This is a genomic window from Gemmatimonadota bacterium (assembly GCA_009692115.1).
GTDB lineage: Bacteria > Gemmatimonadota > Gemmatimonadetes > Gemmatimonadales > GWC2-71-9 > SHZU01.
Genome location: SHZU01000005.1, coordinates 171,701 through 229,371, shown reverse-complemented (window position 1 = coordinate 229,371; position 57,671 = coordinate 171,701). Strand labels below are relative to the sequence as shown.

General features: G+C 65.9%; 54 protein-coding genes and 2 pseudogenes (2 of these 56 running past the window's edge). 22 read left to right on the top strand and 34 right to left on the bottom strand.

Features of this window, described 5'->3' with window-relative positions:
• The 4 genes in view from EXR94_08255 to EXR94_08240 are tightly spaced (at most 46 nt apart) and all read right to left on the bottom strand, a layout consistent with a single transcriptional unit that may run on beyond the window.
• On the bottom strand, positions 1-2,173 hold the 5' portion of the coding sequence (locus EXR94_08255; GenBank protein ID MSR02715.1) for a hypothetical protein. It extends 1,121 nt beyond the left edge of the window; only the first 2,173 of its 3,294 coding nucleotides appear in the window; the start codon lies at positions 2,171-2,173; the stop codon falls past the left edge of the window.
• Positions 2,170-4,380: a penicillin acylase family protein gene (locus tag EXR94_08250; GenBank protein MSR02714.1), complete on the bottom strand. Its 2,211-nt coding sequence runs from the start codon at positions 4,378-4,380 to the stop codon at positions 2,170-2,172. Before EXR94_08250 ends, EXR94_08255 begins: the two co-directional genes overlap by 4 nt.
• Before the next feature lie 46 nt (positions 4,381-4,426).
• Positions 4,427-5,461: an oxidoreductase gene (locus tag EXR94_08245; protein MSR02713.1), complete on the bottom strand. Its 1,035-nt coding sequence runs from the start codon at positions 5,459-5,461 to the stop codon at positions 4,427-4,429.
• Entirely contained in the window at positions 5,458-6,081 is a 624-nt protein-coding gene (locus EXR94_08240) for a carbonate dehydratase (GenBank protein ID MSR02712.1), read from the bottom strand. Before EXR94_08240 ends, EXR94_08245 begins: the two co-directional genes overlap by 4 nt.
• A 116-nt stretch (positions 6,082-6,197) precedes the next feature.
• On the opposite strand from EXR94_08240, the gene EXR94_08235 reads away from it, so the two are divergent.
• Both EXR94_08235 and EXR94_08230 read left to right on the top strand, forming a co-directional pair.
• Positions 6,198-6,521, top strand: a complete 324-nt coding sequence (locus EXR94_08235; protein MSR02711.1) for a hypothetical protein — start codon at positions 6,198-6,200, stop codon at positions 6,519-6,521.
• Positions 6,522-6,550: 29 nt separating this feature from the next.
• Positions 6,551-7,666: a DUF5009 domain-containing protein gene (locus tag EXR94_08230; GenBank protein MSR02710.1), complete on the top strand. Its 1,116-nt coding sequence runs from the start codon at positions 6,551-6,553 to the stop codon at positions 7,664-7,666.
• Between the two features lie 5 nt (positions 7,667-7,671).
• Here EXR94_08230 and EXR94_08225 read toward each other — a convergent pair whose 3' ends face one another.
• From EXR94_08225 to EXR94_08180, 10 genes and pseudogenes are all read right to left on the bottom strand, one after another.
• A complete protein-coding gene (locus EXR94_08225) occupies positions 7,672-9,678 on the bottom strand; it encodes an FtsX-like permease family protein (GenBank protein ID MSR02709.1) in 2,007 nt (668 codons plus the stop codon).
• Positions 9,672-10,121 carry a hypothetical protein gene (locus EXR94_08220; protein ID MSR02708.1) on the bottom strand — a complete coding sequence of 150 codons (450 nt, stop codon included), beginning with the start codon at positions 10,119-10,121 and terminating at the stop codon, positions 9,672-9,674. Before EXR94_08220 ends, EXR94_08225 begins: the two co-directional genes overlap by 7 nt.
• Positions 10,122-10,165: 44 nt before the next feature.
• The gene (locus EXR94_08215; GenBank protein ID MSR02707.1) at positions 10,166-11,590 is read right to left on the bottom strand and encodes an amidohydrolase; all 1,425 of its coding nucleotides are present in this window, start codon (positions 11,588-11,590) and stop codon (positions 10,166-10,168) included.
• Between the two features lie 37 nt (positions 11,591-11,627).
• Positions 11,628-12,073, bottom strand: a pseudogene (locus EXR94_08210) (hypothetical protein).
• 56 nt (positions 12,074-12,129) lie between these two features.
• On the bottom strand, positions 12,130-13,560 hold the full coding sequence (locus EXR94_08205; protein MSR02706.1) for an MFS transporter: 1,431 nt from the start codon (positions 13,558-13,560) through the stop codon (positions 12,130-12,132).
• Positions 13,407-14,534 carry a membrane dipeptidase gene (locus EXR94_08200; GenBank protein MSR02705.1) on the bottom strand — a complete coding sequence of 376 codons (1,128 nt, stop codon included), beginning with the start codon at positions 14,532-14,534 and terminating at the stop codon, positions 13,407-13,409. Before EXR94_08200 ends, EXR94_08205 begins: the two co-directional genes overlap by 154 nt.
• On the bottom strand, positions 14,524-15,351 hold the full coding sequence (gene panB / locus EXR94_08195; GenBank protein MSR02704.1) for a 3-methyl-2-oxobutanoate hydroxymethyltransferase: 828 nt from the start codon (positions 15,349-15,351) through the stop codon (positions 14,524-14,526). Before panB ends, EXR94_08200 begins: the two co-directional genes overlap by 11 nt.
• Positions 15,352-15,365: 14 nt before the next feature.
• A complete protein-coding gene (locus EXR94_08190) occupies positions 15,366-15,590 on the bottom strand; it encodes a ferredoxin (GenBank protein ID MSR02703.1) in 225 nt (74 codons plus the stop codon).
• 8 nt (positions 15,591-15,598) lie between these two features.
• A complete protein-coding gene (locus EXR94_08185; GenBank protein MSR02702.1) occupies positions 15,599-16,816 on the bottom strand; it encodes a cytochrome P450 in 1,218 nt (405 codons plus the stop codon).
• Entirely contained in the window at positions 16,813-17,592 is a 780-nt protein-coding gene (locus EXR94_08180; GenBank protein ID MSR02701.1) for an ArsR family transcriptional regulator, read from the bottom strand. Before EXR94_08180 ends, EXR94_08185 begins: the two co-directional genes overlap by 4 nt.
• Between EXR94_08180 and EXR94_08175 the strand changes: the two genes are divergently transcribed.
• The 8 genes from EXR94_08175 to EXR94_08140 all read left to right on the top strand — a co-directional run bounded on the left by EXR94_08175 (position 17,485) and on the right by EXR94_08140 (position 25,320).
• Positions 17,485-18,540, top strand: coding sequence for a Glu/Leu/Phe/Val dehydrogenase family protein (locus EXR94_08175; protein ID MSR02700.1), 1,056 nt, complete (start codon positions 17,485-17,487; stop codon positions 18,538-18,540). The two genes, EXR94_08180 and EXR94_08175, sit on opposite strands and share 108 nt — an antisense overlap.
• A gap of 20 nt (positions 18,541-18,560) precedes the next feature.
• On the top strand, positions 18,561-20,321 hold the full coding sequence (locus tag EXR94_08170; GenBank protein ID MSR02699.1) for a CocE/NonD family hydrolase: 1,761 nt from the start codon (positions 18,561-18,563) through the stop codon (positions 20,319-20,321).
• 11 nt (positions 20,322-20,332) lie between these two features.
• Positions 20,333-20,590 (top strand): cytochrome P450, encoded by a 258-nt coding sequence (locus EXR94_08165; protein MSR02698.1) that lies wholly within the window; start codon positions 20,333-20,335, stop codon positions 20,588-20,590.
• Between the two features lie 185 nt (positions 20,591-20,775).
• Entirely contained in the window at positions 20,776-22,428 is a 1,653-nt protein-coding gene (gene ggt, locus EXR94_08160; protein ID MSR02697.1) for a gamma-glutamyltransferase, read from the top strand.
• Positions 22,428-23,789, top strand: coding sequence for an aspartate aminotransferase family protein (locus EXR94_08155; protein MSR02696.1), 1,362 nt, complete (start codon positions 22,428-22,430; stop codon positions 23,787-23,789). Before ggt ends, EXR94_08155 begins: the two co-directional genes overlap by 1 nt.
• The gene (locus EXR94_08150) at positions 23,786-24,268 is read left to right on the top strand and encodes a hypothetical protein (GenBank protein ID MSR02695.1); all 483 of its coding nucleotides are present in this window, start codon (positions 23,786-23,788) and stop codon (positions 24,266-24,268) included. The genes EXR94_08155 and EXR94_08150 overlap by 4 nt, the downstream gene beginning before the upstream one ends.
• 7 nt (positions 24,269-24,275) lie before the next feature.
• Positions 24,276-24,836, top strand: coding sequence for a hypothetical protein (locus EXR94_08145; protein ID MSR02694.1), 561 nt, complete (start codon positions 24,276-24,278; stop codon positions 24,834-24,836).
• A gap of 10 nt (positions 24,837-24,846) precedes the next feature.
• Entirely contained in the window at positions 24,847-25,320 is a 474-nt protein-coding gene (locus EXR94_08140) for a hypothetical protein (GenBank protein MSR02693.1), read from the top strand.
• Here the strand turns inward: EXR94_08140 and EXR94_08135 are convergent, their stop codons facing one another.
• The 3 genes from EXR94_08135 to EXR94_08125 are packed head-to-tail and all read right to left on the bottom strand — an operon-like array spanning position 25,321 to position 27,647.
• The gene (locus EXR94_08135) at positions 25,321-25,770 is read right to left on the bottom strand and encodes a hypothetical protein (protein ID MSR02692.1); all 450 of its coding nucleotides are present in this window, start codon (positions 25,768-25,770) and stop codon (positions 25,321-25,323) included. It abuts the gene before it with no gap.
• A 13-nt stretch (positions 25,771-25,783) separates the two neighbouring features.
• Positions 25,784-26,836 (bottom strand): hypothetical protein, encoded by a 1,053-nt coding sequence (locus EXR94_08130; GenBank protein ID MSR02691.1) that lies wholly within the window; start codon positions 26,834-26,836, stop codon positions 25,784-25,786.
• 10 nt (positions 26,837-26,846) lie between these two features.
• Positions 26,847-27,647 carry a hypothetical protein gene (locus EXR94_08125; protein MSR02690.1) on the bottom strand — a complete coding sequence of 267 codons (801 nt, stop codon included), beginning with the start codon at positions 27,645-27,647 and terminating at the stop codon, positions 26,847-26,849.
• Between the two features lie 128 nt (positions 27,648-27,775).
• Here EXR94_08125 and EXR94_08120 point away from each other — a divergent pair, with 128 nt between their 5' ends.
• The 3 genes from EXR94_08120 to EXR94_08110 are packed head-to-tail and all read left to right on the top strand — an operon-like array spanning position 27,776 to position 31,144.
• The gene (locus tag EXR94_08120; protein MSR02689.1) at positions 27,776-29,638 is read left to right on the top strand and encodes a dehydrogenase; all 1,863 of its coding nucleotides are present in this window, start codon (positions 27,776-27,778) and stop codon (positions 29,636-29,638) included.
• Between the two features lie 15 nt (positions 29,639-29,653).
• Positions 29,654-30,778: a hypothetical protein gene (locus EXR94_08115; GenBank protein ID MSR02688.1), complete on the top strand. Its 1,125-nt coding sequence runs from the start codon at positions 29,654-29,656 to the stop codon at positions 30,776-30,778.
• Between the two features lie 36 nt (positions 30,779-30,814).
• Positions 30,815-31,144 carry a hypothetical protein gene (locus EXR94_08110; GenBank protein MSR02687.1) on the top strand — a complete coding sequence of 110 codons (330 nt, stop codon included), beginning with the start codon at positions 30,815-30,817 and terminating at the stop codon, positions 31,142-31,144.
• Here EXR94_08110 and EXR94_08105 read toward each other — a convergent pair.
• From EXR94_08105 to EXR94_08090, 4 genes are all read right to left on the bottom strand, one after another.
• Entirely contained in the window at positions 31,141-31,554 is a 414-nt protein-coding gene (locus EXR94_08105; protein ID MSR02686.1) for a hypothetical protein, read from the bottom strand. The genes EXR94_08110 and EXR94_08105 overlap by 4 nt on opposite strands.
• 21 nt (positions 31,555-31,575) lie before the next feature.
• Positions 31,576-32,004: a hypothetical protein gene (locus EXR94_08100; protein MSR02685.1), complete on the bottom strand. Its 429-nt coding sequence runs from the start codon at positions 32,002-32,004 to the stop codon at positions 31,576-31,578.
• Complete coding sequence (locus EXR94_08095; GenBank protein ID MSR02684.1) at positions 32,001-33,572, bottom strand: NAD(P)/FAD-dependent oxidoreductase; 1,572 nt, start codon at positions 33,570-33,572, stop codon at positions 32,001-32,003. Before EXR94_08095 ends, EXR94_08100 begins: the two co-directional genes overlap by 4 nt.
• 79 nt (positions 33,573-33,651) lie before the next feature.
• Positions 33,652-34,881 carry an ATP-binding protein gene (locus tag EXR94_08090; GenBank protein MSR02683.1) on the bottom strand — a complete coding sequence of 410 codons (1,230 nt, stop codon included), beginning with the start codon at positions 34,879-34,881 and terminating at the stop codon, positions 33,652-33,654.
• 112 nt (positions 34,882-34,993) lie between these two features.
• Here EXR94_08090 and EXR94_08085 point away from each other — a divergent pair, with 112 nt between their 5' ends.
• On the top strand, positions 34,994-36,454 hold the full coding sequence (locus EXR94_08085; GenBank protein ID MSR02682.1) for a 4-hydroxybutyryl-CoA dehydratase: 1,461 nt from the start codon (positions 34,994-34,996) through the stop codon (positions 36,452-36,454).
• On the opposite strand, the gene EXR94_08080 is transcribed toward EXR94_08085, so the two are convergent.
• Together EXR94_08080 and EXR94_08075 are read right to left on the bottom strand one after the other, a co-directional pair.
• Positions 36,451-38,868, bottom strand: a complete 2,418-nt coding sequence (locus tag EXR94_08080; GenBank protein MSR02681.1) for an FtsX-like permease family protein — start codon at positions 38,866-38,868, stop codon at positions 36,451-36,453. The genes EXR94_08085 and EXR94_08080 overlap by 4 nt on opposite strands.
• 693 nt (positions 38,869-39,561) lie before the next feature.
• On the bottom strand, positions 39,562-40,821 hold the full coding sequence (locus EXR94_08075; GenBank protein ID MSR02680.1) for an aminotransferase class V-fold PLP-dependent enzyme: 1,260 nt from the start codon (positions 40,819-40,821) through the stop codon (positions 39,562-39,564).
• A 130-nt stretch (positions 40,822-40,951) separates the two neighbouring features.
• Between EXR94_08075 and EXR94_08070 the strand changes: the two genes are divergently transcribed.
• Together EXR94_08070 and EXR94_08065 are read left to right on the top strand one after the other, a co-directional pair.
• Entirely contained in the window at positions 40,952-42,109 is a 1,158-nt protein-coding gene (locus EXR94_08070) for a PQQ-dependent sugar dehydrogenase (GenBank protein ID MSR02679.1), read from the top strand.
• Positions 42,110-42,118: 9 nt separating this feature from the next.
• Positions 42,119-42,940 carry an MBL fold metallo-hydrolase gene (locus EXR94_08065; protein MSR02678.1) on the top strand — a complete coding sequence of 274 codons (822 nt, stop codon included), beginning with the start codon at positions 42,119-42,121 and terminating at the stop codon, positions 42,938-42,940.
• A 5-nt stretch (positions 42,941-42,945) separates the two neighbouring features.
• Here EXR94_08065 and EXR94_08060 read toward each other — a convergent pair whose 3' ends face one another.
• The 4 genes from EXR94_08060 to EXR94_08045 all read right to left on the bottom strand — a co-directional run bounded on the left by EXR94_08060 (position 42,946) and on the right by EXR94_08045 (position 46,091).
• Complete coding sequence (locus tag EXR94_08060; GenBank protein ID MSR02677.1) at positions 42,946-44,748, bottom strand: hypothetical protein; 1,803 nt, start codon at positions 44,746-44,748, stop codon at positions 42,946-42,948.
• 13 nt (positions 44,749-44,761) lie between these two features.
• Complete coding sequence (locus EXR94_08055) at positions 44,762-45,406, bottom strand: DUF305 domain-containing protein (GenBank protein ID MSR02676.1); 645 nt, start codon at positions 45,404-45,406, stop codon at positions 44,762-44,764.
• A 19-nt stretch (positions 45,407-45,425) separates the two neighbouring features.
• Complete coding sequence (locus tag EXR94_08050) at positions 45,426-45,686, bottom strand: hypothetical protein (protein ID MSR02675.1); 261 nt, start codon at positions 45,684-45,686, stop codon at positions 45,426-45,428.
• 96 nt (positions 45,687-45,782) lie between these two features.
• Complete coding sequence (locus EXR94_08045; GenBank protein MSR02674.1) at positions 45,783-46,091, bottom strand: hypothetical protein; 309 nt, start codon at positions 46,089-46,091, stop codon at positions 45,783-45,785.
• 224 nt (positions 46,092-46,315) lie between these two features.
• Here EXR94_08045 and EXR94_08040 point away from each other — a divergent pair, with 224 nt between their 5' ends.
• Together EXR94_08040 and EXR94_08035 are read left to right on the top strand one after the other, a co-directional pair.
• Positions 46,316-46,819, top strand: coding sequence for a hypothetical protein (locus tag EXR94_08040; GenBank protein ID MSR02673.1), 504 nt, complete (start codon positions 46,316-46,318; stop codon positions 46,817-46,819).
• Positions 46,816-46,977 (top strand): annotated as a pseudogene (locus EXR94_08035) (antibiotic biosynthesis monooxygenase). Before EXR94_08040 ends, EXR94_08035 begins: the two are co-directional and overlap by 4 nt.
• 99 nt (positions 46,978-47,076) lie before the next feature.
• On the opposite strand, the gene EXR94_08030 reads toward EXR94_08035, so the two are convergent.
• A complete protein-coding gene (locus tag EXR94_08030) occupies positions 47,077-50,322 on the bottom strand; it encodes a hypothetical protein (GenBank protein ID MSR02672.1) in 3,246 nt (1,081 codons plus the stop codon).
• A gap of 156 nt (positions 50,323-50,478) precedes the next feature.
• Here EXR94_08030 and EXR94_08025 point away from each other — a divergent pair, with 156 nt between their 5' ends.
• The 3 genes from EXR94_08025 (at position 50,479) to EXR94_08015 (ending at position 51,547) form a co-directional block, all read left to right on the top strand.
• On the top strand, positions 50,479-50,658 hold the full coding sequence (locus tag EXR94_08025) for a hypothetical protein (GenBank protein ID MSR02671.1): 180 nt from the start codon (positions 50,479-50,481) through the stop codon (positions 50,656-50,658).
• Between the two features lie 171 nt (positions 50,659-50,829).
• Positions 50,830-51,015 (top strand): hypothetical protein, encoded by a 186-nt coding sequence (locus EXR94_08020; GenBank protein MSR02670.1) that lies wholly within the window; start codon positions 50,830-50,832, stop codon positions 51,013-51,015.
• On the top strand, positions 51,008-51,547 hold the full coding sequence (locus EXR94_08015) for a hypothetical protein (GenBank protein ID MSR02669.1): 540 nt from the start codon (positions 51,008-51,010) through the stop codon (positions 51,545-51,547). Before EXR94_08020 ends, EXR94_08015 begins: the two co-directional genes overlap by 8 nt.
• On the opposite strand, the gene EXR94_08010 is transcribed toward EXR94_08015, so the two are convergent.
• The 6 genes from EXR94_08010 to EXR94_07985 are packed head-to-tail and all read right to left on the bottom strand — an operon-like array spanning position 51,548 to position 57,504.
• Entirely contained in the window at positions 51,548-52,792 is a 1,245-nt protein-coding gene (locus EXR94_08010; GenBank protein MSR02668.1) for an amidohydrolase family protein, read from the bottom strand. It abuts the gene before it with no gap.
• Positions 52,789-54,165 carry a class A beta-lactamase-related serine hydrolase gene (locus tag EXR94_08005; protein MSR02667.1) on the bottom strand — a complete coding sequence of 459 codons (1,377 nt, stop codon included), beginning with the start codon at positions 54,163-54,165 and terminating at the stop codon, positions 52,789-52,791. The genes EXR94_08010 and EXR94_08005 overlap by 4 nt, the downstream gene beginning before the upstream one ends.
• A gap of 7 nt (positions 54,166-54,172) precedes the next feature.
• On the bottom strand, positions 54,173-55,555 hold the full coding sequence (locus EXR94_08000; protein ID MSR02666.1) for a class A beta-lactamase-related serine hydrolase: 1,383 nt from the start codon (positions 55,553-55,555) through the stop codon (positions 54,173-54,175).
• Positions 55,556-55,589: 34 nt separating this feature from the next.
• On the bottom strand, positions 55,590-56,075 hold the full coding sequence (locus EXR94_07995) for a DinB family protein (GenBank protein MSR02665.1): 486 nt from the start codon (positions 56,073-56,075) through the stop codon (positions 55,590-55,592).
• 9 nt (positions 56,076-56,084) lie between these two features.
• Positions 56,085-56,999 (bottom strand): serine hydrolase, encoded by a 915-nt coding sequence (locus EXR94_07990; GenBank protein ID MSR02664.1) that lies wholly within the window; start codon positions 56,997-56,999, stop codon positions 56,085-56,087.
• 43 nt (positions 57,000-57,042) lie between these two features.
• Positions 57,043-57,504 (bottom strand): hypothetical protein, encoded by a 462-nt coding sequence (locus tag EXR94_07985; protein MSR02663.1) that lies wholly within the window; start codon positions 57,502-57,504, stop codon positions 57,043-57,045.
• 150 nt (positions 57,505-57,654) lie between these two features.
• Between EXR94_07985 and EXR94_07980 the strand changes: the two genes are divergently transcribed.
• Positions 57,655-57,671, top strand: partial view of a peptidase M28 family protein gene (locus tag EXR94_07980; protein MSR02662.1) — the beginning only. The gene runs 1,354 nt beyond the window's last position; 17 of the gene's 1,371 nt are visible here — the first part of the coding sequence; it begins with the start codon at positions 57,655-57,657; its stop codon lies off the right edge, out of view.

Genomic DNA, 57,671 nt, shown 5'->3' with positions numbered 1-57,671 from the left:
TAATCGTCTTGCCGCGAGCATCGACCCGGTGCCCGATCCCCGTCAGCGAACAGACCCCGACGCAAGCAATCCGCCCGTCCGTCACCACCACCGTACCGCGCTCGATGACCCGCCGCTGGTCGAGAGTGACGATTCGGGCTTCGGTAAATGCCATGGTCCCGAGCCCCCGATCGCGGGGGACGTCGAAGCCGATCGGGATCGTGTCGGTGACCTGGGTGGTCACGTTATGGACCAGGTAGCGGTTGGCGCTCACCATTTCGACCGTGGTGGCATTCCGCCACCGAGCAAACATCCCGCCCTGCCGGGTCAGCCGCCGAAGCGACGGCGAGTCATCCGCCAGGCTGACCATCAGGGAATCGCCGGCCGCCACCGCCGGCAATGGGGCGAGGTAGATGTCGTGTTGCTGCTGGATCGCGAGCCACCGGCCGTCCGGTGACGGCGCCACCAGCGCCACCGACCCGGCCACCACCGGATGGAGCCACGGATTCCGGCCGCTTGACCGGGTGGCGACGAGGGTGGTGCCGCGGACCCGGTATTCGAGGCCCGCGCTGTCGAAGGCCGTCGCCACTACGGGCCCCGGACCCCGGACCACCGATGACCGGCCGCCGTCGCCGAGCGCCACGAGTTCCCACCCGGCGGCGTCGGGGAAATAGTTCATGGCGGGCGCCCATCGGTTGACCACCACGGTCCGCCGGTCGGCCGCGAACTGGGGATGGAGATAGCGGCCCGGGGTCTCGGTAAGCCGCTCCGGCGCTTGGCCGGGCCGCACCCGCCAGACCGCGCCGCTCTCGGTGTCGCTCCAGGTCGTGAAGACCACCGTTTGGCCGTCGGGCGACCACGCGGGCGTTAATTCGAACGCCGCCGCCGGGGTCGTGACGAGCGGCGACACAGCACCGTTCGGCAGACTCTTGATCCACAGTCGCCCGACCGCTTCGAAGACCAGCCGCCGGCCGTCGGGTGACGAGACCGGCCAGCGGAGCGCCTTCGGCTGGAACGATCGATCGTCGATCTTGGCCGCATGCCGGGCCATCTCCGAAATTTCCCGGCGGATCCGGGCCTCGAACGGAATCGTTTCCACCCGGGCCGACTCGACCGAGAGCCGCCGGATCTTCCCGCCTTGGGTCAGGATGATCGACTTGCCGTCCCGGGTCCAGGCATATCCGGGCAAGGCCCGGTGATCCCAGGCGGGATGGAGGTCCATCGCGTCGCTGGTAATCGGATCCATGATCACTCGATCGGTACCGGTCTCGAGATTGCGGAGCCAGAGCGCGGTCCGACCGACGTAATCGTGGCCCCGGTACGACGTCTTCGCCCCGGGAATCTTTCGGGCAAAGGCAAGCCACCGGCCGTCCGGCGACACCTCGGGCGCGATCTCGCCGAGCCGGGCCGGATAACTGGTCCGGCCGCAGCAGGTGAGGTACCGATCTTTGGCCTCGGTCAAATCATCGATCCGGCCCGAGGCCACCTCGAGGCGGCGGAGCCGCCGGTCGGCACCAGAAAACAGCGACGAGTGGAAGTAGACGAAACGGCCGTCGGGCGACATCGAGGGCCACTGGGCCCGATCCTGGCCGACCCAATAGCCGGCCCGCGCCGGAACCGAAGACGCCGAGGGTGCCAGCTTCACGAGAACCTTGCCCGGCCCCCCGGCACGGGAGAACTGCCAGATCTCGTCGTTGGTCCGATAGAACCCCGCCGGTGATTTCATTTTTCGGGAAATCAGAATCGACTGGCCGTCCGGGCTCCACGCCGGTTCCGCCGCCCGGGAATCGTCGTCCGCAAGGATCTGCCTCGGATTGGAGCCGTCGAAGTTCATGACCCAGAGGTTGTCCTGCCCACTCCGGTCGGAGACAAACGCGATCTCCCGCCCGTCCGGCGACACCCGCGGATGGTAGTTGAGCGCGATCCCGCTCCCGGCCGTCAGGTTCTCGGCCGTACCGCCGGCCATCCGGACCCGATACACGTGCCCGAGGAGATCGAACACCACCCACGCCCCGTCCGGCGAGGGATCGACCGACATGTAGGTACCCTGATCGACGGTGAAATCGATCACTCGGGTCTTGCCCCGGGGTTCGGTGACATTCCATTCGCCGGTCCGCTGCGCCGGCAACTCGCCGGCCCCGGCCAGTACGATGGCGACCACGAAGGCGGAGCGCTGGGTCTTCGTTGTCGTCATAGCGGCGGTACCTCGAGGGTCATCTGCGATGTGACATGGGGCATCAGCTCCGCTCGGTCGAACAGCATCGGCTTGAGGCGCCGTTCGCTGGTCAACCGGGCTTGGTCGTCCCGATGGGGCGAACCGGCCTTCGGGGTCTGGCCGAAATTATGAAGGGTGAACGACTGGATCGGGTCGCTGAAGATCGTCAACCGCAACAACCGCGACCCGATCTCGGCCATCCGGTGGCCGCTCGAGTCGGGTGCCGTTGCCGTGAAGGCCCGAAGGGTATGGACGCAGAGCAGGTTCCACGACACCAAGCCCTCGCAGAGGGCCCGGTTATCGGGTGCGAGGGCCACGCCGCCTACCGGGTATGAGGTCGAACCGGGGCGGCCGATCCGAAACACCTCACCCAGGGTCGCCTCGGTCCGGCTCTCCCGGGCCATGGCCGCGACCGCTCCGTCAAGCGCGGCGAATACCCGGTCGGCCACGCCGGCCCCGATTGGAGCGGCCGGATTGGTGCCGGAATCCAGGACCGCCATGGTCCCCGCGGCACCCGCCTGGCGGAGCAGGGTCGTCCGCCAATACCAATAACCTAACGCGGCCTTCGAATCCGCCCGCGCCTGGCCGTCGAATCGAAGCAATCGATCGGCAAGGATCCGGGCGGCAGGCGAGAAGGCGGCGATTCGGGCCGGATCGCTCGCCAGGGTCCGGCGGAGCGCCTCTCGCCACCGGTCAGTGTCGATCCATTGTTCATCGAGCGCCAAGTCGATCGCGTCCGCGGCCGTGAACCGAACGGCCGCCGACAGGACCTCGGTCGCTCGCCGGCCCCGTGAGTTGGTACGCCCCGATTGGTCGTTGAAGATGTAGTCCGGATACCGGTCGGCGGTAAGCGGGCTGCCCTCGAACATCCGGTCGGGCGCGATGTTGTTGTTCAGCATGTAGCCGCTGGTGGGGTTCTCGATCTGAACCAGGTCCTCGACCGGGTGGATACCGAGCCAGGCGGTCTTGGCGGTGTTGCCGTCGAGCGCCCGCCGCCAGTTGACACCCGGCGGGCGGCGGGGCGTTCGCCCCGCTCGGAGGTAAAAACTGCCGCCGTCGGCGTCGCCCACCATGACGTTTTGTGGGAACATCCCTTGAATCCGCATGGCGGCTTTGACCTCCCCGACATTCCGGGCCAGCGCCATCCGGTACACTTCTTCGTCGAAATCACCGGCCCGGTCCATGTAACTGGTGCTGACCACCCAGACCTTGCCGTCCTTCCGGGCCACCACCGGCGAGAGGACGCCATTGTGCCGGGTGTATTCGAGGGTCCGAACCACCGGCGGCCCGCCCGCTACCTCGATCCGAGTGGACTCTCGAATGATTCGGTGCGGGCGGCCATCAATCTGATAGCGGTCGGTGCTACCCGGATCGAGCCGGACCTCATAGCAATCCGCCACGCTCGGGGCCCCCGTGGTCATGCCCCACGACACCCGGCGATTCTGGATCAACAGCGGCATCGCCACAACGGAAAACCCGCCGATCTCCAGTTGGCCCGCATGGAGCCGGAACTCAAAGACAAACTGCCCGTCGACTCCGCCATGGGGGTCGCTCAGCACCATGGTGCGGCCGCCGGCGGTTCGCCAGGGAGCCACCACCCATTCGTTCGAAGCGGCCACCGCCCGATTGGCGAGCCCGGCCTCCGTGGCCGCCGACAACTCCACGCCCGAGGCCCGGCATTTCGACAATCCGTCGCCGGCCTGATAGGCAAGCCAGAGCAGCCACCGGGAAATGGCGACCAAATCGACGGCGGTAAGCACCGGCATCCACGCCGGCAGGGCCGTCCGATGGTCGGTCACGTACTGGTTAAAGCCCTGGGCCCACCGGTCGTAGTTCCGCCGCAATTCCGGGCTGAGCCGGTTGAGCCCGATTCGAGACTCGGCATAGTGGCGCCAGAGCCGGGAGGTGTAGTCCGACTCGACTCCCTCGGCGCCTAACGCCGAAGCGGCGGTGCCGCGGGAGGCCAGAGCAATCCGGCCGATGAACTCACCCTCGTCTTCCGCGGCGACGAACCCGAAACCGTAGTATCCGTCGGCTTCCCGGTCGGCGTAGATATGGGGCACGCCCCAGGTATCTCGGTAGATGGTGGTCCGGCCGGCTTGGGCGCCGAGCGGGGCGGGCGGCGATCCGGCCGCCACGATTGACGCGACCAGCCAGAGCATCCGCCACGAAAAGGCATTCGTCACGACCACCTCCACGCTCAGGCAAAAAGGGGACGACCGAAGTGTACCATCATGCCAAAACCACCTTGCCGAAGACCCGCCGGTCGTGGAGATACCGATGCGCCTCGATCGCGCCGGCCCGATCCAGCGAGAACACTCGGTCGACCAGCGGGGTGAGCGCGCCGGCCGTGACCGCCTGATAGATCTGCTCGAGCGCGGGTCGAAGCAGGGATTCTTTCGCGTGGAGATGGAGCAGGTGGATGCCGGCCACCGAAGCGTTAGGCTCGATCAGGTCGAGCGGGTGAATCCGGCCGGTGCGGAGCCACGCCCGGATCATCGCGATCCAGTTCTTCTTCCGGGCCGGCATCGCGTCGCTCATTCCGTAAAACACCAATCGGCCAAGCGGCGCCAGCAGCGAGCGGCACATCGGCGTGGCCCGACCCCCCACGGCATCGAGCGCCACATCCACCCCGCGGGGACCGACCAGCCGCGCCACCTCGGCACCCCAATCGCCGGCCGAGTCGAAGCACGCCGCGGCGCCCAACCGGTCGACCACGGCTTGGCGTTTTGACTCCGAGCCCGCTGTTCCGATGACCCGGATGTTTCGCCAGCGACAGAGTTGCACGGCCGCAGTCCCGACCCCTCCGGCCGCGTTCAAGACGAGGACGGTCTCCCCATCGCGGAGCCGGGCCGATTCGAACAGGGCCACCCAGGCCGTGAGAAACGCCACCGGGACCGACGCCGCCTCAGGCGCGGACAGACTGGCTGGGTATCGGAACAGGTTGGGCGTGGCCACTATCAGATCGCGGGCGTAGCCGCCGTGCCGAATCAACCCGACCGCCCGGTCGCCGGGAGCCCAGTCGGTCACGCCGGGCCCGATGCCCTGGACCGTGCCGACCACTTCGAACCCAGGGCTGTAAGGCATCGGCGGAACCGTGCCGTAGAGGCCGGCCCGCATCAACAGATCGGCAAAGTTGACGCCGGTTGCGGCCACTTCGAGATGGACCTGGCCCGGCCCCGGGTCGCCGAGGGGGATGGTCCGCTCGACGAGTACCTCGGGAGGCCCGTGACGTTCGATCAGGATCGCGGTGGTTTGTCGGCTCAAGGCGCCGGCTGGTTCGGCCGGTCAGGGCGGGCATGCGTGAACTCCAGGTCCCGAAGCAGGCCGTCCTGGAGGGAGTAGATCCAGGCATGAACCGCGAGGTGCTGGCCGCGGCTCCACGCCTCCTGGACGATCGAGGTCCGACAGACGTTGGCCGATTGCTCGAGGACGTTCAGCTCGCAGAGCCGGTCCACCCGGTTCTCGGCGGTCGGCCGGGCGGCGAGGTCCTCGCGATGCCGGTCGGCCACGTCCTGGATATGGCGGAGCCAATTGTCGATCAGACCCAACGGCACCGCGTCCCATGCCGCCCGCACGCCTCCGCAGCCATAGTGACCGCACACGATGATGTGCTCCACCTTGATCACATCAACCGCGTACTGAAGGACCGACAGGCAGTTGAGATCGGTATGCACCACGACGTTCCCGACGTTCCGGTGCACGAACAGTTCGCCCGGCATGAGCCCGACGATTTCACTGGCCGGCACCCGACTGTCGGAGCAACCGATCCAGAGGTACCGGGGTGCCTGCTGGGTGGCGAGGGCGGCGAAGAAGCCGGGGCGCTGGCGTTCGGTCGCAACCGCCCACGCTCGATTTTGGACGAACAAGTGCTGGAGTATGGACACGCCTGCCAATCTACCCACCCGGGCAGGGCAGACCCAGTTGGGGGCCGCTTGGGTTTGCGCCCGACCCGAGCGAGGCCATATTTGCAGATTCTCCCACCCCGTGGAATCCAGGAGCCGTGGCCAGCGTTCTAGGGCGCCTCGAGAAAGAGTTGGCGGATCGCTACGCCTTGGGGGCCGGTGCGGCGGCGGCAATTCCCCTTCGGCCGACTCGGCCCTCGCGGCACCGGTGGTTGGCCGTGGCCGGCGCGGTCGTCGGAGCGGTTGTGATTGGCAGGCTCGCGTCTGGGCGGCCAAGTCAGGCCATGGCGGTGCTCGAGTCGGAGGCGAGCCAGCGAGGCATCGCTCCGCTCGGCATCGAGTCGATTCTGCTCTACGACCGACTTCGCCCCAATCCCAGGCTGGTCAAGTTGCTGGCTATGATGCGACTGCCGCCGGACTAACGATGCGGGAAAAACGGAGAGAATAACCAATGGCGGTCGACTCGAACCCGGCCCCGGTTCCGGCGGAACGGCTCCTGTCCCTCGATTTCATGCGGGGCCTGATCATGGTCCTGCTGATGCTCGAGAGCTCCCAACTGTACACCCGGTTGCTCGAACTCGAGGGCACTCCGTTTCACGCGTTCGCGGTCCAGTTTCACCATCACCCGTGGCACGGACTTCGGTTTTGGGATTTGATCCAGCCGGGGTTCATGTTCATCGCGGGGACGGCGCTCGCGCTGTCGCTGACTCGCCAGGCCGGGTTGGGCGTCAGCTGGAGTGCGTCACTCCGGAAGGCGCTCCGGCGCTCCGGGTGGTTGTTCTTCTTCGGCGTCCTCGACTACGCGGTCCGGCCCCAAGGACTGTCGTTCGAGCTCTGGGACGTGCTGACCCAACTCTCCTTCACGTTGCTGGTGGCTTTCCTGATTTTTCGGTGGCCAGCTCGGTGGCAGATCGGGTTCAGCATCGGTCTGCTGGTCTTGACCGAAGTCCTCTATCGGCTGGCCGGGGTCCCAGGCTTCGACCAACCGTTCACCGATCAGCAGAACGTCGGCAACTACCTCGATCTGATCCTGATGGGGAAGATCAACCCGGACGGCTGGGTCGCAATCAACTGTCTCCCAACCACCGCGCACACGATCTGGGGAGCCGTCGCCGGGAAACTGCTGTTGTCCTCCAAGCCGGGTCTGGAGAAGGTCCGCTGGCTCGTGGCCGCCGGGATCGCCGGGCTCGTCGTGGGCTTCGGACTCGATTTGACCACAACTCCGATCATCAAACGGATCGCGACCAGCTCCTTCGTGCTCGCGTCGGGCGGATATTGTCTGCTCGGACTGGCGGCCTGCTACTGGGCCATCGACATCCACAAACGCCGGCCGCTGATTAGTTTCTTTATCGTGGTCGGGATGAACTCGCTGTTCATCTACCTCTTCTTCGAAATCGTCGGCAATCGGTGGTTTACGGGGTATGTTGGCGCCATCACCAACGGGTTGCTGGCGATGGCGCGGGTTCCCGCGCCCGTCATGGGGATTGTCACGGCTTTGGCTGTGTTTGCCCTCGAGTGGCGGCTTTGCTACTTCCTGTACCGCCGGGGGATCTTCTTCAAGATCTGAGCGGGTCAGTCGCCCTTCAGTGACCGGACCGGGCTGATGTGAATGGCCCGGCGCGCCGGGAGCCAGGCGGCCAGCGCCGCCACCAGGACCAGCACGACCGGCGCGACGACGAAGGCCACCGGATCCATCGACTGGACCCCGTAAAGCACCCCGCTCAGCGCCCGGCCCGCAACCAGCGCCAGACCCAACCCGATGACGGTTCCCACCACGACGAGTTGAAGGCCGCTCCCCATCAGTAACCGGACCACACCCTGTGGCTCCGCGCCGAGCGCCATCCGGATCCCAACTTCGCGGCTGCGGGTCGACACCGCATAGCTCACCACCCCGAAAAGACCGATCGAGGCGAGCAAGAGCGCCAGCGCCCCGAACGCCGAGATGATCCATGCCGCCAGTTGGTGGGGCAGCAGCATCGCGGACAGGTGACGCTCCATCGTCTTGGCCTCGATGATCTGCAGTTCCGGATCGAGTCGCCGCGCGATGGCCACGGCCTTGGCCACGAAGCCATCGGCGGTGCCGGCGGTTCGGATCACGACTTCCATGCCCGAGCCCGGACGCTGCTCGTACGAGCGATAGAGGAACGGGGTCAGGTCTTCCCCGAGGGAATTGACCTTGGCATCGGCGGCGATCCCGACCACGGTCTGCTGAACCGTGTCGACCAGGAACACCTGGGCTAACGCGCTCCGTCCGGGCCAGAAGCGGTCGGCGAATGCTTCGCTGACGATTACGACCGGCGCCCCGTCCCGGTCGCTTTCCTGGAATGCTCGGCCTGCCACGATTCGAACGCCGACCGCGTCAAAGAAGCCCGCGTCGACCCGCGTCGTATAGACGAGATGCCCGGGGCGGTCCGGCGGCGGATCGAAGCCGGGAACTCTGACGTCAGCCTGGGAGTTGTTGAGGGGGCTCAGGTGGAGGTCGCCGGTCAAACCCACGGCCTCCACGCCCGGCAACGCCAGGAGTTCCTGGCGGAGGGTTCGGAAGAATCCGCGACCCTGGTCCCCGGCCCGGAGCGCCGGGCTGGCTTGCGCGTTGATCACGGCGGCCGGACGGGCGCCGAACCCGGGATCGATGTCGAGCCGGGCCCGAAAGCTTCGAAGAAAAAGGGCCGAGCCCACCAACAGCAGAAGCGATACCGCAACTTGGGCGACCACCAACACGTTGCGGAGGTTACATCGGTTGGGACGGCCGCCGCCGGCCCCTTCGTTCTTGAGCGTCGGCGCCACCTCGGGTTTTGTCGCTTGAAGCGCCGGCGCCAAGCCAAACAACAGTCCGGCCACGACGGTGAGCATCAAGCTGAAGGCCAACACGGTGGCGTCCGGACGGAGGTCGAGCGCGATCGGAAGCGGCAAGGGAAGATCGGCGTGTTCGATGCCGCTCAAGATCAGCGACGCGAGCAGGATACCGGCCCCGCCCCCGACCAGGGCCATTGCCGCGGCCTCGGTGAGGAACTGCCGGATCAGGCGACCCCGCTCCGCTCCCATGGCCAATCGGATGGCCACCTCTTTCCGCCGATCAGCGGCCTGGGCCAGGAGAAAGCTGGCGAGGTTGGCGCACGCAATCAGCAATACCAAGCCCACGACCACCATCATCAAGATCGCCGCGGGGACGATGACCCGATCGAGCATCGGGTTCATGATGATGTCGGCGGTGGCGACGGCGACGAATTTGGTGTCCTGCTGCCAGGGACCCGGATACTGCTCCCGGAGCGACCGGGTGAGGCGCGCCAGGACGATTGCCGCCCGGCCCTGCGAAACGCCCGGTTTGAGCCGCGCCTTGGGAAAAACGCCCTGGTCGCCGCGGGCTTCGAGGTCACTGACATCGGAGGGGTTTAACTGGTTCACCATCATCCGGGGGCCGTAGATGGCCGGGCTCAAACCCCGGAGGCTCCCGGTAAAGGCCCGCGACGCCACGCCAACGATCGTGAAGGGCCGGCCATTGAGCCGGATTTCTCGTCCCACCGCCGCCGGATCGCCGCCGTAACGGCGCTGCCAGTACCCATACGACACCATCACCACGGGATGGCCACCCCGGGTACCACGTCATCCGACGGGAGCAGGGTCCGCCCGTGGAGAGCGGGTACGCCGAGCAGCGGGAAGTAGTTCCCGGTCACGACCTCCGCCAGCAGCGCTTCGACTCCGCCCGCGACGTCTTCTTCCACGAAACTCAGCCGGAACCCGGCCACCCCGGTAAAGACCTCGCCCCCTTCGCGCTCGAGATCGCGGAGGTCCGGGAACGACACCGGCCCGTGGGTAAACCCCGGAGCCACCTTGTAGATCTCGACCAGCTCGGCCGGCCGGTCGAGTGGCAGTTTCCTGAAGATGGTGGCGTTGACGAGGGAGAAGATCGCGGTGTTGGCGCCGATGCCGATGGCGATGGACAGGAGCGCGATCACGGTGAAGCCGGGCCGTTTGGCGAGGCGCCGAACGGCAAACCGAAGATCCTGAAGGAGTAGGTGCATTAGGACGGGTCCTACCCCCTGGTCAGCAGGCCGGTTTCAAGCGGCTACCGGAGCCCGACCATCCCCCGCACCGACTCGATCAGCTTGGCCGAGTCATAGCCGACCCCGTTCCGGAACACCAAGGTCACGTTCCGAATATCCCCAGGGCGGATGGTGGGGTCGCCCTTGATGACGACCAGGTCGGCTGACTTGCCCGGAGTCACCGTCCCGAAGTCGGCCGCCGCACCGAGGATTTGGGCGCCGTTTGCGGAAAGAACCTGGATCGCCTCCACCGGAGTAAACCCGGCCTCGAGGAAGAGCTCGTAGTTCCGCTGGTCACCGAAGCCGGCCAGGACGCCGCCAATACCGGTGGGATCGACGCCCGCGCCTAACAGCCCGCCGGCCTGGACGAACGCCAGCTCGTAGCCGAGCAGCTTCTTGAAGGCGGCCTCGGTCACGCCGGACGACGCTGGCCCGGCCGCCGCCAGAGCGGTCCGCGCCTGCAGATACGCTTCTTTGGCCGGAGGGTAGAGCGCGTCGAGCGTCCGTTGTTCGAGGGGCGGCCGGTCCGCCATCAGCCCTTCGAAGATCGCCACCGTGGAGGTCATGGCCACCTGCTTCCGCACCATGTCGCGGAAGGTTGCCTGGACGGGCTCGCCGTTCAGGTCGAGGGTCTCGAACACGCTCATCTTGACCCCGGGGCACTGATCGCGCCGCTTGTCGGGATCGTACTCCTGATTGGCATAAAGACCGTGCTCGACGGCGTCCATGCCGAGTTCCACCGCTTCGCGATAACCGATGGAGCAGAGGTGGCCGGTGACCTTGACGCCGTGTTTGTGCGCCTCAGCCACCAGCGCCGCCAGCTCGGCGCGGGTGATCCGGTCATAGACTTTCAACCAGCTGGCACCCTCCGCAGCCCAATACGCCGCGATCCGGCGGGCGGCCTCCGGCGTGGTGACCTCGTGCATGATGCCGTGATTGCCGCCTGGGCCGGTGATGTACGGACCGGTGACGTACATTCTCGGGCCGACCATCTCTCCGGCGTCGATCGACCGCTTGAGAATGAGATCTTGATAGGGCGCGATGCTCCCGGTCGTCCGGATCGTGGTCACACCCGCCGCAAGATAGAGCCGCGGCGCGCTCACGGGCTGGTGGACATACGGCCACTGTGCCCCACCGTAAAACGTGTGGTCGTGGAGTCCGACCATACCCGGGATGACCGTGTGCCCAGCGAGCTCAAGGACTTGAGCGCCAGCCGGGATCCGAGCCAACCCACTAGCGCCGACCCAGGTGATCCGGCCGCGCTCGACAATCACGGTCTGGTCATCACGCGGCGCTGAGCCGGTGCCATCCACGACCTTGACGTGGGCCAGCGCTACGATCGGCGCATCTACGGCTACGAACTGTCGCTCGGCCGGCGGAAGGGTGGCCGGTGCCTGCGCCAACGCCGTCGCGGCCCAGAAGACACAAAAGATAGGTGCTCGCGTCATCGTACCCCCGTGGACGGTGTGATCTCAGCATTCCGGACTACTCGACTTCGGTTCCTTCACTGAGGATTGGCAGATACGGATCATACCCGAAGATCCAATTTCGACGTTTGCCCGTAACCTCCCGAACCAAACCGAGCTTGGTCATCTTCTTGAACACGGTCGCGACCGTCGGTTCGGCCAGGCGCGCAGACTTGGCCACGGTACCGACCTGGCGGAGGGGGCTGGTCGGAATCCCTGGTACCTCCTCCAGTTCGAAGAGCAGGAGGTCAGAGAGCGACGACTGGGTCCCCTCGATCTGAGAGGAGAGGACCGCCTCTCTGCGCAAATACATATAGAGAAAGAGGCCGGTGTTCGGCAGCAGCGAGGAGACGCTGTCGAGTCGGCCAAGGGCGGCTTCGGGGGTAGTGGGGCGGGAAGAAACGACCGCACCTTCTCTCCGTCGATGACCGTGGTGCGAAGAACACCCGTTGGCCCACGCCTCACTGAAACTTCGCTAGCAAAAGTTTTGCGGTTAGGATTCCGCTAACAAAAATACACCATTAACTCTTGGTAACAAGAGTACGCCCAGCCGACGCGAAGTAGAGAATGCCGGCCGCAAGCGCCACCGGCGCGGCAACCGACACCAGTGCGATGCTCAGATGATCGGAGCCCCGAACACCCGCCGACTCCGCGAGGCCCCGAAGCCAGCCCAACCGACCGCCGGCCATCGCGGTCGACATCGCGCCCACCAGGGGCCACGAAATGAAATCGCCGAGCAGGTGGCAACTGGTCAACAGCACCGCGGCGGCGGTACTTCGCACCTCGGCGCCGACCAGTCCCATCGCGATCGCCAGCACCAGGCCGGTTGCCGCATTGCCGAACAACGCCTCGGCTAAAACGCTCCCGAACAACACCACTCGAGTTTGGGATACGGCCAGCGCCACCAGCGGGATGATCGTGCCCACGATGGCCAGTGCCGCGATCAGGCTGTAGGCCCTCGGCGTTCGGCGGAGCAGCCACTCCCCGGCCATGGCGCCGAGCAACGGCCCCGCGATCCCGGCAATGAACACCATCAGACCATAGGTGGCGTTGGCTTCGGCAATCGGGATGCCCTTGTCGCGCTGGAGAATCGTCGGGAGCCAGTACTCGACCGCATTCTGCACGAAGATGTGACCCGCAAAGGCCAGCGTCAGGAGCCGGTAGCCGGAGTTCCGGAACAACTGCCGGAGAGTCACACCGATCAGCGCGGGAGGTAAGACCGGGCCCACGTCCATCGAGCCCCGAGGCGGTTCGGGCGAGCGGAACAGCGCGAAAGCGGCCACCAGACCAGGAATGCCGACGAGCAGGCACGCGGCCCGCCAACCCAAGTGTCCTGCAAGGTACCCCGCCAGCGAGACCCCGATGGCCGCGCCAATCGGGGCTGCCGAGTAAAAGATCGAGAGCATCCGCCCGCGCCGTGCCGCCGGATAGAGATCGGAAATCAGCCCGGGCGAGTTGGCCATGTACGACGCTTCGCCGATTCCGACGAACCCCCGCGTCACCGCCAGCTGCCCCACCGACCCAATCAACCCGGACGACGCCGTGGCAACGCACCAAACCGCCGCGGACGACGCCAGCAACCGGGTTCTCGACATCCGATCACCGAGCCATCCGAAGAGCGGCGGCAGAAACGTGTACGTCAACAGAAAAGCCGAGCCGACCAATCCCATCTCTGTGTCGGTGGCGCCAAGATCTTTCCGGATCGGTTCAAGTAGCCCGGTCACGGCCTGGCGGTCGATGTAATTGAGCAAGTTGAGAGCGCAAAGCAGGACGAAGAGCCTGCCGGGAACGAGGTTCCTCACGCGCCCCGGACCGATTCGAACACCCGGAGGAAATTCCCGCCCATAATCTTCTCGATGTCGGTGTCGGAAAACTCTTTCCGGCAGAGCGCTTCGGTGAGCTTGGGATAGTCCCGCACGCTGTCGAAGCCTTCGGGAAGCGGAATCACGCAACTGTCGAGATCGGCGCCGATCCCGACGTGGTCGACCCCAGCCACGTTCACCAGGTGCACGATGTGCTCGATGATCCGCTCGAACGGCGGCCGGAACGCCACATCTTTGAACCAAGTCTTGAGCCGCTCCGCGGCGATCCGGTCGAGATCCTCCGGTGGATAGTTGGTCGGCTCGTTGAGCAGGGTCAGCACCGAACTCCGCCTGGCCGTTACGTGGTCGTAGTAGGCCTGATCCAAGATCTCAGTCACGAAATTGATGCCGATCACTCCGCCCGTTCCGGCAATGGCGCGGGCCAATGCGTCGGTCAGGTTCCGGGGATGGTTGCACACCACCTTGCTCGACGAGTGCGACGCGATCACCGGCGCCGTCGACTGCGCGACGACCTGCTCGATGGTGGCGTCGGACACGTGAGAGACGTCGACGACCATCCGAAGCCGGTTCATCTCGGCGATCACCTCGCGGCCCAAGTCGTTGAGCCCGCCCCACCGGGCCGTATCGGTCGACGAGTCGGCCCAATCGATCGACGCCGAGTGAGTCAGCGTCATCGAAGTCGCGCCGAGCCGGGCGTAGGTCCGGAGCAGCCCGAGGTCGTTCTGGATTGCGAGGCCGCCCTCGATGGCGAGGATCGCGGCCAGCTTTCCCTCGCTCGCGAGCCGCCGGACGTCCGCCCCGGTCATCGCCAGGCCGGCCTGATCCGGATACTTGGCCAAAAATTGATGGAAGGCTGCGATCTGGTCGAGCGCCCGACGGGCGGCGTGGGTCGAGCCGTAGATCGTGTCGACCCAGACCGCGAAGACCTGGGCCTTGACCCCTCCGGCCCGCCACGCCGGAAGATCGGCCTGTGCGGTGCTCGCGAGGCCAAGGTCAACATTGTCGATCACCAACCGCTGCAGGGTATCGCAATGGGCATCCCACACGATGGCCCGGTCGTGGATGGCCCGCGCCCGCTCGGAGATAGTGAGATCAACTCCCATGGGTATGCTCCGGTCCGGGATACTGTCCGCCCCTCACCTCGTCGCCAAATCGGCCCACCGCGTCCCGGACCGCCTGCCCGAGCTCGGCGTAGCGTTTCAGGAACTTCGGTGTGAAGCCCTCGTTCAACCCCAGCATGTCATGGAGCACCAGCACTTGGCCATCGCAATCCGGGCCGGCGCCGATGCCGATGGTCGGGATCGACACTGCCCGCGTAACGGAGGCGGCCACCGGGCCCGGCATCAGTTCGAGCACCATGGCGAAGGCGCCGGCCTGCTCCAAGGCTTTGGCGTCTTCCACCAATTGCAGGGCGCCATCGGCCTGCTTGCCCTGGATCTTGAAGCCGCCTAGCTGGTGGACGGACTGCGGCGTGAATCCCAAGTGGCCCATGACCGGGATCCCGGCGTTGACCAAGGCGGCAATGGTCGGAGCCCACGAGGCGCCACCCTCGAGCTTGACCGCCGAGGCTCCGGTTTCCTTGAGGATCCGTCCGGCGTTGGCGATGGCGTCCGGAATCGACACCTGGTAGCTCAAGAACGGGAGATCGACGACCGCCAACGCTCGCTTGACTCCCCGCCGGGTGATCCGGCCATGGTAGATCATCTGCTCGACCGTGGCGGGAAGTGTCGTCTCCTCACCCGCGAGGACCGGCGCCACCGAATCACCAACCAGGACGACATCGACTCCAGCGGCGTCGACTAAGGCGCCGAACAAGGCGTCGTAGGCCGTGATCATGACGATCCGCTGCCCCTTCCGCTTCATCTGCACCAAATCGAGCGTGGTGACGCGCTTCCGGGAGTCGGAGAGATATTCGGCCATTGGGATCTACCTGGTCAGGGAAACAACACGGCACCGGTGGTTGCGTCTTCAACCCGGATCGCGCTGGTGGGGCAGAACCGGGCAGCCTTGAGAATCACGGCCTCGGGCGCTCCGGCCGGATCGACCACCTCCGACTGGACGTTCTCGTTGTGACGAAACACCGCCGGCGCCAGGTTGACGCACTGCGCGTTCCCCACACAACAGCGATGATCGACCGAAATGCGAAGGGTTCGGGTCATGTCGAATCCTAGCTCCACGCCACCGGGAGCGATTTGAGCGACCGGAACTGCACGCTCGGCTGATACTCGAGCTGATCGGTGTCGAGCCGGAGATTCGGAAACCGCTCCGCCAGCGCCCGAAACACCTCTTGCCCCTCGACCCGAGCCAACGTGGCGCCAAGGCAGTAATGGATCCCCGATCCGAACGATACATGCGGATTCGGGCTCCGGGAGAGGTCGAACCGGTCGGGATCGGTAAAAGCCCGCGGATCGCGATTGGCTGCGGCCATGATCCACCGGATCCGGTCGCCCTTCTTGATCTGTTTGCCGTGACGCTCGACATCGGCCGCGGCAATGCGTTGAGTCGATTTGACCGGCGGATCGTAACGGAGACACTCCTCCGTGGCGAGCCGGGTCAGACCCGCGGGGTCGGCACAGAGCTTGGCCCATTGCTCCGGATGGCGGAGCAGCGCCAGCGTCCCATTGCAAATCAGGTTCATGGTGGTCTCGTGGCCGGCAAACAACAGGAGCGCGGTGTTGACCAAGACTTGATGGCGGGTAAAGACGCCCGCCTGCTCGGCCGTGGCCAGGACCGAAATGAAATCATTCTCCGGGTGTTCCGCCCGGGTCCCAACTTTCGGCTCGACGTACGCCATCATGGCCCGGATGCCCTCCATCAAGGGCTTCATTCGGTACGGTTCGCCCCGATTGATATAGAGAAGCTTGCCCGCCAGCTCGCGAAGGTACTCGCGGTCCTCGTTCGGGACGCCCATCATGTGCGTGATGATCCGGACCGGGAGCGGAGCGGCCAGCACCTGGAGCACATCCATCCTGCCCTTCGGGGCCACCTCGTCGAGCAACTCAGCCACCGCGGTCCGGACGAACGGGCGCCACGCCTCCATGGCCGTCGGGGTGAAGTACTCGTGCACCGCCTCTCGCATCCGGGTGTGATCGGGACGGTCTTTTTCCACCAACTGATCGGACCGGAAGTGGCGAACCTCCTCGAAGAGCCCCCGGTCCTCGGGGTCGATCGGCGGGTAGGGCGGCCGCTGGTCCGACCTGATGACCGCGGACGAGAACAGCTCGTGATGTCGGACCAACCAGACCAAGTCGTCGTACCGGGTGATAATCCAGAGCTCGGAACGGGCATTCCAGTGAATTGGATCGGTTTCGCGAAGCTGCCCGAAGTAGGTGTAGGGATCGGCAATGACGCTGGGAGCGAACAGATCGTCGCCATGGTCGCTCATGCGGCCTTCCGGTTCGAGGGAGAACGAGGCGGGCGCCGGCCGGCTCGAGACACCCGGGGCGCGAGGACCAGCGTCAGGGTACAGAGCTCGCCGGTGGCCGGCTTCCGGGCCCGGGTCATGATCGCGACCAATTGGTCGACTAATCCATTGACCCGCTCGAGATCCCGGGGCGAGAGCCACGCGTGGCGCCGGCCGGCCCAGAGATTCCGGCGATCGCCGTCAGGACGGGCCTGGCCGGTTCCGACGGCCGCTCGGAAATCCCGCTCCCCGGTCCGGAGCATGGACCGCACCAACCGGGAGAGCGGATCCTCGTGCCCTGCGACCTTGACCGGATAGTCGAGCACCAGCGGATGCCCGGCCAGATCGTACACCGCCTCATCCCGGCGGCCGGTCCGGCGGGTGGCTTTGACCACCAACAGGCCGACCTTCACCAGCCGCTTGAGATGGTAGTAGAGGGCATCGGCCGGGCGGCCCATCAGCGTCGACACCTCCGGCGCCGACAGGGGGCCGGCGGCCTGGATGGTATCAACGATTTCCTGGCGGACCGCCGATTCGAGGGCGGCGATCTGGTCGCGCCGCTTGATCGAGTAGGGCCGGGTCCGGGCTCTGCTTGACATGGTTGGAATATCGCGCCTAATTTCAACACCGCAAGAGAGGCACCTCCCGACATGACCACGTGGACCGATCTGATCAAGGCTTGGCCCGGCCAAGAGGTGGTGGTGCGCTACGACCGGGAAGCCGACGCCTGGATGTTCATCGCCATTCACGCCACCCATGGCACCCGCTCGGTGGGCGGCTGCCGGATGAAGGTCTACGGGAGCCCCGAGGAAGGGTTGTGGGACGCGATCCGGCTCGCTGAGGGGATGACCAACAAGTGGGCGGCCATCGACGTGAATTACGGCGGCGGCAAAGCAGTCATCGCGCTCTCCAAGCCGGTGGCCGGCCCGGACCGGACCGCCCTCCTGCTCCGGTTTGGCCGGATGATCGATTCGTTGAACGGACGGTACGGCACCGGCCCGGACATCGGGACCACGCCCGCCGACATGGCGCTTCTCGCGACGGTCACCCGCTTCGTCCATTGCTACGACTGGAAGATCAAGGCCCCGTACGACCCCGGGATCTACACGGCGTTAGGCGTCTTCGTCGGCATGAGGGCCGCATGGCGGCACGTCACGGGGTCCGACGACCTCCGCGGGGTGAGGGTCCTCGTTCAGGGCGGCGGCGACACGGGGGCGCCATTGGCTCGATACCTCACGAAGGGCGGGGCGGTGGTGCTGCTCAACGACATCAACGCCGAGAAGGTCGCGGCGCTCGCCGCGGAGCTCAAGGCGGAGACGGTCCCGACCGACCGGGTCTACGATACGGCCTGCGACATCTACGCCCCCTGCTCAGTCGGCGCGACACTCGACGAAACGACGATTCCGAAACTCCGGTGCCGGGTCGTGGCCGGCGCGGCCAACAACCAGCTTCGAGCATCAGAGGACGGGCCTCGGTTGGTGGCGCGGAACATCCTCTACGCCCCGGACTACGTAGTCAACGGCGCCGGCGCGGTGTCGCTCGCGATGGTGGACGAAGGGGCCACCTTCGAGGCGATCGAGCTCGCGATTCAACAGATGGACGCCCGGCTCACCGGGATCTTCAAGGATGCCGCCGCCCGAGGAGAGTCCCCGGTCGAGGCAGCACGGCGGATGGTGGAGCGGAGACTAGCGGCGATCAAGACCTGACCCTCGAATGGAGCTACCACATGCGGTTGGCCACACTGCTGGTATTCGCTGGCGCGATCGTCGCGAGTCCCGCCGCGGCGCAGGATCGGGAAGTCGAGATTCAATGGGGTGTCAAGATTCTGCTCCGCGACGGCATCCGTTTGAACGCCACCATCTATCGTCCGCGGGGGGTCACGACGCCCGGTCCGGTGGTCTTTACCCTGACCCCCTACATCGGCGACACCTACCACAAGTTCGCGATGGAAATGGCCCGCGACGGCTACACCTTCGCCGCGGTCGACGTCCGGGGTCGCGGCAACTCCGAGGGCGCCTTCGAACCGTTCATCAACGAGGCCAAGGACGGCCATGATGTGGTCGAGTGGTTTGCCGCCCAGCCGTGGAGCACCGGCAAGATCGGGATGTGGGGCGGCTCGTACGGCGGGTTCGATCAATGGGCCACCATCAAGGAACTGCCGCCCCACCTCACCACCATCATACCGGTCGCGCCGGCGTACCTCGGCATCGATTTCCCGATGGTGGGCAACATCTTCTCGACCTACCTGCCCCAGTGGCTCACCTTCACCTCTGGGAAGACCGCCCAGGCCCAGATTTTTGCCGACATGGGCCAGTGGGCCGGGTATGCCAAGATTCTCCGCCGGGAGGGGCTCCCGTTCCAGGCGCTCGACAGCATCGCGGGCAACCAGTCGACCGTGTTCCAGAAATGGCTGGCGAACCCGACCCCTGGTCCGTATTGGGACGCCACGTCGCCTACGCCAGCGCAATACGCCCGAATGACCCAGCCGATTCTGACGATCACCGGGCACTACGACGGCGATCAGCTCGGCACCCTGACCCACTACCGGGCGTTCCTCCAACATGCGACGCCTGAGGCCCGGCAAAACATCTATTTGGTGATCGGGCCGTGGGATCACGGCGGCACCCGGGTTCCCACGGCCGAGGTGAACGGCGTCAGGTTCGGACCCGCGAGCTTGCTCAGCATCCACCAGCTCCACAAAGCCTGGTACGACTGGACCCTCCAAGGAATTGGGTCGAGGCCTGAGTTCCTGGAGAAGCGGGTGGCCTACTACGTCGCCGGATCCAACGGCGACTTCTGGCGCTATGCCGACAGCCTCGAGGCCGTGGCTACCGACACCAAGAAGTTCTATCTCAATTCGACCGGCGGCCGGGCCACCGACCTGTTTGGCGGCGGCCGCCTCGATCCGACGGCCCCGGACCGCTCCGATCCCGACGTCTATACCTACAACCCGCTCGATCCCCCGGCCGCGGGCGATGTCACCCATCCTTCGGCGCTCTCGTTCGTCGATCAGGGCCGAGTGCTCAACACCGGGGGCAACGGAGTGATCTACCACACCGAACCGTTTTGGGAGGAAACCGAAATCGCGGGAAACGTGGCGCTCACGATCTGGCTCGCGCTCGATGTGCCCGACACCGACCTCGCCGCCACCCTGTTCGAGATCTTACCCGACGGACGGAGCATTGAACTCGCGAGCGCCCAACTCCGGGCTCGGTACCGGGAATCACTCCGGCAGGAGAAGCTGGTGCCACCAGGTGTGCCGCTTCCGTACCAACTCACCAACTTCAACTGGTTCGCCCGCCGGATCGCGAGGGGGAGCCGGCTCCGGCTGTTCTTCCGCTCGCCGAACGGCACCGAACGCCAGCAGAACTTCAACTCCGGGGGCGTCGTGGCGAAGGAAACTCGGCGAGACGCCCGAACCGCGCGGATCACCGTCTTCCACGATCGGGCCCACCCGAGCGTGCTGGTGGTACCGATCCGGCGGTGACGGGCACCGGGATGGTCCCGGCATTATCATCCCCCAACATTGCGCTTCTGCCACGCCACGACCTTCTATCCCCCGTACCGTTTCGGTGGCGACGGGATCCTGACGCAGGCGATCTCGGAAGGTCTGGCGCGGCGGTGGCCACCAGGCCTCGGTTCGCGTTCTATCCTTTCGGCGGTGGCGCGCGGCAGTGCATCGGCGAGCCGGTAGCGCTCCAGCCATCCATCGTATTGGAGCCGCGGGGGGAACTGCCGATCCGGTTGATCCGCTGAACCCCAGGACGGCCCGGCTATTCGGGCTCGCGTCCTTGTGGCCACCCTGCCATTGAATCAGGTTTCGGCGTCTCGAACTCTCATTTCCTGGAGTCCGTCATGCTGCCGCTGCTCTCGCTGCTGCTCGCCACGTGGCAAGCGCCCGTTGCACCGTATCGGAAAAAACCGACCAAACGGCCAAACCCATGACCATCCGCTCGACCCTGCTCGCGCTCTCACTCTCGGTGCCGCCCCTCATGGCCCAAGTCACCAGTCCCGCCACTCGGTCCGGCCGCTCGACGGTCTACGCCCCCCGGGCCGCCGTCGCCACCAGTCAACCACTGGCCACCACCGCCGCGCTCGCCATCCTCGAACAGGGCGGCAACGCGATCGACGCCGTCGTCGCCGCGGCCGCGGTGCTCAACGTCACCGAACCCCACATGACCGGCATGGGCGGCGACATGTTCGCCATCCTCTGGTCGGCCAAGGAGAAGCGCCTGGTTGGCCTCGACGCCTCGGGCAAATCGGGGTCAAAGGTCGACGTGGCCGGCTTGGTGGCCGCCGGTGAGACGACGGCCCCCAACACCGGAGCCCGGGCCGTCACCGTGCCCGGCGCGCTGGCCGGCTGGAACGCCCTCCTCACCAAATACGGCACCAAGACGTTAGGCGAAGTGCTCGCTCCGGCCATCCGGCTGGCCGAAGAGGGGTTCCCGGTCAGTCCGGTCATTGCCCAAGATTGGGCCACCGAGGTCGAGAAGTTGTCCGGTGATCCCGGAGCCCGAACCACCTACCTGATCGAGGGCCGGCGGGCCCCGACCCCCGGCGAATGGTTCAAGAATCCCGACCAGGCCCGGACCTTCCGTCGGATTGCCGCGGGCGGCATCGGCGTCTTCTACGGGGGCGACCTTGGCCGGGAGTTCGTGACCGGCCTCGAGAAATTGGGCGGCTACCTGACCCTCGAGGATCTCCGGGCCATGACGCCCCGATGGGTCGAGCCGCTCTCGGTCAACTACAAGGGCTACACCCTTCACGAACTCCCGCCGGCCGGCCAAGGCATTGCCGCGCTCCAGATGCTCAAGATGCTGGAGCCGATCAACCTCAAATCGATGGGCCACAACTCGGCCCGCTACCTCCACACCCTGATCGAGGCCAAGAAACTGGCCCACGCCGACCTTGCCAAGTACGTGGCCGATCCGGACTACATGACCGTCAAACCGGCCGCGCTCCTCGACAGCGGCTATCTCGCCAAACGGGCCGCCCGGATCGATCCGCGGCGCGCCGCCGACCGCCCCGCCCCCGGCGAGATCGCGACCGCGAGCGAAACCGTGTACCTGACCGTGGCCGACGCCGAGGGCAACATGGTGTCGTTCATCAACTCGATCTACAGCTACTTCGGGTCGGGGGTGGTGATTCCGGGCACCGGCATCATGCTCCAGAACCGGGGCGCCGGGTTCGTCCTCACCGAAGGCCATCCCAACCGGCTGGCGCCGAACAAACGGCCGCTCCACACCATCATTCCGGCCTTCGTGACCCGACAGGGACAGCCGTGGCTGTCGTACGGCGTGATGGGCGGCGACATGCAGCCCCAAGGGCACGTGCAGGTGTTGCTCAACTTAGTGGAGTTCGGGATGGATCCTCAGGAGGCGATCGAGGCCGCCCGGTTCCGTCATCTGGCCGGCCTAACGGTGTCGGTCGAGAACCTGCCGGAGGCCATTGCCCGGGAACTCACCGCGATGGGACATCAACTCCGCGACCCCAAGGGCATCGCGTTCGGAGGTGGGCAAGCCATCCTTAAGCTATCCCGGGGTTGGGCCGCCGGATCCGATCCGCGGAAAGACGGGATGGCGGGGGGGCGGTGATGCCGGACCCCACGCTTCGATCCCTGCTCGAAGATGCGGCCGAGCGGGCTATCCACTACCGCGAATCCCTGGAGACCCGCGGCGTCGCCCCGACCGCCGAGGCGCTCACGGCGCTCGAGCAGTTCCGCCACCCGCTCCCGGAAGCCGGCACCGACCCCGCCACGATCATTGCCGAACTCGACCGAGTGGGCTCGCCGGCCACGATGACGATGACCGGCGGACGCTACTTCGGGTTCGTCAACGGCAGTTCCCTGCCCGTCACGGTGGCTTCGAATTGGCTGGCCACCGCCTGGGACCAGAACACCGCGCTCCATGCCATGTCGCCGGTGGCCGCGGTACTCGAAGACGTGGCGTTAGGCTGGACCCTCGACGCGCTCCGGCTTCCGGCCACAGCGGGCGGCGCCTTCGTCGTCGGGGCTACGATGGCCAACTTCACGGCGCTCGCCGCCGCCCGGCATGCCGTTCTCGAGCGAGCCGGCTGGGATGTGGACAACGACGGCTTGTTCGGAGCGCCGCCCGTCACGGTCATCGTCGGCGACGAGGTGCATGTCACCGTTCGCCGCGTGCTTGGCTTGCTCGGCCTCGGACGATCCCGAACCGTGACGGTTCCGGTCGACAGCCAAGGCCGGATCCGGCCAAGCGCCTTACCACGGATCGACGGACCGACCATCGTCTGTATCCAGGCCGGCAACGTGAATACCGGCGCCTTCGATCCCGCCGCCGAGATTTGTGCCTGGGCCAAGCCGAATAACGCCTGGGTCCATGTCGATGGCGCGTTCGGGCTCTGGGCCCGGACGGTTCCGGCCCTCGCGGGGTTGGTCGAGGGCTATGATTTGGCGGACTCGTGGGCCACCGATGCCCACAAATGGCTCAACGTACCCTATGACTGCGGCATCGCCATGGTAAAGGACGGCTCGGCGCTTCGGGCCGCGATGGCCATGACCGCGGCGTATCTCCCGCCATCGGCGGTTCGCGATCCGATGCACTACTCGCCCGACGGCTCCCGGCGGGCCCGCGCCGTCGATGTCTGGGCAGCCTTCCTCCACTTGGGCCGCCACGGGGTCGCGGCGCTCGTCGAGCGGTGCTGCCGGCATGCCGCCCGGATGGCGGCCGTCCTTCGGGATGCCGGGCACCAAGTGTTGAACGATGTCGAGCTCAACCAAGTGTTGATAGCTTTCGGCTCCGACGCCAGGACCAACCGGGTGATTGCCGCCGTCCAGGCTGCCGGGGTCTGCTGGTGCGGCGGCACCCGATGGCAGGGCCGGGATGCGATGCGGATCAGCGTCTCCTCCTGGGCAACCACTGATACCGATGTCGAAGAGTCCATCCGTTCGATCCTCAACGCCGCGGCCGACCTATGATGACCATGAAGACCGATCTCCCAAGCTGGCTCGGCCCGGCCCTCCTCGGCCTGGCGCTCGCGGGGTGCCGTTCAGGGCCCGACTTTCTGCCGGTGGCCACCGTGAAGGAGCTGATGAGTGCCGTGGTCGAACCGGCCGCCGATCTCTACTGGGATGCCGTCGGCACGGTGGACGACTCGACCGGATCGACCAGCTACGGACCGGAAACGCCCGCGGAGTGGGCGGCCTTGAGAGGCAACGCGATGGTCATCGCCGAATCAGGCAACTTGCTGATGATGGACCCGCGGGCCCGCGACCGGGACCAATGGATGGTCCTCTCACGCGCCATGGTTGAAGCCGGCCGGCAGGCGATCGCGGCGGCCACCGCACAAGACACCGCCGCCGTCTTCAACGCGGGCGCCGCCCTCTACGAGAGCTGCAGCCGTTGCCACGCCGCGTACGCGATCAAGCCGGCCCCGCCACCGACGCAAGGGAAGTAGACCAGTGGTGCTCGAGTTTCTCCAATGGCTGGCCGGCACCGAACCGAGTATCGCGCTCCGGGAGTCGCTCTACATGTGGCCGTTCGTCGAGTCGGTCCACGTGCTCACGTTGGCGCTGTTTGCCGGCACCGCCATCATGCTCGACCTCCGGCTCCTGGGTCTGGCCCTCCGACCAGTGCCGGTCGGCGTCCTCACCAGCCGGATGCTGCCTTGGACCCGGGGCGGCTTCGCGGCCATGGTCCTGACCGGGATGCTGTTGTTCTACGCCAATCCGGCGCACTACTACCAGAACGTGTTCTTCCGGATCAAGGTGGTGCTGTTGGCCGTGGTTGCGATCAACATCTGGCTGTTCCACTCGCGGGTTCATCGCCGGGTCTCGGAGTGGAGCCGCGATCCGGTCACGCCCCGGGCCGCCCGGATCGCCGCGATCGTGTCGCTCGCCTCGTGGGCCGGCATCGTGGTGGCTGGACGCCTGATTGCCTATAACTGGTTCGACTGCGACATCCAGCCGCAATCGGATTTCATCAACTGGATCGCGGGGTGTGTGATCCAACCCCCGGCTCAGTAGGAACGACGCCATGGGCCTGGCATTCTTTCAGTGGTGCGAAGGCACCTTCATCGGCGAGACGGTCCGAACCTCGGTCTGGCTCTTCCCGGTCATCGAGGCCATTCACCTCCTCGGCTTGAGTCTGTTAGGCGGAGCGGTGTTGATACTCGACCTCCGACTGGTCGGCGTCATGCTCGGGTCGGAACCGATCGCCGAACTGGCCCGATCGACCCGGCGTTGGGTCGTCGCGGGGGTAACCACCATGATCCTGACGGGGGTGCCGTTGTTTTTGTCGGAGGCGGTGAAGTGCTACTACAACCCGTCGTTTTGGGTCAAGATGGCCACGCTGCCGGTGGCTGTCGGGTTTACGATCGCGGTTAGGCGGTGGATCGCGAAGCGGCCCCCCGCCGCCACTTCGCCCCAAACCAGGCTGGCCGGGGCAACCTCGATGCTACTCTGGTTCACCGTCGCCGCCGCCGGCCGGTGGATCGGCTTCTCGTCCTGATCAGCGAGGCGGCGTCTTCGGCGGAGCCTCGTTCTTGTCCCGGCCATCCGCAGGCGCTCCGGTGCCCGACGACCCCATGAAGAACTTCCGGCCGTCGGTGAGCGTTACATCCCGGCCGTTGGCCCGCTTGAGCGAGTGGTCTTTGGCCTGGTAGCCGTCCACGATCAATTCCGTCCCATAGGTCAACGATTGCCGGGAGAGCCCGCGGCGGAGCAGCGTGTTCGGGGTCCCGCCCTCGACCATCCACACCTCACCCGACCCATCCGGTTTCTTCACGTCGATGTGAATCCAGGCATGCGGGTTAACCCATTCGAGCTTGACCACTTTCCCTTGGAGCCGGATCGGCGCAGCGCGATCGAACTCGGCGCCAAACGCATGATGAGCCACGAGCGGCGCGGCCACGGCGGCGAGCAGGATACCGGCCCCAATGACCGTCGGAGAGATTCGCATCGGATCGTCCTTGTTACGGAGACTTCTTCGCGGCTTCCCGTTCCAAGGCCCGGGCACCGCTTAACACATTCGACAGGGCGTAGTTGCCTTCGTGACAGGCATACTCGTAAATCTGTTCCTTGAGCGCTGTAAACGGCACCTCACCGCTCCACGGCGCGGTGTACGTAGCCGGATCATCCACCGTGAACCGATAGAGGATGGTGCCTTGATCGGCCCGGTGGAACCGCTCGATCACCTTGAGGTTTTCGTTGGTGGCCCGAAAAATCTGCGACGGATGGAAGTTGGTCGTTTCGACCACCAGGGTATCGCCCACCCAGCGGCCGTGGGAATCGCCCATCCATGGCCGAATGTGGGCCGGAAGCCGGGACCGGTCGCCGAGAGGGATGATCCGGGCGTCGTGGACCATTTCCGTCAGGATCATGATGTGATCCTTGGTCTGCACGATCGTGTAGTTGTTGTTGTAGAAATAGTTCGGCAGCATCGGCGGACCGGCGTTTGAGCCGAACGACATGATGCAGCGTTCCGCGAGCGGGCGGTTCTCGGGGTTGTCATACTCCCCGAACTGGCGGGCCCGCCCCATGATCGCGCCGATTCGGGCCCGGCCGTCAGGGGTAAGGGCCGGAATCTTGCCGTTCGGCGGGTCGACGACCAACGAACTTCGGAACTCACCGTTGACGACGGCGACCCGGTCTCCGGCGTCGATCCAGAGATAGTTATAGCCGCCCACACCACCGGCCGCGCCAACCGAGCCGTCGCCGCCTTTCGGCGGTGCCACCCGATCGGGGTCGCTCGGCTTCAAGGCGCGTTCGATGGTGTCGGCCCGGATCTTCTCGATCCGTGCCATCTGCTCCGCCGTGAGGGCCCGCTCCTGGCCGCTCGGCCGTTCGATCGGGGTAATGGTCCCGTTAGTCCAGTTGCCCTGGAGGTCGGGCCGGCCGTCGGGAGTGCGCGGCGTCTTCCAGGACCGGGCGGCGGCTTTGGGCGCTTGGGCATGCCCGGCCGGAACACCATAGACGAGGCTGATCGCGACGATCAGCAAAGCGAGACGAGGGGTGAGCTGGTGCATCGCGGCTCCCTTACTGGGTGGGGTTCTTCCGAAGGTGGCCGTAGAGCAGTTCCTCCACGAATTCAACACACTTGAACTGGCCGAGCCGCTGATCGGGGTTCACGTGTTTGTAGAGCGGCATCCGAATCGTCCAGGGCCTGGAAAACGTCTGGGGATCCTCGATGGTGGCCTCGTACTGGATGTGGTAGGGCGTCGTCATCGTATAGCGCTCGACGACCGTGAGCGCCTCGGTGTGATGATTCCCGGCCCGATCGAACCAACTCTGGTCGTTGAACCCGGTGGCCTCGATTACAAAGGTGTCGCCCTCCCAGTGGCCGACCGACAGCCCCATCCACGAGTCGACTTCGGCCGGGCCGGGATCCTTGAGATAGACGTTCCGCACCGCACCGGCAAACTCGTAGGCGATGAGGAAGGCCTTGTCGCTTTGAAAGATCTGAAACGGAAACGGGAGGTAGGTGGCCCGCGGCACACCCGGGAGGTAGCACTTGATCTCGGGGTCCCGGGTTAACCAATGCTCCTGATTGTCCTTCTTCTTCAGCAGCCCCGCCGGGAGATACGGGATTTCGCCCCCGACTACGACGCCGAGTCCGGATGGAATCGCGCCCACCGCGCCGAAGGCAATGACTGCCTTGGCCGGCACCGGCACCACGGGCCCGGGCCGCATCGCGAGCGCCGGTCCGGCTGAGTGGGCTTCGAGATCGTAGTTCGCGGTGTTGAGGACCTGCCAAATTCCGTTGAGATTCGGTTTGCCCGAGGCGGTCCGGGGGAAGACAACCCGTTGGGCACCCGCCGCAGACGCGATCGAGGCCAGGAGCAAGGAAACCACGGTCATTCTGGAGGGGGCTGTCTGCATGGCTGGAAAGTTGGCCCGGAACCGGGGAAGTCGCCAGGGCCGTTCTCGTGAAGCCCTGCTTGTCGTGATCGGCTTCTGGCTCTAGGTTGAGCGGAGTCCCCTACCAGGTGGCCCCTACGTCCTTGCTCGCTTTGCGGCTGATCGCGATCATCGCCGTCGTGGCGGCTGGTGACGCGTCGTTGGCGCCGGCCCAAACGCGGGGCCAGGTCGTGTATCGCGACAAGTGTGCCGGTTGTCACGATGGCGACGGCTCGGTCCGGGCGCCCCGTTCCACGTCGTTGAACGCCATGACCGCCCGAGCCATCCTCGCCACGCTGACGCAGGGCGCGATGCGCGAAGTGGGGGCCGCCCTTCCCGAGGAGGACCGTCGGGCGGTGGCCGAGTATCTCAGCCGCCGGCCGGTGGCGCCGGCTGCCTTTCCCGCGAGTGCCTACTGTGGCCGGCCCCTTGGCCCGACGTCCGCCGCGAGCGCCCTCGATTGGACCGCCTGGGGCGGTTCGCCGAGCGGAACCGGCTTTCGAACCGCCGAGCAAGCCGGATTGCGGGCGGCCGACGTGCCGGGCCTCGAGCTCCGGTGGGCGTTCGGATTTCCCGACGGGACCGTGACCCGGTCCCAGCCGAGCGTGGCCGGCAACCAGATCTTAGTTGGGGGGCAATTCGGCGAGATCTATTCGCTCGACCTCACGACCGGCTGCATCCAGTGGGTCTTCGAAGGCGAGGCGGCGGTCAAGGGCGTTGTCGCGATTTCTCCGCCTAACGACATGGGGCAGCGGACCGCGATCGCCGCCGACTTCCGGACCACCGTGGTGGCGCTCGACCTCGCTACCGGTACGCCCCGCTGGAAGACGCGAGTGGGGGATCACCCGTCGTCGAACATCACCGGATCGCCGGTGGTCCACGGGGGCTTGGTCTACGTGCCGGTCTCCTCGATGGAGGTGGTGGCCGCTGGGAACCCGGTCTACCGGTGCTGCACGTCGTCGGGCGCGGTCGTCGCGCTCGACCTCGTGACGGGTGCGGTGGTCTGGCGCCATCGCGCCATCGAAGAGGACGCCAAGGAAGTCGGCACCACCTCGGCCGGGGTTCCGATCTTCGGACCCGCCGGGGTTCCGATCTGGTCGAGCCCGACGGTCGACGCCCGCCGCGGCCTGCTCTACGTCGGCACCGGCGAGAACTACACCCGCCCGACGAGCCCCACCAGCGATGCGATCCTGGCCCTCAACCTCCAGACCGGCCGACTGGTCTGGTCGTTCCAGGCCACCGCGGACGACGCCTACAACATGGCCTGCGGCATCCGGAAGGGCGCCAACTGCCCTACGGCGCATGGGCCCGATGTCGATTTCGGCCAAGCGCCCTTGCTTACGACCCTGCCCGACGGACGCGAGATCCTCGTCGTCGGCCAGAAGCTCGGCGTCGTCTACGCCCTCGACCCCGACCACCGGGGTGCGGTGGTGTGGCAGGCGCGGGTGGGCCGAGGAGGAGCGTTAGGCGGAATCCACTGGGGAGTGGTGGCGGGTGAGGGGAGGGTCTTTGCGCCGGTGTCCGACCGGCTGACCGGGATCGATCCGGTTGGAGAGGCCCGGCCGGGGCTTCACGCGCTCGATCTGACAACGGGGGCGGTGCTCTGGAGCCAACCGGCCCCGCCCTGCGTAGCGCGCGCCGGCTGCTTCGCCGCATTCTCCGCGGCGGCGGCGGCCATGCCAGGGGCGGTGTTTGCCGGGGGGCTCGACGGAAGTCTTCGAGCCTACGCGGCCGATGACGGCCGGCTGCTTTGGGCCTTCGATACCGTGCGAGAGCTTACCACGGTCAACGGCGTCGCGGCGCGGGGCGGCGCGATTGATGGCCCTGGTCCGACGATCGCGGGCGGGATGGTGTTCGTCAGTTCCGGGTATGCGGCGTTCGGCCAGACGCCGGGCAACGCCTTGCTCGCGTTCGGCGTCAAGCGGCCCTGAGCGGAGGCCGGACCGATGCGTCATGGACTCGCGCTGTTCGGACTCGCGTCGATGGTGGCGTGCCGGGCGGTACCGCCGTCGCCCGCGACGAGCGCACCGGCGGACGCTTTGGCGAGCGAACTCGCGACCTGCACCCCGTGCCATCAGGCCATCGTCGATCGCTATCGGGAGACCGCCCACTACCGGACCTCCGCTCCGGCCACCGCGACGACGATCAAGGGCAGCTTTTCCGCTGGGCGGAACCTGCTCCGGACTCGCGACAGCGCGATCTCGTTTCGGATGGAGCAGCGTGACGCCCGGTTTTATCAGACCGCCGTCGACGACCGAGCGGTGAGCTCCCGCACCGAGTCGATCGATTTGGTCATCGGGTCCGGACGCCGGGGACAGACCTATGGTTTCTGGCGGGAGGGAATTCTAGTCGAGCTGCCGGTGTCCTATCTCATCGCGCCGGATGCCTGGATCAACAGCCCGGGCTATCCCGACGGCCAGATTGACTTTAGCCGAGTGGTGGTGCCCCGCTGCCTCGAATGCCACAGCACCAAGTTCACGGTCGAACAGGAGAACGGGCGGGCCCGGTATTCGAGCCAGTATCAGCTCGGGATCGGCTGCGCCAAATGCCATGGAGACGCCGCGGCTCACCTCGCGAAGCCCGCGGCAGGGAGTATTCGGAACCCCGCCCAGTTCGCGCGGGATCGGAAGCTCGACACCTGCGGGCTCTGCCACTCGGGCCCGCGCCGCCTGCTCCGGCCGCCGTTTTCGCACCACCCGGGGGAACCGCTCGACCTGTACCTAGCGCCTCAAGCCGACTCGTCCACCGCCCGCCCCGACGTCCATGGCGACCAAGTCGGGCTGCTAGCCCGGTCGCGCTGCTTCAAACAAAGCCCGGGGATGTCCTGTGCCACTTGCCACAACGTCCATCAAACCGAGCGCGACCTGGGGCAGCTGTCCGGAAAATGCCTCCAATGCCACCAAGCCGACCGCCACCCGAAGCTTCGAGCGGCAGCCGGCGATCTGAAGGCCGGTTGTGTGGGCTGCCACATGCCGACAGAGGAATCGGGCGGGCTCCAACTCAACGGCACCACCGAATCGTCGCGGCTGTCGTTCCGGAGCCACCGGATTGCGGTCTACCCGCCGAAGTAGCGGTCGTTACTTCGGTGGCACCACCGCGTCGATGACGTGCACGATCCCGTTCGAGCCCCGGATCGAGGCAACGATCTTGCCGTCGCCGAAGCGCTTGCCCAACGCGACGCCCAGCACAACCTGCTGACCGCGGTCGACTGGAAGACGGGCGACGACAGTGCTCCGCACATGCGGTGGGCCCGGCAGTTCTGGTCAACCGTCGAGCGCTTTACCACCGGCTTCTACGTCAACGAGGTGGCCGACGGGAGCGCCGGCGTGATCAACGCCAACTACCGGCAGAACTACAAGCGCCTGGTGGCGGTGAAAAACAAGTACGATCCCACCAACCTGTTCCGGCTCAACGCGAACGTGAAGCCGGCGGGCTAGCCGGCGGTCAGCCAATCGGGGTCGCGATACTCGGGGTCCGGATTGCGATAGAACCCCCGCCCTTCCGCGATCATCCGGTCCAGGAAGGCGGGCGGCCGATCGGTGGGATCGCCGGTGTCGGCGAAGTAAGCGAGCTCGACGTTCCGGATCGACCGCAGGCTGACCGAATCCATCAGGCCGCAGGGACCGTAGGACATGCCGAACGCCAACATCCACGCGCGATCGATATCTTCGGGCGTGGCCACCCCGGCCTCGATTTGGCGGAGGACTTCTTTTTTGATGGCCCGCCAGATCCGATTGAACGAGGAGCCCATCTGCTCTTGCCGGACGAGGATCGGGATCATCCCGATCCGCCGGGCCCATGCGAGCGCGAACGCGATCGTGCCCGGATCGGTCTTCGGGCTGCCCATCAGTTCGACCAGCCGGGAGGTTCACGGGTCGCTCCAGTTCATGTCGAAGAACCGATCCGGCCGTTCGGTCGCCACGGCGAGCGGCGAGCAGGGCAAGGCGGAGGCGTTCGACCCGAGGTAGGCATCGGCGCCGAGCCGGGCATCGAGATCCGCGAGCACCGACCGCTTGAGGGCGAGGTCCTCCGGGACGTTCTCAAAGGCGAGTTGAGCGCCGGCGAGCGCGTCGTCGAGCCGCTCGGTTCCGGCAAGATTCGCCGCGAGACGGTCTCGCTCAGCCCCTTCACTCCAGCCGAGGATCCGTTCCACCGCAGCCTGGAGGGCGGGAGCGGACACATCGTAGAGTCGAGTCGAGGCCCACGCGACTTTGGCACCCATCACGCCGGCGCCGATCACCGCCACCGGGCGAGTGGGGTCGAAGGGCGGAAAAGTCTGAACCAGGGATTCAGTCATGGCATCAGTTCTCTGATCATTTGTTGGGCGCACATGTAGCCGGGGATCCCCGTGATCGAACCGCAGGGATACGACCCCGCGCCGCAGTACGACAGGTTGGCCCACCGGCCGAATTGGTAGAAGCGCGCCCCCGGATCGGCCGCGAACTGGCGGTCGAAGAAGGTCTGCCCCGGCGCGAGTTCGGTGTGATCGATGTTGCCACCGGGAAAGAGAAACAGTTCCTGGAGGTCTTTTGGCGCGAGCAACCGGCTCCAGACGCAATCCTCCGGATTCGCGATGTGGGCCAGCACCTGGGCTTTGACCGCCGTTTCCACCTCAGCCAGCGCCTCGCCCCGCTGGTTCAAGGCCAGGTTCTTGAAAAAGAGCGTGAGCCGGTCGAATGGCTCGACCAGGCCGAGCCGTCGCATCGCTGCGCCTTCGCAGTAGATCTGGATGTAGCCCGGTTCGTAGTCGACCTCGCCGGCGGTGACCCGGATCGTGGCCCGCTCGAACTCGGCCAGGGTCTCCATCGAGAAGATGAACCGGAACGCGGCATCGGCGTCGGCCTCGGGAGCATCCTTCCAGCGAACCGGATTGCGAAAAAACAGCGTCAGTTTGCCGGCCGAGCCGAGGAACCGTTTCTCTTCGACTCGCGCGGTAGTGGCGGTGTCGCCGACGAGCCGGGCAGCGGTCAGCGGCTCGGTGGCGAGGATCAGATGATCGAACGACAACCGGTGCGATTGGCCCGCCGCCGTGAAGTGGACCACGCCTCGGTCCGGATCCACTTGGTCGACCGCGGCACCGAGCCGGATCTCGACGCTGATCTCCCGATTGATCTCGGCCAGTGCTTCCAGCAGCCGCCAAAGCCCCGGTTTGACGAACCCGTAGTAGCCGTCGAACACCGACCCTGAGTCCATCAGCGGCAGGGTGAACGCCGAGTACGGCTCGGCCAGCGACACCGGGCCGCTCTCGGTCACGGTCATCGCCATGTAGATCTTGGTGCGGTCGGCAGTGAAGTAGTGGTCGAGAAGGTCGGCGGCGCTCCCGGTAATCCAGAGCCGGGTCAGGGTATCGCCTAAGGCGTGGCGGGCGGTATCCACGTTAGGCGGTGTCGCGGTCTGGTAGCCCTTCTGGAGGAAGGCCACGACCCGGGCTTCGTCGGCCCGGAACCCGGCCGGATCGCCCCGCTCACCCCACTGGGTCCGGAGTTCCCGGTCGAGCTCGGCCGGATCGCGGTGGATCCACGCGCTCGCCTCCGGCGTTGGGAAGTAGACCCGCTTGGCCGACGTGGGCACGAAGGTCTCGAGCCGGTCGATGAGCCCGGTCTCCCGAAAGATAAAATCGGGCATCAGGCCGAGGACCGAGGCGCCGAGGGCGTAGGCCTGGGTCCGGCCGTCGATCGTGGCCTGGGCGGAGATGCAGGCACCACCGGCCCGGTCGGCGCGTTCGAGGACGGTGACCTCGTGGCCGGCCCGCCGCAGGTAATGCGCGGCGACCAAGCCGTTGATGCCGGCACCGACTACCACCACTCGCTGGTTCACTGGGGAGGACCTCCAGCCAGAAAGCCTCGCCACGACATGGCGTCGAATCCGGCGGCGGCGGCGATCGAGATGCCGGGCTCATCGCAGAGCACCAGCGGCCGATATCCGGGGAAGCGCCGGGCCCGGGCTAGAGCCATGAGAACGGCAGGCCGATCAACCGGTCATCGTACCGCCGGGGCACGGTGTCGTTGTTGATCACGATCCCGAGCCGGGCCTTCTGCTCGGTCACGAAGTCCCGGAGCCCCCGGAGGTCACGGGGGTTGACCACCGAGGTGTGCTTGATCTCAACCGCCACCCGCCCGAAGTCACCCTCGAGGACCAGGTCCACCTCCGCACCCGCCCCCGTCCGGTAGTACGACACCTCAACCGCCGTCCCCTCCGCATTCAGCTGCCGGTGAATCTCTTCCACCACCATGCCCTCCCACGACGCTCCGACCTGCGGATGGCTCTGTAGGGCATCGCTGTCGGGAATTCGGAGCAAGGCATGCAGCAAGCCGCTGTCGCGGAGATAGCCTCTCGGATGTTTGACCACCCGCTTCACCACGTTCCGGGCATAGGCCGGAATCATCCGCCACACGAAGGTTCCGTGGGCAATCTCGAAATAATCCCGCGCCGTCGGCTGCGAAACCCCGAGCGCCCGGGCCACCTCGGCGTAGTTCAAGATCCGGCCGGACAGCCCGCCTAACATCTCGAGGAACCGCCGGAATCGGACGTCGTCGAGGCCGGGAAAGAGCCGCTTGACGTCCCGAAGCAAATAGGTCTGGATGTACTGTTCGACCCACCGGGCCCGAAACGACGGCGCCGGATCGAGCCACGGCTCCGGGAACCCGCCTCGAAACCAGAAATCCTGCACCTTCGCCTGACTGCCTCGCGCCTTGAGGCCGTCGGTCAAGTCCTCGGGCCGAGCCTTCCGATCGACGAGCCGGCGGAGGAGCGAATCCCGACCCGTCGTGTTGCTGACCTCTTCCCACGAGAACGGCGCCATCTCGATGATCCCGACCCGGCCGGCCAGACTCTCCGACACCGACCGGATCAGCGCCGGCGAACTCGCCCCGGTGATGACGAACCGGCCCTTTTCGGCTCGGCGGTCGTCGATCGCCACCCGCAGCGCCGGAAATAGACCAGGGAGGACCTGGGCCTCGTCCAACGCCACCTGCCGAGGGTTCAAACGGAAGAACAAATCCGGGTCGCGAGCCACCACGGCGTGGTCGGCTCGTCGCTCCAAATCGAGCTGCTTCCAGCCGGGCGACAAGGTGTGGAGCAGGGTCGTCTTGCCGCACTGCCGAACCCCCAGCAGGGCGACGCAGGGAAACGTCGTTAGATAGGACCGGAGCAGGGCGGCGGCGGCGCGTTTCATGACCAAGCAATATCAAACCAATACCTTGAAAATGCAAGGTGTTGGTTGCCCCAAAGGCGCTCGGCCCCGCCGGGGTATAGATTGGTGCTCCCCTGCGCTCACCGAGATCCGAATGCCCGATCCCCAAGCCCCGATCGCCACCGGGGCCCAGTACCTTGAGAGCCTCCGGAACCGCGGTCTCGTCGTGTACCTCTTCGGCGAGCGGGTGACCGAGCCGGTCGATCACCCGATCATCCGCCCGTCGATCAACGCCGTGGCCGAAACGTACGATCTGGCCGCGACGGACCCCGCGCTCGCCACCGCGGTCTCGCCCTATACCGGCGGCCCGGTCAACCGGTTCCTCCATATCGCCACCTCGGCCAACGATCTGGTCCTCCAGAACCGGATGCAACGCCGGCTCGGCCAGCTGACCGGGACCTGTTTTCAGCGCTGTGTCGGGATGGACGCGTTCAACGCGCTCCATTCGGTGACCCATGAGATCGACGCGGGCCACGGAACCCAATACCACCGCCGGTTGATCGAGTTCCTGACCACGATGCAGCGGCTGAACCTCGTGGTCGGCGGGGCCATGACCGACGTCAAGGGCGACCGGAGCCTGGCGCCGCACCAACAGGCCGATCCGGATCTTTACCTTCGGATCGTTCGGCGATCCGAGGCTGGCGTATGGGTCAGCGGCGCCAAGGCGCACCAGACCGGTTGTCTCAATTCCCACTGGCTGATCGTGATGCCGACGCTCCGGCTCGGTCCGAAAGACCGGGACTACGCGGTGGCCGGCGCTATTCCAGTCGATGCGCCGGGCCTGACCTATGTATACGGGCGCCAGTCGTGCGACACCCGGAGCGCCGAGCCCGACGATCTCGATCAGGGCAACGCCCGGTTCAGCGGCCAGGAGGCGTTGATCATTTTCGAGGACGTGTTCATTCCCGCGGACCGCCTCTTCATGGACGGCGAAGTGGAGTTCGCGGCGATGTTGGTGGAGCGGTTCACCTGCTATCACCGACGGAGCTACGTCTGCAAAACCGGGGTCGGCGATGTCTTGATCGGCGCGGCGGCCGCGATCGCCGAGGCCAATGGGGTGGCCAAGGCTTCGCATATCCGGGACAAGCTGGTCGAGATGACCCATCTCAACGAGACCGTGTTCGGGACCGGCATGGCGGCCAGTCACCTGGCCACGACGACGGCGTCGGGCGCCGTCCTGCCCGACGACATGCTGGCGAACGTCTGCAAACACCACGTGACCACGGTGCCGTATCAGCTGGGGCGGTTGGCGCAGGACCTGGCTGGTGGTCTGGTGGCCACGTTACCCTCGGCCCCGGATTTCCGGCATCCGGAAATCGGTCCAAAACTACTCAAGTACTTGCGTGGCAACCCCGCGGTGTCGACCGAGGACCGGGTTCGGCTGCTCCGGCTGATCGAGAACATGACGATGGGACGGAACGCGGTCGGTTACTTGACCGAGTCGATGCATGGAGCTGGGTCGCCTCAAGCGCAGCGGATTCAGATCGAGCGGGGCGCCGACCTCGAAACCAAAAAAGCTCTAGCGCGGAAGTTAGCTGGGATCAGTGTGACCTAACGGTCCGAACGAAGGGTGGCTCCGGGGTCGAGGGCCATAGCTGCCCGAGCCGGGAGCCAACTGGCGAGGGCCGCGACACCAAGGATCAGCGCCGTCCCGATGCCGAGGGTGAGGAGGTCTGACGGGCCGACCTCAAACAGGAGGTCGGTGAGCAGGCGACTCGTCACCAAGGCCCCTCCGATCCCCGTGGCCGTTCCCGCCGCCGCGATCGCCAAGCCGCGACCCATGACCAGCCGGCGGATCCCGCCCGGCGTTCCGCCCAGGGCCATTCGGATCCCGAACTCAGCGGTCCGGTGGCGCACCATCGTCGTAATCACGCCGAACAGGCCGACGGCGGCGAGAGTGACGGCCGTCGCCGCAAAGACGGCCAAGAGGATCGCGTTCAATCGGGGTTGGGCTCGCGGTTGGTCCAGTAGCATCTCGAGCGGTGATGCGCTTGCCAGGGCCGCACTCCCCTCGGCGATCGCGTTTCGGACCGCGATTACGATCGAGGCCGGCGGTCCGGCCGTCCGAATGACCAGGGTCAACGGGATCACCGGGAACCCCGACTGCCGAAGGGGGAAATAGACGCTGGCGCGGGCAGTGCGGAGTTCGCGGTAGCGGGTGTTAGGCACGACGCCCACCACGGTGAGCGGCGGATCAGTCGGCCCGAACAACAGCGTCTGGCCGAGCGGGTCGGCGCCGGGCCAGTAGTGGCGCGCGGCCGACTCGCTGATGATCACCACCGGGGTGCCGCCGTTGAGGTCGCCGGCCGAGAACGGTCGCCCGCGGAGGACCGGAATGCCGAGGGTGGTGAAGTAGTTCGGGGCGATGACTTCCATGTTGAGCAATGGGTTCTTGGCCGACTCGTCTTTCGTCTGACCGGGCTTGGCGAGGAATCCGGCGATCCCGAATCCGGTCGGGGCGAATGGAACCGTGAGCGCCGGCGACACGGCTTCCACCCCCGGAACCGCCGCCACCCGGGCCAGCACGCCGTCGAGGAGGGCGAGCTGTTTGGCAACGCCATCGGTCGCCACCACAGGAAGCGCCAGTTCACCGATCAGGACCCGGGTCGGCTCGAAGGCGAGATCGACCCGCTCCAACTTCAGCAGGCTCTTCCCGATCAGTCCGGCGGCGACCAGGACCATGACCGCGAGCGCGATCTGGGCGGCGACCAGCCCTTCCGTCACGATCCGGACCCGCCGGCCTCCCCCGCTTTGGCGGGCGCCGGCCCGAAGCACGTCTGGCAGGGTGACCCGCGATGTCGCGAAGGCCGGGGCCAGGGCGAACAGCATCGTGGCCGCGGTCGTAATGCCGATCGCAGCCAGGATGGCCCAGCCGTTCAGGCGGATTTCGTCGAGGCGGGGGATGTCGCCGGGCGCAACGGCGACGAAACCCCGCACGGCCGCGAGGGCGAGGCCGACGCCGAGAGCTCCGCCGGCCAGCGCGAGCAGGACGCTCTCCAACAGCAGCTCGGCGACCAGGCGGCGCCGGCCCGCGCCGAGCGCCGATCGAACCGCGAACTCCCGGCTCCGGCCGAGCCCGCGGACGAGGAGGAGGTTGGCCACGTTGATGCAGGTGAGGAGCAGCAGCAGAACGGCCGCGGCCGCGAAGATCAGCACGGCCGGTTTGGTGTGGCCGAGGATCAGGGACGGAAGGTCTTGTCCCGCGCCCCGAAATTCCCGCGACCATGCCGGCGCCTCGGGTCGTTGGAGATAGCTCGTCAGTTCCGCTTCGGCGTCCGGCCTCGACGCGCCGGCGCGAAGCCGGCCGACCAGATGAAGCGAGACCAGGTTGAGTGAGTCCGCCGTTCCGGTGCTGGTGGCCACGAGGGGCGCCCAGAAATCGGTGGCCTCCGGATAGTCGAGTCCTTGGGGCATGACGCCGACGATTCGGTAGGCTCGGCCGGTGTCGTGGATCAGGAGCTGCCGGCCGACGATGGCCGGGTCGCCGCCGAACCGTTGGCGCCAAGCGCGGTGGCTCAAGACCGCGACGAGTGCCGCGCCGGGGAGGTCATCCTCGGCCCGCAGGCCGCGGCCGAGCACTGGCCAGGTTTGGAGCACGTCGAAGAAGTTGCCGGACACCAGAGAACGGCGGAGCCGGTAGACCTGGTCGCCGTCTCGGATCGTCTCGGGGGCGGAGCCGTAGTACCCGACGAAACCGGCCTGCTCGATCGCGCCTCGGCGCCGGGTAATCTCCCGGACATCGTCGATGGCGAACGGCCAGTTGGCGGTGTGCTCGCGGGTTTCACTCCAGAGGACGACGAGGCGGTCTTGGTCGCCCATGGGAAGGCGGCGAATCAGGATGGCGGCGGCGACGGTGAAGACCGCGGTCGAGAGACCGATGCCGAGGGCTAGGGTGAGAATGGCGGTCACGGCGAAGCCGGGCGCGCGCATCAGGCTGCGCACGGCGATGCGGAGGGGGGGTCGCGTCACTGGGGAGCCATGCCGGGGTCTTCAGAAGCTACTTGAAGCCTCGGGCGGGCCGATAGGGGCTGGTCCGTTCGGAAACATCAGGTTGCCGAGCGGAGGGAACTATACTTGAATCGCGGCCGACGCCGAAAGCCGCTTCCGGTTAGCCTGCTGCCGGTCTCACTAAGGGGTGCAAATGTACGGACAATGGCGCACAATCGGTATTCTACTCTTGCTGTGGCCGAGCCCGGTGCACGCGCAGCGGAAGCCTCCGATCATCGACGTGCACGTTCACTCCTTTGGCCTCCAGCGTCACCCCGACGGCAGCCCGGCCCCGCTTCCTTGCCTGAACGATCGCCGACCGTGTGACCACCGCCCGTCGGCCTTCACCACCGACGAAGCGGGCGTCGCGGGCGTCGTTGATGCGATGAAGCGTCACAATATTGTCCTAGGGGTTCTCTTGGGAGGCCCGCTATCAGTCTGGGTGGCGTAGGCCTTTTGGTCCGCGACGGTGAGTCCGGCAGGCGCTGGTTGGTCGATCGCCTTCCCGACGGCGTCGAGGACGTGGGGCAGCGCGAGGACTTTCTTCTCGACTGGATCCTAGCCGAGGACAATCACGGTGCCGAGCGCCAGCAGAACGGAACCTAACGTAGCCATCGGATTCTCCTTAAATGGGGTACGGTTCTCACCGCCATCGAAAGCAATCTTCGCGCCCGCCTACCCTGGTTCCTTTCGGACGGCCACCAACGATTGCACCGCCCGGTCGATGTCGGCGAGGGTATTGCAAAGATTGGGACTCAGGCGCAATCCCCCGGTCGGCGAGCCGATCACGTGATGGCCAGCATAGAGCCGTTGGTGCCAGCGCCGCGCTGTTGGATCATCGGCCTTGGCGATGATGACCCCGTGACGGAGTGCCGCCGGCTGGGGCGTGACGAGTTCGAAACCGTTCCCGCGCAACCCGTCGTACAGTCGGCTCCCGAGGTCCCGGATTCTCGCCTCGACCCGCGCGGGGCCGACCTGCTCGTGGAGATCGAGCGCCGCCGCGAGGCCCGCCACGGTCGCATCGTTGCGTTGGCCCATGGTTTCGAATTTCCTGGCGCCCCGGGTCACGGTGGTCGCGGTGGCGCCCCACCCCACCCCGATCACACTGGGCCAGAGGGCCCCGATCCGTTCGGCCCGCAGGTAGAGAATCCCGATTTCCCGAGGCCCGAGGATCCATTTTTGGCCGCTCGCCGTGTACGAATCGCAACCAAGCTCTCGGAGATTCCGCCGGAGCGCCCCGAACGTCTGGGCGCCGTCGACATGGACGTAAATCCCCCGGGCCCGGGCAGCGCGACAGATTTCCGCCGTGGGCATCAGAAGCCCGGTGTTGGCTGAGACATCGGTGAAGGCGAGGACCCGGGTCCGCTCGGTGAGCGCGGCGGTCATCGTCTCGATGACCTCGGCGACGGACCCGGGCGGGGTCGGAAAGCTCACTCGCTTCACCGTGAACCCGAACCGGGCGGCCCGGACATCCCACGCCACATTGTTGGTCGGATGGTTTTGGTCGACCAGGACCACCTCGTCGCTCGCCCGGAGTTCGAGGCCGGCCACCACGATGTTGTTCGCTTCCGAGGCGTTGCGAACCAGGGCAATCTCGTCGGCCGTCACGCCGAGCAGCTGCGCGGTCCGCTCGCGAGTCGTTTCCCGGATTTTGTCGAACTGGGCCCGGTTCTGATAGGACACATCGGCATCGACCTCGCGAGTGGCCCGGGTCACCGCCTCGACCACCGTTCGGGGCCCCGGCGACATGTTGGCCGAGTTCATCGGAATCTGCTGGTCAGGAAACGTGAATTGGCGCTTGAGGTCGATCCAATAAGACTCATCCAACCGGACCGGCGGAACCGGCATGGCCGGACTGACCGTGGGCCGGAGAGCAACCACCGCCGAGGCTCCGACCAGTTGCTCCAGGAAGGTGCGGCGGGACGCGATACCCATGGGGAACCTCGCAGGTGATGGAGTGGGGCCCCTGGAACTTTGGTCCTCGGCGAAGATCCGGCAAGCCCCGGCAGGGGATGACACCGGCCGGCCGTCACACTACGTTCCGGCGGTCCTCAAGGAGTTGGCAATGATTCGCATCGCACTGTGGTCCGCGGCGTTGGCCGCGGTGTTGTCCAGCCCGGCGCTCGGCCAGGCCACCGTCTACCGTTCCGCCCAGCACGATTTCCGGATTGTGCCGGTGGCGGAAGGGCTGATGAATCCCTGGTCCATGGCGTTTCTTCCGGGGGGAGATATCCTGGTAACCGAACGGCCCGGCCGGCTTCGGATCATCCGGAAGGGCAAGCTCATCGAGGCGCCGGTTCCGGGCGTTCCTCCGGTGGTGATGCGGGGCCAGGGCGGCCTCCTCGACGTCGTGCTCCATCCGAACTTCGCCTCAAACCGGCTGGTGTACCTGAGCTATTCGAAGCCCTCGGGCGATAGCGGCGCCGCGACCACAGCTGTGGCGCGCGGCCGGTTCGAGAGCGACCGCCTCACGGGAGTGGAAGACATCTTCGTCGCGGTCACCAAGGGCGCGCCGGGTCACTTCGGATCTCGGCTCGCGTTCGACAAGAGCGGGTTCTTGTTCATCACCGTCGGTGACCGAATGGTACCGTCCATCGGCGATCTGACGGCCCATCCGGCCCAGGATCTGTCGAACCACCAGGGCAAGATCATTCGGCTTCAGGCCGACGGGAAAGTGCCGGCCGACAATCCCTTCGTTGGGAAAGAAGGCGCCCGGCCCGAAAGCTGGAGCTACGGCCATCGGAACTCGCAGGGTTTGGCTGTGCATCCCGAGACCGGCGAAGTCTGGGCCGTGGAGCACGGACCGCAGGGCGGCGATGAGCTGAACAACATCCGGAAGGGCCTGAACTACGGCTGGCCGGTCATCGGCTACGGGGTGAATTATGGGAGCGGCAACGCCATCCACAGCGGCACCCACAAAACCGGCATGGAACAGCCCGCCAACATCTGGGTTCCGTCGATCGGGATCTCGGGCCTCCTGTTCTACACCGGCGATCAGTTCCCAAATTGGAAAGGCAGCGCGTTGGTCGGTGGCTTGAGCGGCGACCGACTCGACCGCCTGACAATTAACGGGCAGAAGGCCGAGTTGACCGAGATTCTTTTCCGCCGGCAGGGCCGGATTCGGGACGTCCGGCAAGGAGTCGACGGGTTCATCTATCTCGCCATCGACGGGGAGAGCAAGCCGTCCTCGGTGGTCCGGTTGGAGCCGGTTGTCCGGCACTAAGAAGTCCGGGTGAGGTTCTTCCGCGGGGCGCTAGCGGTTCTGGTCTGGCTGCTGGCCGCCTCCGTCGCGGCGGCGCAGGCCCTCGAACTCAAGTTCCTCGATGTGGGCCAGGCCGACGCGATCTTGATTCAACTGGGCCGGCGCGCGGTGTTGGTTGACGCGAGTCGGGGCGACGACATCGTACTGGTCCTGGCCGAGCAGGGGGTCGACTCGTTGGTGGCCGCGATCGGAAGCCACAACCACGCCGACCATATCGGCGGCATGGACGCGGTACTTTCGAGTCTTCCGGTCGGCCAATACTTCTTCAATCACCGCCCGTCCGCCAACAACAATGCCCGATCGGTGGAAGAGTGGCTGGCCCGGCGGGGCATCCAAAGCCCGCCCCTCCCGTGGGATCCGATCATGCTTGGCGATGTCCGGATTACCGTCTTCCCGTCGGCGCTGACCGGGGCATCCGAGAACAACAGCAGCTTGGGCGTTTTGGTTGAGCGCGGCAGTTTCCGCGCTCTGCTCACCGGCGATAGCGAAGTCGAGGCGCTGAACGCCTGGATGGAAGCCGGGATTATTCCTGACGTGGATGTCCTCAAGGCCGCCCATCACGGTGCCCGGAACGGCGTGACGCCGGGGTGGATTGACCGCACCAAGCCCGAGGTGGTGGTGATCAGCGTCGGCGCCACGAACGGCTACGGCCATCCCGACCCGGCCGCGATGCGGTACTACCAGCTGCACCGCCGGGCGGTCTACCGCACCGACACCGACGGCACGGTCACGGTCACGGTCGATCCCGACGGCAACTATCAGGTCACCACGGCCGGGCCGATCCCCCGTTAGGCGGTCTAGCGCTTGGCCAGCTCCCCAACCGCCGAGGCCAGCGTGTGGGCCTTGGGTTCCGCCGCGGCGCCCCGGGCATCGCCGTGGAGCCGGGTCGACAACTGACTCAACGCATCCCGCCGGGATTGGCCGGAGAGATTCTCGGCCCGAGCCAGTTCGGCCCGCGCTGATCCAATCTTGTCGGCGGCCAGTCCGTTGACTCGCTCGAGTTGGTCCAGGTACGCCAGGACCAGCGAGAACGTGGCCGGCCACACCAGCTTCGGCTGCCCCTGCGCATTCAGGTAGTCGAACCGGACCGACTTGGCCGCATCGATTTCGTTCTGCGACAGGTGGCCGCTCGGCACCAGCTCGAAGATGTCGAGGCCCCGGGCAATCTCCGAACTCACCATGTAACCGTTGTACCAATACACCGACCACGAACCGCCATTGGCCAGCCGGGTCGAGTCCACCGGGCCCCGGTCGTAGTAGGCGATCTCGGTTGGCTTGGAGACATCGGTCCAGTCGAAGATCGAAATCCCGCCCTGATACCAGGCTTGGACCATGACATCGCGTCCGGGAATCGGGATCAACGAGCCGTTGTGCGCCACACAGTTCTCAACCGAGGTCTGCGCGGCCGGCATCTTGTAGTAGCTCTTGAATTGCATCTGCCGGTTGACCAGCGTGAAGAGCGCGTTGGCGCCCCACTCGTACTTGTCGGTCACCCGGCAGCGGGGCGCCGATCCCCCGCCCCATTCATCGGTAAACAGGATCTTCGACCCGTCGTTGCTGAACGTCGCGGAATGCCAGAACGAAAAATTCGAATCGGCCGCCGCACCGATCCGGATTGGATTGGCGACGTCACTGATGTCGAGCAGGAGACCGTAGCCGCCGCACGCACCGGCGGCGAGGCCGATGGCGGGATAGACGGTGATGTCGTGGCACTGGGTCGGGCCGCGACCGGCACCGGGGCGGGCTGGACGAGGCGGGCGGGCCGCCGCGCGGGTCAGGTCGGCCGAGTCGGCCGGCTCGGCGTGACGCGCCACCGGGGCGAGGTCCTGGAAGATCCGGGGCGAACTGACGATCCGGGCTTGCTCGGGTGCGGCGAGCGGCACCTTGATGACTTCGATTCGGAACAGCGCGGAGTTCGGGTCGTCCTCCGGCATCAGGCCCGAGCAGCCTGGGAGCTCGTCGTTCGGACGAACACCGGATGAGCCGGAGACATAGATATAGACGTTGGCTTTGTCGTTCGGATCCTCGACCACAGTGTGGGTGTGGGACCCGCGACAGGTCTGGACGTTGGCGATGTATTTCGGGTTGGTGACGTCGGTGGCATCGAAGATCCGGATCCCGCGGAGCCGGTCGTGGCTCACCGCGTCCTGCACTCCTTGGGGCCCGCAGTCGAGCCGGCCGGTCAGGCCCTCGCCGGACACGAACAAGAGATTGCCGTACACCGACACGTCACTCTGCGACGCCGGGCAGAGATACGGCTTGGTGAGGGTGGGCTTCTTCGGATTGGCCATGTCCCACACGACGAACCCGTTGTAGTTGCCCTGGAACACGTGGGTACCCCGAAACGCGAGGTCCGAGTTGCTGACCCCCTGGAACAGCGCAGGCGAGGGCGTGTTCGACACCAAGCGCATGTTCCAAGCGGCCACGCCGGCGGTGGCTTTTCCAGCACTCAAACCAACCCGGGGATCGGGGCTCGGCGCCACGGTCGAAAGGCCGGCCACGGGAACCGGCGTGGTACCCGAACCGGAGGTGGATTGAGAACAGGCGGCGAGCGAGAGCGCCCCGATCAGCACCAGGGATGGAACAGACACGCGGTTCATAGGCGGGGCTCCGTCACTTGGGAATTGTTGCCAGCATCGACTGCATTCGCTCGATTTCGGTACCCTGGTCGGCGTGAACATCGGATCCGAATCGGAACACCACTTCGTCCTGGCCGGCGCCGTCTGCGGCAAAGAGGCGGTCGACCATGGTGATCGCGCCTTCGTGATGCTTGATCATGTGGGTCAGAAACAACCGGTCATAGGCCGAGCCGCGGGCCTGATCGAGCGCCGCAAGCTCCTCGTCGGTCAGCATCCCCGGCATCAACATGTCGTGAGCGGCGCCGTCCATGATCATCCGGTGGTGGGTGGCATCGGCCGCCGGGACCGGTTGCCCGCGATCCCGGAGCCAGGCCTGCATCAGCGCGATTTCGTCGCGTTGGGCCACGATGATCCGCTCAGCCAAAATCCGGATGTCAGAACGGGCTCCGTGGCTCACGGTCCAGCCGGCGATCTTGACGGCCTGAGCGTGGTGGGGAATCATGCCGGACATGAACTCAATATCGGCCGCCGAGACCGCGGGAGCCGGCCGGACCAACGGGGCGGGAGCCGAGGAACGCACCGGCCCGCCGCAAGCCGCCAAGACCGCTAGCGTGACCAGAGCCACGCCACGGGCGGCCTTGGTTGGCGTCATGGCGTTGGCGTCGGGAGATGAAGTCACGCTGGATAATACGCTCGGGTCAGGCGAGGAACCAGTCGAGCGCAGCGTCGGAAATGGCGGCCGGCACCTCGTGAACCCCGCTGAACTCGCGGTACGTCGTATCGTAGCCGGTGCCCCGAAGCACTGGCACGATGACATCGCGGGTCGTCGTCACCGGCAGGATGGGATCGGCGGTGCCGTGCGACACGAACACCCGGGGCCGGCCGATCCGGCCGTCGATGAACGTCAACAAACCCGGCGAATAGCCGATCAAGTTCGTGAACAAATCACCGTTCGACACGCCTAACGTCAGCGCATAGGAGGCCTCGTCCGAAAACCCGTCAAGGCAAATCTTGGCCGGATCGATCCGGCACCGGGCAAAGGTGTGGCCAAGGGCTCAGTTGAGAAACACCACATCGGGCCCGACCTGGCGCAACAAGAGATCCCGGGTTCCGCTCCGGGAATCGGGGGCCAACAGGATCATCTTCCGTTGCTCGGCCCGCACCCGATAGGCCGCCCACTCGGCGCTCGATCCACCGGCCCCATGGAAGGCCACGAACAACGGCGCCGGGACGGCAGGGTCGTAACTCGCGGGGACATAGAGGGTCCCGTCCCGCCAGGGGGCGAGGCCGAGGGGCGTGACCCCGCGAGTGGGTTCGATGGTCGGGAGCGCGGGCCGGGCGGTCAGGTGCGATTCGACCGGCACCGGCTCGACCGGCGCCTGACAGCCAAGTCATGGCGGCACGGCCGCGGCGCCAAGGGCCAGTGTGAGGAGGTCCCGCCGCGGCCACAACGGCGTCGATCGAGCGCCTAACGTCTCTGTCATCCAGATCTCGCTGACAATGGATGGATTGGGTTCGAGCCTGAGCACCCTACGAGGGCCCGGCTGGTTTCGTGCCAGGACGGTGGCCGCTCTCCTGATCCAACGCTATCTTGACCTCAAGCTCCGAGGAGGGCGTACCCGTGGCAACCCTGCAGCAACTGAAACAAGACATCGGCCGGGAGGTCCTGTCCGATTGGCGGGTCATTACCCAAGAGATGGTCGACACCTACTCGGCCCTCACCGGCGATGCGGACCCGTTTCACGACGATGTCGCGTGGTCGAAAGCCAATACGCCGTTCGGTGGCACTATCGTGCAGGGCTTCCTCCTGCTTGCAAATCTGACCTGGTTCACCCGGCATCCAGCTGACGAACCGCTCGACGGTGTCGAGTATGTGCTCAACTACGGGTTCGACAAGATTCGGTTCATTCGGCCGGTCCCGGTCGGCAAGCCGATCCGGGCCCGCCGGCGGCTGATGGCGGTCGAGGATCGGGGATCGCGCGCGGTTCTCAGGTTCGCGGTGACCATCGAGGTCGAAGGCTCCTCCGAGCCCCACGTCATTGCGGAGTGGATGGGTTCGGCCCAGAAGAAACCGGGACCGAGCGCAGAATGACCGATCCGGCCTTTGCCCCAAACATCCCGCCCCACTACTACGCCGTAATCTTCGCCTCTCGCCGAACCCCCGGCAACAACGGGTACGCTGCGATGGCCGAGCGTATGGCCAGTCTCGCGGCCACCCAACCCGGGGTTCTCGGGATCGAGACCGCCCGGGGCGAGCGGGCGTACTCCGGGCCGACCGGACAACTCCATCCAACGACCTGGACCGCGCCCTGACGGGGCGAGGCGACGGAGACCGGGTTGCGAGAACCCTCATTGCCTCCCGAGGAAGTACGGCTTGCCGGCCGGCCGGGGTCCGGGCCAGACCCGCGCGGCATCGGTACCGGCATAGAGAATTCCGTTCTTCATCACGTAGCGGATCTTCTGGGCGTTCCCAATGTCGACCAACGGGTTCGCGTCGAGGACCACGAGATCGGCCAGCTTGCCGACCTCGAGGGACCCAATCTGACCATCGAGGCCGTGATACGCCGCCCCTCGGATCGTGGCGATCTCGAGCACCTGGGCCGGCGTAAATCCGCCCTTGGCCATCAGGTCCATTTCCCAGTGCGCGTCGAGCCCGAACATCTGGCCGTGGGCCCCCATTTGGAGTGAGGTTCCGGCCGCGAAGAGTTTCCTGATCTCAGCCGCCATCGTCCACGCGAACATGTCTTCCGGCCAGAGATGGGTTGGATTCCGGATCCGCATCAGCTGTTCGGGTGCAATGAACCGGGTGAGCTTGGCGTCTTCCCAAAGTTTTCTCCCTTGGTGATACCAGCCCTCGCCCATCTTGCCGTTGTAGACGACGAGCAGGGTGGGTGTCATTCCCGCTGAGGTCCCGCCCCAGTAGCGAATCACATCGTCGTAGAACGGCGCCAGCCCCATCGAGTGCTCGATCCCCGTCACGCCATCCATCAACTGGGTGAAGTTCATTTGCGGATCGGAGCTCGACTCGGACACCACGTTCAAACCCAACTCGCGCGCGGCCGTGATGACGAGATGGCGGCGAAGGCGAGTGTCCTGGGCATAGTCTTTCACCGCGGTGGCTCCATGATCCTTGTTCCAACGGAGCTGCTCGCGGGCGTCGTCGAGCGTTTCAATCGGCCGGTACATCCGAAGCCGGCTGCCGCGGCGCTGGCCGTAGATGACCGAGCCGGTCGTGAAGAACCGGGGCCCGGTCATCTTGCCGGCGCGGAGCATGTCGCTGATCCAGCCGTCGCGATACTCGTTGCCGTAAATCTCGAAGACGGTGGTGACGCCATAGGCGAGCGGACCCGAGAGATAGGTCGGCCGCTGTTCGATGACGTGCAGCGACGAATGTTCGATGTGGGGATGGGCATGAGCATCCACCAACCCGGGAATGACGGTCCGGCCACCGAGGTCAAAGACCTTGGCCCCGGCCGGAATGGCCACCCGCTTCCCGATCGCGGCAATCCGGCTGCCCTGGATCAGGATCGTGGCGCCTTCGAGGACCTCGCGCTTCGGATTCATGGTGACCAACCGAACCCCGGTCAGCGCCACCGCGCCGCTCGGCGCGTCGATCGCGAACTCGATGGCCGTCTCGGTCCGGCGTGCCGTCGATCCGGGCACCCGGGGACCGGTCCACGACCCACCCACGGGCACGATTACCGGGCTCCTCGCCTCGGCCTCGATCCGGTCGACGTCCTTTTCGTAGAAGCCGGTGCCGCGAGTCCAGCCGAGGGTCCGGCCGTCCGGGGACCAGGTGAGGTAGCCGCCGTCCTCCGGATCGACCCGGACTGAGAAGCCGGTCTTGTCGAACAGAGAGACCGAGACCGGCTGGCCGGCGTCGGCAAAGGGCGTGATGAAGCTGCGCTGATACTCCCGCACCGCAATCCAAGTGAGATCCGGCGACGGCACCGCCGCGACGGCATTCGGAAACCGGAACAGCACGGTCTCGCCGGCACCGTTGACGCCGATTCGCTTGAGCACCAGGGTATCGCGCTCAAATTCGGTGAAGTAGAGCGTCTGACCGGTCGGCCCGAACTGGACGCTGGGCGGAATCTTGCCCGCGATGTTGGCATACTCGAGCGGCTGGCCCGAAATCCCGGCCACCCGCCGCTCGACGCCGGTCGGGGCGCGAACGATCAGTTCGAAATCGGTTTCGTTCGAGAGCCAGAGACCGCGCTCGACCCCGCCCGCACCCCGAACGTAGGCGAGGGTCACTCCATCGGGCGACACGGCAAGGCTCCCATACTGGGCCGGTATCGACGTGAGGCGTTCGGTAGAGCCGCCGAGGGTTGCCGACCGGTAGATCGCGCCGAGGCTGTCGTCGGTCCACGAGGCGTAGTAGAGCGCCCCGGTTTTGGGATCGAGGACCGGGCTCGTCTCGTGGGCATCAGATTGAGTCAGGTTGCGACGGACCCCGGCGGCGTCCTCGAGCCAGAGGTCGCCGAGGGCTTCGAAGAGGATGCCTTGGGAGGTCCGGCTCCCGAAGCGGTGGGTGCGGGTGGTGGTCCGACCGCTGGGTTCATCGGCCTTGAACCGGATCGTCTCCGACATCTGGCGCTCGACGGGGGCGCGGAACGGAATCTCAGTCACCTTTGTGGTCGCCACCTCGATCGCGATGAGCTTCCCGCCTCGGCCAAGGAAGAGCTGGCTACCATCGGGGTGCCAGGCCATCGTCGGATACGGACCGTAGTCCGACCCGCTGTCCTGGCGATCCCGGTCGAGCCGCCGGAGGAGAACTCGCTCAGCACGGGTGACCAGGTCGTGGACGATCAAGCGGACGTCGTCGATATCCCGGTTGATATACGCCAGCATCCGTCCATTCGGCGAGAGCGCTGCCGCGAAGGCACCACCGGGCCGTTCAACCACGGTCGTGACCTCGGCGGTGGCTTGGTCGTACCGGTCGATCCGGACGCCGCCCAGCGGGGTCACGTAGGGGTTGAAGCCAAAGGGATAGACGGGCCGGACACTCCGTTCAAAGATGAGACCAGCACCCAACGGTTCGGATCCGGCCCCGTTGACTGACCCGCTGTTTTGGAGCAGCGTTTGCCGGCCACCCGCCAGCGTAAATGCGACCAGTTGGTTCGGAACCCCATCACCCGCGGTCCCCGCAAAGATCCGGCGGCCATCCGGCGACCAACTCGGCTTATAGATGTTCTCGACGGATGGGGCGACGTTGCGGAGTCCGGCGCCCTGGCGATCCATGACCCAGATGTTGTGACTCCCGGAGCGATCGGAGGAGAAAGCAATCAGTCGGCCGTCGGGACTGTAGCGAGGGAACAGGTTCCAGGACCGGCCCTCGGTCAAGCGCCGCGCGGTCCCGCCGACGATTGGAATCTCGTAAATACTCCCGAGGAGATCGAAGGCCATGAAACGTCCGTCGGGCGAGACCGCAAGGCTCATCCAAGTGCCTTCCGTTGCGTCGAAGGCGAGCGGCCGGGTAGGGCCGGTCGGGGTCTCGACGCTCCAGCGCTTGGGTTCTTGAGCCGAGAGCTCGAGCAGCGGCCCACCGAACGCAAGGATAAGCCCGACCAACAAGAATTTGTCGATTCGCATATAAGGACTCCGGACGGTGGTTTCTTTTCCCGAGCATACGGTGCTTCAGCGAGCCCAACAACCCCGATCAATTCTCCCTGGCAGACTGATCGGTGACCGCCATTACAGCGAGAGCCTGCCCGATGCTTACTGGAGGCGCCCCCATCCCGACAGTCCATGCACCTCGTCCCATCGTTCTTGTTCTTGATCGCGGCCACTACCCAGGTGTCCGCCCAAAGTCTGGCGCTGCTCGATCCGGTCAAGACTCGGATCTTGAGTCAGGAAATCTCCGGCGACGCGGCGTACAAATCGGGACGGACGCTGAAACCTTCTCGGGGATTGTTCCGTCTGGCGTAGAATCGTAAAAAAGGTCGCATTATGTCGGATCGACCGCCTCGGCTCCCCAAAGTTTCCCATCTCCAGTACCTCGCCCTCGGACTCCTCCGGCTCCGGGAACGCCCCGGCCGTGAAATTCGCGACGAGGCCGGCTATTTCGGCGTCCGGCGATCGGCGGCCGCGTTCTATTAGATGTTGGCCCGCCTCGAACGGGATCATCTGATCGAAGGGTGGTACGAACAGATCCGGGTCGGCGACCAGGCGGTCACCGAACGCCGGTACCGGATCACCCCGGCCGGCACCCGGGCCTGGGAACAGACCCGGGCCTTTCATGAGGCGGTCGCGGCCGCCGGCTCGAGGCGGTGGTCCAATGCCTAACGAGCCAACCATGCCGTTTCACCTGGTGACCAGACGGGCGGCCGCTTGGTTCGAGCCGGCCTGGCGCGATCTGTGGATCGACCACGTGTCCGGCCTGGCCCGGGCCACCAACCGCCGCCAGGCCGTGCTGCTCCGGTTCAGATATCGGCTGGCCGTGGCCTGGCTCGTGCTCGACTGCTGGCGACTGGCGGCGTTCGATCGGTCCCGTCCCGCGCCCCCCACCACCCTGAAACCCCGGGAGCCTTTCCAGATGTTTGCCAGCGATGTTCGTCACGCAATTCGGCGCCTGATCCGGGAGCCCGGGTTTGCCCTGGCCACCGGCCTCACTCTGGCGCTCGGCGTCGGTGCCAATGTCGCCAGCTGGCGGGTTTGCCCCGCGAGGGGGGACCCGGCAACCATCACGGTCATGAGCAAAGTGGCGGCAAGGCGCATCGGTGGCTCCTTGGACTTGGCGGTGGATACGGCCCTAAGATACCGAGGTCGAGGTTGCGAACGCCGCTCGCTGGGCCTGTCCTTCCGTCCAACGCTCTGATCAGGTTTTGCCAAAGCGAAGCCGGTCGACCGCAATCCGGCCGTTGCTCATCACGAACAACACGTCCTGCAACGTCCTCACCACCTCGAGCGGATTGTCCTCGACCACGATCAGGTCGGCCTCGAGCCCCGGCTCGATGGCCCCGGTCTTCTTCTCGATTCGGAACAGCTCGGCCGCCGTGATCGTCGCCGACCGAAGCGCTTCGAGCGGCGTCATGCCCAGCTTCACGAAATTGGTCACCTCGTGGGACACCCGGGTGATGCTCAGCGGCGTGTAGCTGACATCGGCGCCGGTCACCATCTTGATGCCGAGCCCGTGGGCCTTCTTGAAGGTCTCTTCCATCCGCGGCATCATGTACATGCCGCGGGCCTTGGTCACCGGATCGTCGTAGTCGCCCCCGGGTTCCACCAAGTCCACCAGAGTTGAATACGTGGCGACGAGATAGGTGCCCCGGGCCTTCATTAACGCCAACGTCGAATCGGACAGGTAGGTCCCGTGTTCGATACTCCGGACCCCCGCCTTCACCGCGGCGTACGCCCCTTCATCGCCATGGGCATGGGCCAACACCGGGACGTTCTTCGTTGCCGCTTCATCCACGACGGCGCGCAACTCGGCCTCGGTGTAGGTCTGTTGGCGCGGGTCGGTCTCGGGCCGGCCGGCCCGTTCGGTACCCCGAGTTTTGATCACGTCGACCCCATGGGCCAGGTTGGCCCGGACCAACTGGCGGAGCCGGTCAGTGGTCGTGACCCCGACGATCAGATTACCTAACGACGGGTCGGACAGGATCGCGTCTTCGAGATTGGGCGACACGAACAGGCCGGCCGCCAGCACGTCGGGGCCGGCAATGAACCCGGCCTTCGACATCTCTCGGAGCGCCACGTCCCGGAACGATCCAACACTGGCGCTTCGAACGGTGGTGACCCCGGTCTCGAGGGCCCGCCGGGCCGCGGCCAGGTTGTCGAGATGGGTGTGAGCATCCATCAAGCCGGGCACCACGTACTTGCCCCGCAGATCGACGACCGTCATCCCAGCCCCGATGTCGACGGCGCCCACCGTCACAATCCGGCCCGCTCTGACCAGGACCGTGACCGCGCGCCGAATGGCCCCGGACCGCACATCGACGACGTTGGCGTTGGTCAGAGCCACGTCGGGCTGAACCAAGCTCCCGTCCGGATTCCGGCCCTGCGCGAACAACAAGGCCGGGACGACGACCGCCATCACTCCGGCCATCAGCCGGCGGGTCATTCGACTCGCCGGGTCATCGACACGACCGACACGAGATCCACCCGAATCGCGGCGACCTTTCCGCCGTCACGGATGATCGAGTAGCGGTCAGACCCGGGCCCCTGGAAGGTGTCGTTTCCGATGTAGGTCAGGGCTCGGCCCGCGGTTTGGTTCACCTGCCGAGCTTTGAGAACACCACTATCGACCGCCAACGTGAGCTCCATCGGAGACCCCCGGCCCACGCCGCGATATTTGCCGGCGATCTGGTTGAGGTCGCCCGCGAAGGGCTGACCTTTGAGCCCCTTGCCTGGGCCTAACACGATCTGGGCAATACCCTTGGCGCCATCCGGTGCGCTCACTGGTCCGCCCGTGTTGATCAGCACCACGACATAGAGATCCTCATCCGGGTAGTACCGGGTTTCCGAGACGAACCCGCTGATACCGCCGCCATGGGAGATCATCCGGCGGCCGTCCTCTTCGCCAGCCACGATGCCCTTGGCGTAGCGGACCCGATACCCGTCGTTCAGGGTTCCCGGCGTGATCATCTCCTGGTACGAGGACCGGCTGATCACTTTGTCGGTGGTGTGGAGGGCCCTGAGCCAGGTGATCAGATCGCCGGCCGTCGAGCAGAGCGACCCGGCGGCATAGGGCCAACTATGGTCCTGCTGGAACGCCTTGACCAATCCCGACCCGGCAAAGCCGTAGCCATGCACCTTGCGCTTCATCAGGGCCGACTCACTGCAGTACTTCGAGTTCGACATCCCCAACCGATCGAAGATGTGGGCCTGGACGTAGTCAGCGTACGACTGGCCGCTCACTTTCTCGACAATCAGACCGGCGAGGAAGAACGCCGAGTTGTTGTAGACCAAATTCGTCCCTGGCGCGAAATCAAAGCCTTTGCCGCCGAACAGCGCCGTCAGCGAATCCTTACTAATCGGGTTCTTCATTGCCCCACGGGCTTCGGCAATTTCGGTGTAGCTCCTGATTCCCGAGGTGTGATCGAGGATCCGGCGAATCGAAATGGCATTGCCGCGGGACGGATAGTTCGGCAAGTACTTGGTAATGTCGTCATCGAGCGCCAGCTTGCCCTGCTCCACCAACTGAAGCAACGCGGCGGTGGTGAACTGCTTGGTGACCGAGCCGATTTCGTAGACCGCGTTGGCCGGCGTCGGCACCTCGAGCTCCACATCGGCGCTGCCGTAGCCCTTGATCAGGATCGTGTCCCGGCCTTTGACCACCGCCACCGAGATCCCGGCGATCTGGCCCCGCTGGATCGGGGCCAAGGCCAACGAATCGATGGCCCGGACCATGTCGGCCCGGGAGCGGGTTTGGGCCGGAAGAACCGCCGGCGCAAGCAACACGCCGGCGACGAAGAGCGCACCGAAAGATCGCATCGCGCCGCTACTTCCGGTTCAAAACGTTGTTGCCAAAGCCCGAGTCGATCCGGAGCGTGGCGATCTTCCCGCCCTGCTCGCTGAAGATCACGTGGGCCTCCCCCATCAGGAACCTGTTGTTGCCGATGTAGGTCAGGGTGGCGGGCTTTCCACCGAACGGCGTCTTGGCCGTCACTTTGCCGTCGGCCACCGCGATGGTCATCTCCATCGGCCGGCCCCGCCCGCGCCCGACATAGACGGCGGCAAACCGGGCTGCATCGCCGTCCATCGGCTTGGCCTGATCGGCCAGCTTGCCCAGTACCAACTCTGCGATCTTCATGGCGTATTCGTCCGGGCTGGCCCCGCTGCCGTTGAAGAGCACGACGACGCTCAAGGAATCGTCGGGGAAATAGTTGTTCGATGACAGGAATCCGGGGATTCCGCCACCGTGGTGCAGGGCCTTGCGGCCAATCCGCGGAGTGATCGCAATGCCTTTGGTGTATCCGAGCACCGAGCCGTCGGTGAGGGTCTCGGGAGTAATGAACTCCTGATAGGCCGCCGCACCGAGAATCGTGCCCTTTTGGTGCAGCGCCTCGTTCCACGCCACCAGGTCGATCGCCGAGGAGCAGAGGGAGCCGGCCGCGTAGGGCCACTGGTGGCTGATCGGCGCCTTCTGGACCAGACCCGCGGAGTCTGCGTCGTAGCCGGTGACCTTGCCCTTGATGATCTTGGTTTCGCTGCAGTAGTGGGCGTCCTTCATGCCGGCTTTGTCAAATAGGTTCTTCTGGACGTAGTCCTCGTACGACATCCCGCTGACCTTTTCGATGATCAGACCGGCCAAGAAGAACGCTGAGTTGTTGTAGATCTGCTCTTGGCCCGGCTCGAAATCGAACGGCTTCTTGCTGAAGATTTGGACCAACGTGTCCCGAGGATACTTGAACGCCCCGAGAGTTCGGAACTCGGGAATCTCGGTGTAGCCCTTGATTCCCGAGGTGTGGTCAAGGAGCCGTTCGACCGTGATCTTTCGGCCTTGGGCGTTGTAGTCGGGCAAATACTTCGACATGTCATCGTCGAGGCTGATCTTGCCCTGCTCCACCAGTTGCATGATCGCCGCGCCGGTAAACTGCTTGGTCACCGAGCCGATCTCGTAGGTGGCATGGGCTTTGGTCGGCACATCCAGCTCGAGGTTGGCCTTGCCGAAGCCCTGCACCGCAATCGTGTCCCGGCCCTTGACGATCGCAATCGACGCACCGGCTACCTTGCCGGCCGCGATCGGCTCGCTGATGATCCAATCGATCTCGGTCACCAACGCCTGCCGTTTAGCATTGCCCGACGGCGCGGTGGCCGTCTTGGCGCCGCCACACGCCGCCATCACGAGAAGTCCCGCCACTGCGATCTGATTCCGCCCCATTATCCTTGCCTTTCCCTGTAGGATGATCGGGCCGCTACCGATACGACATCGGCGGGAGCCCGAGATACTTCCGCAGATACGCTAACTGTCCAATGTGATAGGACTCGTGCTGCAACAAAAAGCCGATGCCGCCCAAGAGTGTCGGCGCGACCCCGGGAAACTTCTGGGTGCCCGGACTGGACAACTGCGCCTCGGTCAACTCCTCGAGGCGGACCGACACCGCTTCGCTTAGCGCCTCCCACTCCGGCCGGATTGCCGTCAGTTTGGGAAGGTCCGCAAGTTGGTCGAGGCCGGCCGCATGCTCGAGGACGCCGCCGAACGGCGCCTGGGTGTCGAGACCAAGAAACCGGCCCATCCAGGCGCGGGTTTCGACCAAGTGGCCGCCGATAAAGGCGGCACTGTTGGTGTGCTCGTTCGGGCGCGCGGTGGCGTCAACCTCGTCAAGACCCACCAAGGTGTTCCGAAACAACTTGGTGTTGAGCCGAAACAGATCGGCCAGGGGCGCTAGCGTGGGCCGCATCAACGTCCGCTATGGCAGCTGCCGGCCAAGGGGCGACGAACGCCCGAGCCGGTCGAAGAACTCGTGAACCAACTTCCCGATGGTCGCGATGGCCGTGTCGGCCGACCGGTCGATCGGGGCGTACGTCGCCATGACCGCCACCGCATAGGGCCGCTTGGGGAGGAGGCCAAGGGCGGCATCGGTCCGAACGCCATCGAGCCACCCCGGCTTGTTGGCCATCGGCGTGCCTTCGGGAAGCCAGGCATTGAGGTAACCCTGCTTGTGCATGCCGAGGATTTTGAGAAACCCCGGCAGCCGTTCCACCGGGAACGCTCGGCCGGTATGAATCGCCTCGAGAAGGCCAACCATTTCGAGCGGCGTGGCCACGTTCTCCCGGCCGGCCCGGGCGGCATCGAGATCCAACATCCGGCGATTCAAACGGGTGGTGGTGAGGCCCAGGGTGTCGAGCAACCGGTTTACCGCGGCCATCGAGAGCCGGTCGATCAGGACGTTGGTAGCGGAGTTGTCGCTGACCGCCACCATCAGCACAGCTACGTCTCGAAGGGTCAGCGAGGTAACGCCTGGGGTCAGCCGGGAGAGGATGTCGTCGCCGGGCAGCCCATCCTTTCGGTCGACCACATACCGCTCGTCGAGCCGGTTCTGCCGGAACAGTTCCGCGAGCACCGCAATCTTGATCATGCTGGCCGTCGGCATCGGCTCGGTAGCGTTGAGAAGGTAGGTCCGGCCGTCGGTCAGGTCCTTCACCGCCACGCCCATCACGCCATCGAACCCGTTCTCGACCTTGGCAATGTCCGCCCCGAGTTTCCGCCAATAGAGGTCGAGCTTGGCGCCCGACTGCGCCACGACGAAATCGCCATGAGTCACGGCAATCCAACAAACCAGACCAAGCAAGCGGGTCATTTCAGGCGGTATCCAAGTTGACATGCACTAGAGAGTAGCGCGAGTCCCGGCTCTCTGCAAACACCGGTCAGGTTCGGGTCTGCTGCTCCAGCCTGGTCCGAATTCGTTCTTCGAGGACCCCGCGGGAAAAGCCCCAGATTCTACTGCTTGCAGTACCCGAGGATTCGAGGCCGACGCCGAGCAAGAGGGTGAAGATCTTCGTCGTCGTCGGAGACGTCGGAACAACCGTGACGAGAACGGTAAGCGCCATTTCGTACCGATCGGCGTTCGGGAGGCCGCGGCTGTCGCCGCAGTCGACGAACGTGGACAACGCTTCCGTCCCGAGCCGGACCCGGGGTTTCTGGTAGCAGCTGCCGATCCGTTTGATGGTGGGCTCCCGAAAGTTGATCTCCAAGCCAAGATCCGTGAGCACCGCCGGCAACACCTCCCATACCCGGCCGGCCGGGGACGGGACGAAGGCTTCGACCCCCAAGGTGTCGACCCGCTGCCGATAGTTGTGGTTCCGGTAGATCGGGATCTGTTGGTCCATCGGAGTACCGCCACGTCCCATTGCGAGAGCAAGAGCCAACGCCAGATCGGTGACCATACCAACACACTCGGTTCCACGGGGTGCCGGATACTAGAGATGCCCGGCGGGCAGCGCTAGACTTCCGAACCTCAACCACCAGACCACGGGCCTATGTCGCCGTCGATCCG

Bases quoted from the DNA above. Each gene is read 5' to 3' on its own strand.
- EXR94_08190 (MSR02703.1), bottom strand. From the start codon at position 15,590: ATGACCCGAACCCTTCGCATTTCGGTCGATCATCGCTGTTGTGTGGGG.
- EXR94_08155 (MSR02696.1), top strand. From the start codon at position 22,428: ATGCCGGACCCCACGCTTCGATCCCTGCTCGAAGATGCGGCCGAGCGG.
- EXR94_08090 (MSR02683.1), bottom strand. From the start codon at position 34,881: ATGAAACGCGCCGCCGCCGCCCTGCTCCGGTCCTATCTAACGACGTTT.
- panB (MSR02704.1), bottom strand. From the start codon at position 15,351: ATGGCCGAATATCTCTCCGACTCCCGGAAGCGCGTCACCACGCTCGAT.
- EXR94_08200 (MSR02705.1), bottom strand. From the start codon at position 14,534: ATGGGAGTTGATCTCACTATCTCCGAGCGGGCGCGGGCCATCCACGAC.
- EXR94_08005 (MSR02667.1), bottom strand. From the start codon at position 54,165: ATGCGATCTTTCGGTGCGCTCTTCGTCGCCGGCGTGTTGCTTGCGCCG.
- EXR94_08015 (MSR02669.1), top strand. From the start codon at position 51,008: ATGCCTAACGAGCCAACCATGCCGTTTCACCTGGTGACCAGACGGGCG.
- EXR94_08075 (MSR02680.1), bottom strand. From the start codon at position 40,821: ATGGGTATCGCGTCCCGCCGCACCTTCCTGGAGCAACTGGTCGGAGCC.
- EXR94_08105 (MSR02686.1), bottom strand. From the start codon at position 31,554: ATGGGCAGCCCGAAGACCGATCCGGGCACGATCGCGTTCGCGCTCGCA.
- ggt (MSR02697.1), top strand. From the start codon at position 20,776: ATGACCATCCGCTCGACCCTGCTCGCGCTCTCACTCTCGGTGCCGCCC.
- EXR94_07995 (MSR02665.1), bottom strand. From the start codon at position 56,075: ATGCGGCCCACGCTAGCGCCCCTGGCCGATCTGTTTCGGCTCAACACC.
- EXR94_08185 (MSR02702.1), bottom strand. From the start codon at position 16,816: ATGAGCGACCATGGCGACGATCTGTTCGCTCCCAGCGTCATTGCCGAT.
- EXR94_08180 (MSR02701.1), bottom strand. From the start codon at position 17,592: ATGGGTGGCGTGAATGGCGATGAACATCCAGGCGTCGGCTTCCCGGTC.
- EXR94_08175 (MSR02700.1), top strand. From the start codon at position 17,485: ATGACCACGTGGACCGATCTGATCAAGGCTTGGCCCGGCCAAGAGGTG.
- EXR94_08170 (MSR02699.1), top strand. From the start codon at position 18,561: ATGCGGTTGGCCACACTGCTGGTATTCGCTGGCGCGATCGTCGCGAGT.
- EXR94_08000 (MSR02666.1), bottom strand. From the start codon at position 55,555: ATGGGGCGGAATCAGATCGCAGTGGCGGGACTTCTCGTGATGGCGGCG.
- EXR94_08060 (MSR02677.1), bottom strand. From the start codon at position 44,748: ATGAACCGCGTGTCTGTTCCATCCCTGGTGCTGATCGGGGCGCTCTCG.
- EXR94_08135 (MSR02692.1), bottom strand. From the start codon at position 25,770: ATGCGAATCTCTCCGACGGTCATTGGGGCCGGTATCCTGCTCGCCGCC.
- EXR94_08150 (MSR02695.1), top strand. From the start codon at position 23,786: ATGATGACCATGAAGACCGATCTCCCAAGCTGGCTCGGCCCGGCCCTC.
- EXR94_08025 (MSR02671.1), top strand. From the start codon at position 50,479: ATGCACCTCGTCCCATCGTTCTTGTTCTTGATCGCGGCCACTACCCAG.
- EXR94_08140 (MSR02693.1), top strand. From the start codon at position 24,847: ATGGGCCTGGCATTCTTTCAGTGGTGCGAAGGCACCTTCATCGGCGAG.
- EXR94_08230 (MSR02710.1), top strand. From the start codon at position 6,551: ATGGCGGTCGACTCGAACCCGGCCCCGGTTCCGGCGGAACGGCTCCTG.
- EXR94_08085 (MSR02682.1), top strand. From the start codon at position 34,994: ATGCCCGATCCCCAAGCCCCGATCGCCACCGGGGCCCAGTACCTTGAG.
- EXR94_08165 (MSR02698.1), top strand. From the start codon at position 20,333: ATGGTCCCGGCATTATCATCCCCCAACATTGCGCTTCTGCCACGCCAC.
- EXR94_08115 (MSR02688.1), top strand. From the start codon at position 29,654: ATGCGTCATGGACTCGCGCTGTTCGGACTCGCGTCGATGGTGGCGTGC.
- EXR94_08010 (MSR02668.1), bottom strand. From the start codon at position 52,792: ATGACCCGCCGGCTGATGGCCGGAGTGATGGCGGTCGTCGTCCCGGCC.
- EXR94_07990 (MSR02664.1), bottom strand. From the start codon at position 56,999: ATGTCAACTTGGATACCGCCTGAAATGACCCGCTTGCTTGGTCTGGTT.
- EXR94_08030 (MSR02672.1), bottom strand. From the start codon at position 50,322: ATGCGAATCGACAAATTCTTGTTGGTCGGGCTTATCCTTGCGTTCGGT.
- EXR94_08070 (MSR02679.1), top strand. From the start codon at position 40,952: ATGATTCGCATCGCACTGTGGTCCGCGGCGTTGGCCGCGGTGTTGTCC.
- EXR94_08130 (MSR02691.1), bottom strand. From the start codon at position 26,836: ATGCACCAGCTCACCCCTCGTCTCGCTTTGCTGATCGTCGCGATCAGC.
- EXR94_08100 (MSR02685.1), bottom strand. From the start codon at position 32,004: ATGACTGAATCCCTGGTTCAGACTTTTCCGCCCTTCGACCCCACTCGC.
- EXR94_08020 (MSR02670.1), top strand. From the start codon at position 50,830: ATGTTGGCCCGCCTCGAACGGGATCATCTGATCGAAGGGTGGTACGAA.
- EXR94_08215 (MSR02707.1), bottom strand. From the start codon at position 11,590: ATGACGCGAGCACCTATCTTTTGTGTCTTCTGGGCCGCGACGGCGTTG.
- EXR94_07985 (MSR02663.1), bottom strand. From the start codon at position 57,504: ATGGACCAACAGATCCCGATCTACCGGAACCACAACTATCGGCAGCGG.
- EXR94_08220 (MSR02708.1), bottom strand. From the start codon at position 10,121: ATGCACCTACTCCTTCAGGATCTTCGGTTTGCCGTTCGGCGCCTCGCC.